Here is a 45,246-nt window from a genome sequence, read left to right on the forward strand (position 1 = left end):
AGAGGCGGGGACCGGCCCGCTGGAAAAGCGGGCTCTCGACGGCGGGCAGCGGCCTCCGGCCGTGTGGCCCGGTGCGCCGATGCCGCTCGGAGCCCGTTTCCGGGTGGGCCCGGACGGGGTGGCGGGCACCAACTTCGCGCTCTGGGCGGGCGGGGCCGAGGCGGTCGAACTCTGTCTCTTCGACGAGGAGGGGGGCGAGACACGCCTCCCGCTGACCGAGCTGACCCATGAGATCTGGCACGGTTTCGTGCCGGATGTACAGCCGGGTCAGCGGTACGGCTACCGGGTGCACGGCCGCTGGGACCCTTGGACGGGTGCCCGCTGGAACCCGGCGAAACTGCTGCTCGATCCGTACGCACGTGCGGTGGACGGCTCGTTCACCCTCCCGGCCGAGGTCTACGGCCATGTGCGGGACTGGCCGCAGCAACAGATCGCCGACACCGTCCGGGACGAACGGGACTCCGCTCCGTACGTACCGAAGGGTGTCGTCGTCCACGACGACGACGACTGGGCGGAGGACCGGCGCCCCAAGACCCCGTGGGCCGACTCCGTCATCTACGAACTGCATGTCCGTGGATTCACCAAGCGGCACCCGGAGATCCCGGAGGAACTCCGGGGCACATACGCCGGACTCGCCCACCCGGCGGCCATCGGCCATCTGACGCGGCTCGGCGTGACGGCGGTGGAGCTGCTGCCGGTGCATCAGTTCGCCCACGAGGACCACCTGCTGCGGCGCGGACTCCACAACTACTGGGGATACAACTCCATCGGCTACTTCGCCCCGCACGCGGACTACTCGGCGAGCGGTACGGGAGGCCAGCAGGTCGGCGAGTTCAAGCGGATGGTGCGGGCGCTGCACGACGCCGGGATCGAGGTCATCCTCGACGTGGTCTACAACCACACGGCGGAGGCGAGTGAGCTGGGTCCGATGCTGTCGCTGCGCGGCATCGACAACCGCGGCTACTACCGGCTCCAGTCCGACGCCCGGAGATACACCGACTACACCGGCTGCGGAAACACCCTGCATGTGGTGCAGCCGCATGTGCTGCGACTGATCACCGACTCGCTGCGGTACTGGGTCACCGAGATGGGCGTCGACGGCTTCCGCTTCGATCTGGCGGCGGCGCTGGCCCGCTCGATGCACGACGTCGACATGCTGTCCCCGTTCCTCGCGGTGATCGCCCAGGACCCGGTGCTGCGCCGGGTGAAGCTCATCGCGGAGCCATGGGACGTCGGCAACGGCGGCTACCAGGTCGGCGCCTTTCCTCCGCTGTGGACGGAGTGGAACGACCGCTACCGCGATGCCGTACGGGACTTCTGGCGCGGGGCCCTGCCCGACGTACGGGACCTCGGCTACCGGCTGACCGGTTCCAGCGATCTGTACGCGTGGGGCGGCCGCCGCCCGTACGCATCGGTCAACTTCATCACCGCGCACGACGGCTTCACGCTGCGCGATCTGGTCAGCTACGAGCAGAAGCACAACGAGGCCAACGGCGAGGGCAACCGGGACGGTACGTCGGACAACCGGGCCTGGAACTGCGGCACCGAGGGCGAGACCGACGACCCCGGGATCAACGCGCTGCGCCGCCGCCAGCTGCGCAATCTGCTCACCACCCTGCTGCTGTCGACCGGGGTGCCGATGCTGGTCGCGGGCGACGAGATGGGCCGGACGCAGGGCGGCAACAACAACGCCTACTGCCAGGACAACGAGATCGGCTGGCTGGACTGGTCGCTGCTCGACCAGCCGCAGTGGCGGGAACTGACCGAGCTGACGGCGCGGCTGCTCGCGCTGCGCCACACCCATCCGGTCCTGCGCCGCCGCGCCTTCTTCTCCGGCCGGCCGCAGGCCGCGGACGGGCTGCGGGACCTCGCGTGGTTCACCCGGCAGGGGACGGAGATGACGGAGGAGGACTGGTACGCACCGGCCGCGACCGTCGGGCTCTATCTCTCCGGGCGTGACATCCCGGGCCGGGATGCGCGCGGCGAACAGGTCACGGACGACAGCTTCCTGGCGATCCTGCACGCCGCCGACCGCCCGAGCAGCTTCCGGCTTCCCGGTCCGCCGTGGGCGCAGGCGTACGAACTGGTGCTGGACACCTCGCGGGAGGACCAGTCCACCGCTCCGGGGACCGTGCACCGCGGCTCCGAGGTGCTGACGGTGCCGGGAAGGGCTGTGGTGCTGCTGCGCGTCAGGGAGTGATGCGGAACAGGGCGGACGGCCGGCTCAGCCGAGGATGCCGCGCTCGTAGGCGGTCGCGACGGCCGCGGCGCGGTCCTTGGCGCCCAGTTTCGCGAAGATGTGCGTGAGATGGCTCTTCACCGTTGCCTCGCTGATGAACAGTTCGGCGGCGATCTCCCGGTTCGAGGTCCCCTTGGCGACCAGTTCGAGCACCTCGCGCTCCCGCGCGGACAGCGCCTCGTGACCCGCGGCGGCGGGGCTGCGTACCCGCGCGAGGAGCCGGGAGGCGACCGCGGGCGACAGTACGGTGCGTCCATCGGCGGCGGCGCGCACGGCGGTGAACAGCTCTTCGCGGGGCGCGTCCTTGAGCAGATATCCGGTCGCGCCCGCCTCGATCGCGGGCAGGGTGTCGGAGTCGGTGTCGTACGTGGTGAGGACGAGCACCTTGGAACGTGCGCCGCGCCGGGTGAGCTCGGCGATCGCGGCGACCCCGCCCCCGCCGGGCATCCGCAGGTCCATCAGGACGACGTCGGGGTCGAGCCGGGTGGCCAGATCGACTCCCGCGACGCCATCGGCCGCCTCGCCGAGCACCTCGAAGCCGGGGGCCGGTTCGAACATGCCGCGCAGACCGTCCCGTACGACGGGGTGGTCGTCGACGACGATGAGGGTGATGGTGCGTGCGGTCTCGTCAGCCATGGCGGTACCACCGTACGCCCTGGTCATTGATGAGGCACGAGGGGGACGCGGGCCGAGACGGCCGCTCCGTTGCCCGGTTCCGACTCCACCACGACGGCGCCCGCGATCCGTTCGGCGCGGGCGCGCATGCCGCTGAGACCGAAACCGTCCGTTCCCCGGTACGGCGGCAGGGCCACCGGATCGAAGCCGCAGCCGTCGTCCCGCACGTCCAGGGTGACTTCGTCGCCCATGAAGGAGAGCGTGACGCCGACCCGGGAGGCCCCGGAGTGGCGTCCCGCATTGGCGAGGGCCTCCTCCGCGATCCGCAGCAGCGTGGCCCCGACCTCGTCGTGCAGCGGTTCGGCGGTGCCGGTCACCGTGAACTCCGCTCGTACGCCGACCCGTTCCGCCCAGCTCGCGACCGTCTTCTCGAGAGCTTCGGGCAGATCGTCGTGGGCCAGTGCGGCGGGGACCAGATTACGCACGGACCGGCGTGCCTCGCCGAGGCTGTGGCGGGCGAGCGCGGCAGCGCGGTCGAAGTGCTCGCGGGCCAGCGCCGGGTCGGAATCGGCGGTGGAGGTGACCGCCTGGAGCTGGGCGATGATGCCGGTCAGCCCCTGGGCGATGGTGTCGTGGATCTCCGCGGCCAGCCGGCTCCGCTCGTCGGCGACGCCCGCCTCGCGGGCCTGGACGAGGAGTTGGGCGTGCAGGCCCGCGTTCTCCGCCAGGGCCTGTTCGAGACGGGCGTTGGCGGACTCCAGTTCGGCGATGGTGTCGATCTGGGTGCGGGCGTGCTCTGCCTGCCGGGTGTCGAGCTGTGCGAAGACGAGGACGAGGGTGCTGTGCAGGGCGAGGAGGATGCCGAAGGCCGTCCAGTTCGTGAGCGTGTCCGGCGGGAAACCGCTGCCGCACTGGGAGCCCGCCATGGTGACGGCGGTGGCCAGCATCCCGACGCGTGCGGCCCGCTTGGGGAGGAGCCGCGCCGCGTCGAAGTAGCCGAGGAGCGCGAACATGGAGAAGAACGGGTTGCACCAGGTCAGCACGAAGGCGACGACCGTGCGTACGGCGAAGTAGAACTGCGCGGCCCGCGACCGCCCGGCAGACCGGTCCCGGCTCCGGCGCCGGCCCCACCCGAGCTGGAGCACCAGCGCCACTGGGACCAGCACCCCGGCCACGTACGTCCCGGTACGGCTCATGATGAGGTCGGCGGACATCGCCGAGACGACGGTGGCCAGCCCGAGCAGACCGTACGGCCCGTACCGGAAGAACTGTTCCCACCCCTGCTCGGCCGTGGTGACCGCTGCGGCATCCCCGCCGGTGCGCCCCGTTCCCATGGGGGCAGTCTGCCCCGGACCGGCCGGAAGCGTCACTCCCACTTGAACCAGCGGGCGGCCGCGGCAGCCGGCAGGACCGTCCACAGGGCCATCACCCCCAGATGCGTCCAGCCCGGCCAGCCGCCGGAGGCCGCCCGGTCCAGCGCCTGGGAGGCCGCGCCGAAGGGAGTGCACTCGACGATCCGGCGGAGCACATCGGGCATCGCCTGGACCGGTAGCCAGACCCCCGCGGTGAACATCATCACGAGGTAGACGACCGAGCTGACGGCGGCGGAGACCTTGGTGGTCCGGGAGAGCGCGCTGACCATGGCGCCGAGGGCGAGGACGCTCGCGGTCGCCAGAAGCAGGGCGAGCAGGTAGCCGGCGGGCTGACCGGGCAGCCGTACGTCGAAGGCGATCCGGCCGACGGTCAGAGCCAGCACGGCCGAGCCCAGGGCGGCGGCGCCGTGCAAGGCGATCTGCGCGGTGAGCAGGGCGGACGGACGTACCGGAGTGGTCGACATACGGCGCAGGATGCCCCGCTCGCGATAGCCGGCAAGGACGGGCGGCATGGCCTGGAGCCCGGACATGATCATGGCGAGCAGTACGGCCACCGGCACATACAGGTCGATGACACGGCGGCCGCCGAGGCCGTCGTCGGCTTCCCGGTAGGACGGGACCAGACCGAGGATCGTCAGCAGGACGGTCGGGAAGACGAGGATCCAGAAGAGGCTGCCGGGCTCGCGGAGGAAGAGCCGGGCCTCGCAGGTGAGGACGGCCAGGGAGGGGGCCGAAGCAGAAGAGGGGGCGGTGGGGGCCGCAGGGTTCGATGCGAGAGGTGTGGTCATCTCAGGCCGCCTGTTCCGTGTCTGCTGCTTCTGTCCGTGTCTCGGTGAGGTCGAGGAAGGCGTCGTCCAAGGTCGCTTCGGAGACGCGCAGTTGATGTGCGGTGATGCGGCGCCGGGCCAGCAGCGAGATCACCGCGTTGACGGTCTCGTCGGTGCCGTTGATGACGATCCGGCCGCCCTTCTGCTCGACCGATGCCGCTGCGGGGAGCGCCGCCAGATCGTCGGGGGCGAGCGGTTGCGAGGGAGCGAAGGAGATGACGGTGGAACTGCCGGCCTTGCGGATCAGGCCGGACGGGGTGTCGAGGGCGACGACCCGCCCCTTGTCGATCACGGCGATCCGGTCGCAGAGCCGCTGGGCCTCCTCCATGAAGTGGGTGACGAGGAGGACGGTCACACCGCTGTCGCGCACCTCTTCGATCAGTTGCCAGGTATCACGGCGGGCCCGCGGATCGAGTCCGGTGGTCAGCTCGTCGAGCACCACGGCCCGCGGGTTGCCGATCAGCGCGAGGGCAATGGACAGCCGCTGCTTCTGACCGCCCGACAGCTTGGCGAACCGGGTGGTGAGGCTGGTGTGCAGACCGAGACGTTCGGCCAGGGACCGCCAGTCGGCGGGGTCCTGATGGAAGGCGCTGTACAGCTCCAGTGCCTCGCGGACCGTGAGCTTGGCCTGCAGTTCGCTCTCCTGGAGCTGGGCGCCGAGCAGGCGCGTCACCCGGTCGTGGTCGGCGACGGGGTCGAGTCCGGCAACCCGGACCGTACCGGCGTCGGGGATCCGCAGCCCCTCGACGCATTCGACGGTCGTGGTCTTGCCCGCGCCGTTGGGGCCGAGAATCCCGAAGATCTCCCCCTCGTCGACGGCGAACGTCACGCCGTCCACCACGGTGCGCCCGGCGTAGGCCTTGTGCACCGCGTTCACTTCGATGATTGCCATGGGTGCGAGGATCCCGTCGGGCGGCCCCGCGCGGCATCGGCCATCACGCTCGGAAAGACATCCGCCGATCGGTTGACTCCGTGGTACGACCGGGCAGCCTCGGGCCATTGGGGGCGAGATGTCGACAGAGCGACGAAAACCAGATGAGCGATGTCAGAGGTGAACCGTAGGCTCGCCCCTGATGCCCGAAACACATGTAGAGCCCAAGGACCGGTCCGCCGCGCGCTCCCTGCTGCGGTTGTGGCCTTACGTGAAGCCTGTACGTATCCGCCTGTTCGGAGCGGCAGCCGTGGCGATCGTCGCCTCCTGCCTCGGCCTGGTGATACCCCTCGTACTGAAGTGGATCGTGGACGGCCCGGTCGCGCACCGTGATCCGGGCGGAGTCTGGCTCGGTGCCCTGTACCTGTTGGTGCTGGGCATCGCCGAGGCACTGCTCTTCGGGCTGCGGCGATGGCTGGTGGCGCGGCCGCTGGCGGGCGTCGAGGCTTCGATGCGGGCCGACCTGTACCGGCATCTGCAACGGCTGCCGGTGGCCTTCCACGACCGCTGGCCGTCCGGACAGCTGCTGTCGCGCGGAACCACGGACCTGATGCTGCTGCGCATGTTCCTGGCATTCCCGCTGACGTTTCTCCTGGTCAACGCCACCACCATCCTGGCGGGTTTCATCATTTTGCTGGTGCAGCAGTGGACGCTGGGCCTGGTGCTGCTCGTACCGGTCGTGCCGCTGGTGATTCTCTGCTCCGTCTTCGAGACGAAGTTCGCGGTGGTGGCGCGCAAGGCCCAGGACCAGGTCGGCGATCTGACGACGGTCGTCGAGGAGAGCGTCCTCGGCATCCGGATCATCAAGGGCTTCGGGAGGCACCGGAGCCAGGCCCTGGCCTTCCGCGGCCTCTCGCAGCGACTGCGCGGCACCGAACTCGACAAGGCCCGGCTGCTGGCCGGCATCTGGGCCTTCATCACCACGATCCCGGAGCTGGCGATCGGCGCGGCGTTGGTTCTCGGCACGATCCAGGTCGCCGACGGAGATCTCTCGGCGGGCACGCTGGTGGCGTTCCTGTCGACCGCTCTCGCGCTGCGCTGGCCGGTCGAGTCGATCGGTTTCCTTCTGGCGATGAGTCAGGAGTCGGCGACGGCGACCGAGCGGTTCTTCGAGGTGATGGATGTGGCGGAGGAACGCGAGACCACCGGGGAGTCCTCCCCGTCGAACTCGCAGCAGCACGCGGACGGCGGAATGGTCTTCGAAGGGGTCGAGTTCCGCTACCCCGACGCGGAGCCGGGCTCCGCACCCGTGCTGACCCGGATCGATCTGCGGATCCGCCCCGGCGAGACGATGGCCCTGGTCGGGGCCACCGGATCGGGAAAGACGACGCTCACCGCCCTCGTCCCGAGGCTGCACGACGCCACCGCCGGGCGGATCACGCTGGACGGCACCGACATCACCGCCCTGCGGCGCGAACAGCTGCGTGAGCTCGTGTCCGTGGCGTTCGAGGAGCCGACGCTCTTCTCGGCGAGCGTCGGGGAGAACGTTCTCATGGGCGCCGACGGCGCCGGCGAGGAAGAGCTGCGGCGGGCGCTCTCGATCGCCCAGGCCGACTTCGTCTACGACCTGCCGGAAGGCATCCACACCCAGGTCGGCGAGCAGGGGCTCAGTCTCTCCGGAGGCCAGCGGCAGCGCCTCGCACTGGCTCGCGCCGTCGTCGGGCAGCCGCGCTTCCTGGTGCTCGACGATCCGCTCTCCGCCCTGGACGTGCATACGGAGACGCTGGTGGAGGCCGCCCTGCGGCGCGTGCTCGAGTCGACCACCGCCATCGTGGTCGCCCACCGGCCGTCCACCGTGATGCTCGCGGACCGGGTGGCGCTGCTGTCCGAGGGCCGGATCAGCGCCGTGGGCACCCACCAGGAACTGCTGCGCAGCAACGCCGAGTACGCCTGGCTGATGTCCGGCGCCGGGGACACACCCGAATTCCTGTCCACCGACGGCATGCCTGCCATGGTCGTCCCTGCCGAGAAGGACAGCACCCGATGACCGACGCAACGACCGGACGCCCCGCGGGAGCGGGCGGCAGCGACGAGAAGAACGAGCACCTGAGCGGCACCGACGCAACCACCGGCACTGCAGAGGCGGCCAGGGGTACGGACACGGACACCCTGACCCGTGACCGGCCGGCAACAGGACCGGACGGCACCGCACGGAAGCCGCCGCAGGCCGCGCCCGAGCCCGGCTCCGCATCCGGCGCCCAGGACCCCTTCGACCAGGACGACCTGCCCACTCCGCGCGGCGCGACCCGCGCCCTGCTGCTTTCCCTGCTCGGCCCGCTCAGGGGCAGGGTGGTGGTGGCCGCGCTGTTCCTGCTGATCCAGCAGGCCGCGGTCCAGGTGGGCCCGCTGCTCGTCGCCTACGCCATCGACAGTGGCGTACCCGCGCTCCGCGACAAGGACTACGGACCGCTGATCGCCGTGGCCATCGGTTACGCGCTCTGTTCGGCCGGCGCGGGGAGCATGCAGTACGCGTTCATCCAGGCCTCTGCCCGGATCAACCAGGACGTGCTGCTCGATCTCCGGGGGCGGATCTTCCGTCACGCGCAGGCACTGAGCGTGGACTTCCATGAGCGCTACACCTCGGGTCGGCTGATCTCCCGGTCCACCACGGATGTGGAGTCGCTGCGGGAGCTGCTCAGCGAGGGGCTGCAGGAACTGATCGGCGTCGTGCTCTCCTTCATCTCCATCTCGTTGTTGCTGCTGTGGCTGGACCTCGGGCTCGGAACGGTCGCCGTCCTCTCGTTCGTACCGCTGTATCTGCTGGTGCGGCTCTACCAGCGACGCGCCGGGGTGATCTACGCCGCCCGGTCGACAGCGATCGCATCGGTCATCGTGAAGTTCGCGGAGACGATCAACGGGATCCGTCCCGTCCAGGCGTTCCGTCGCGAGCGCATCAACGACACAGAATTCGAGCGGCTGAACCAGCGGCACTGCCGGACGAACGGCGACGCACTGCTGGAGATGGCGCGCTACGTGGTCGGCTCCAGGCTGGTCGCCAACACGGCGGTCGCCGGGATGGTGCTGTGGGGTGCGTACCGAGTCGCCTCAGGGACGCTCGCGCTCGGCGTGCTTGCCGCAGCCGTGCTCTACCTGCGACGGCTGTACGACCCGATCGACCGGCTCGGCATGTTCCTCAACTCCTACCAGTCGGCAGCGGCTTCGCTGGAGAAGATCGCGGGACTGCTGGCCCAGACGCCCACCGTCCCCGAGACGACGAACCCGCGGGAGCTGCCTGCCCGCACGGGTGAGCACCCGGGGCGGGAGGTCTCCTTCGACTCGGTGAGATTCGCCTACCGCACGGGCGGCGAAGTGCTGCCCCGCTTCGATCTGACGATCCCTGCGGGGCAGACCGTGGCCGTGGTCGGCTCGACAGGAGCCGGGAAGTCGACGCTCGCCAAGCTGCTGGCCCGGTTCTACGACCCGACCGACGGCCGGGTGCTGCTGGACGGGACGGACCTGCGTGATCTGGCCACGCCCGAACTGCGGCGCGGTGTCGTGATGGTGACCCAGGAGGCGTTTCTCTTCTCGGGGACGGTCGCCGAGAACATCGCCATCGGCCGTCCAGAGGCCTCTCGCGAGGAGATCGAGCGGGCCGCGAAGGCGATCGGCGCGCACGACTTCATCAGCGGACTGCCCGACGGGTACGACACGGATGTCCGCAAGAGGGGCGGGCGGATCTCGGCGGGCCAGCGCCAGCTGGTCGCCTTCGCCCGCGCCCTGCTCGCGGACCCAGCGGTCCTGATCCTCGACGAAGCGACGAGCTCCCTCGACATCCCCGGCGAGCGCGCCGTGCAACAGGCCATGGACACGGTGTTGCACGGCCGCACCGCGGTCGTGATCGCCCACCGGCTGTCGACCGTGGAGATCGCGGACCGGGTACTGGTCATGGAGCACGGCCGGATCGTTGAGGACGGCTCCCCGTCCGAACTCATCGGCGGTACCGGCCGGTTCGCCGGACTCCACCGCGCCTGGCGGGAAAGCCTGGCCTGACCCGCTTCCCGGCGACAACCACTGACGTCGGCCAACCACGCGGGGCGGACGACCTGCCGGTGCGGGCGGTGCCGCGCACCGGCTCGGGAGCGGTGGGCCAGGTGCCGTTGCAGGCCGGACCCCGCCCCGTCGCGCTGCCATGTCGTCACCTCGGCCCCAGGAACAGCACGTGTTCCCGGGGCCGTCCGCGCCTCGGCCAGGAGCTCCCTGTGTTGCCGGGCGTGGTCCGGGTCACCGTGCGGATCACCGCACGCTCTGCCACCGATCGAGGACTTCGCACGGCGCTCGCCGCCGTCGGTGTGGAGCCGTGCCGCTGAAGTCGCGTACGGCCGGGGGTACTCGCCCGAGGCCCGCGTGGACCGCCCGGCGATCTCGGCAAGTTCGGCGACTCGCCCCGGCCCGCGCGGTGCCGGCCGTCCCTCACACGCCGGTCCTCACACGCCGGTCCTCAAGGGAGCCAACTCCCTTCTGAACCCGGGGCCCGCACGGCACGCAGAGCGAGCCACCGCGAGCCGCCTCCTCCCTCCTCCTTACCCTTGCCCTTCTTGCCCTTCTTGCCCTTCTTGCCCTTGCGAACCGAGCGGAAGCCGCCGCGGGCGACCGCGTCGCCCGACGCTTTACCTGGTCTTTGCTGCACGACAAGGGCTGACCCATTCAGAACGAGCCACAATTCAAGACACTTCCGGCCGGTGACCACGACCCCGCGCCGAACGCTCCGTTCGAGCACGATGTGTTCGAGCTCGACCCGGACCCGCTCGTCGAAATCGGCCGCTCCGGACCATGGGCACCCTCCCGGTAACGATCGGCGAAACGTCCGCTTAACGAACATGACCTTCCTGGCAGCGGACGAATTCCGGCCAACTTGTTGACGCGGTCCTGACAGGAACGTCCATCTGCTGACACTCTTCCCCCGTTCCGCGTACCGCCTGCCCTGCCCGGTCGGCTCACCCAGCCGCCGGTACCCCCCTCGCAGAAGGAGTCCGCGTGAGATCCACGCCCAGCCGTCGCGCCACCGCGACCGGCGCTCTGATAGCCGTAGCAGCCCTCCTCGCCGTAGGAGTCCAGACAGGCACGGCAACCGCCACAGCCGGCGGTTCCGCCGCCGCTGCCCCGGTCGCCACCAACGCCAAGCATGGCGCCCTGGCCAAGCAGCTCTCCCCCTCCGCGCGTGCCGAGCTGATCCGCGAGGCCAACGCGAGCAAGGCGGCCACGGCCAAGGAGCTCGGTCTCGGCTCTCAGGAGAAGCTCGTCGTCCGGGATGTCGTCCAGGACAACGACGGCACCACGCACACGCGTTACGAGCGCACCTTCAGCGGGCTTCCGGTCCTCGGTGGCGACTTGATCGTCCAGGAGTCCAAGGCCGGTGAGACCGAGGGCGTCACCAAGGCGTCCAAAGTCACCTCTGCACAGCTGAAGGCCGTCGACACCGCCGCCGACGTCGCCCCGGCCAAGGCCGAGACACAGGCTCTCGGTGCGGCCAAGGCCGCCGGTTCCAAGAAGACCGTCGCCGACCGGGCACCGCGCAAGGTGGTCTGGATGGCCCAGGGCAAGCCGCAGCTCGCCTACGAGACCGTCGTCGGCGGACTCCAGCACGACGGCACCCCCAATGAACTGCACGTCGTGACCGACGCCTCCACCGGTGCGAAGCTCTACGAGTGGCAGGCCATCGAGACCGGTACCGGCAACACCCAGTACAGCGGCCAGGTCACGCTCGGCACCGCACCGTCGTACACGCTGACCGACACCGGACGCGGCAACCACAAGACGTACAACCTGAACCACGGCACGTCCGGCACCGGGACGCTCTTCTCCGGCTCCGACGACGTGTGGGGCGACGGAACTCCGCAGAACGCCGAGACGGCCGCCGCGGACGCGCACTACGGTGCGGCCGAGACCTGGGACTACTACAAGAACGTGCAGGGCCGCACCGGCATCCGGGGCGACGGCGTCGGCGCGTACTCCCGCGTCCACTACGGCAACAACTACGTCAACGCCTTCTGGGACGACAGCTGCTTCTGCATGACCTACGGGGACGGCAGCGGCAACGCCGCACCGCTGACCTCACTCGACGTGGCCGCGCACGAGATGACGCACGGTGTCACCTCCGCCACCGCCGGCCTGGTCTACAGCGGCGAGTCCGGCGGCCTCAACGAGGCGACCAGCGACATCATGGCTGCCGCGGTCGAGTTCTACGCCAACAACGCCACCGACAAGGGCGACTACCTGGTCGGCGAGAAGATCGACATCAACGGCAACGGCACCCCGCTGCGTTACATGGACAAGCCGAGCAAGGACGGCGCGTCCAAGGACGCCTGGTACTCCGGCATCGGCGGAGTGGACGTCCACTACTCCTCGGGTCCCGCGAACCACTTCTTCTACCTCCTCTCCGAGGGCAGCGGCGCCAAGACCATCAACGGTGTCTCGTACAACTCCCCGACCTCCGACGGTCTGCCGGTCACCGGCATCGGCCGCGACAAGGCGGCGCTGATCTGGTTCAAGGCGCTCAGCACCAAGTTCAGTTCCACGACGAACTACGCGGCCGCTCGCACCGGTACCCTCGCCGCGGCCGGTGACCTGTACGGCACGACGAGCGCCGAGTACAAGGCGGTCGCCGACGCCTGGGCCGGCGTCAACGTCGGCTCGCGCTCCGGTGGCGGCACCGGCGGCACGGTCTTCCAGAACACGACCCGCGTCGCCATCCCGGACGCAGGCGCGGCCGTCACCAGCTCGGTCAACGTCACCGGAATCACGGGGAACGCGCCCAGCACCCTGCAGGTCGGCGTGGACATCACCCACACCTGGCGCGGTGACCTCGTCATCGACCTCGTCGCTCCGGACGGCACGGCCTACCGGCTGAAGAACTCCTCGATCTCCGATTCGGCGGACAACGTCCAAACGACGTACACCGTCAACGCATCGTCCGAGGTCGCCAACGGCACCTGGAAGCTGAAGGTCCAGGACGTCTACTCGGGTGACACCGGCGCCATCAACAGCTTCAAGCTGACCTTCTGAACCCAGCGCCGCATTCCGCGCACGTGATGCGGTGGTCCCGCCCGGGAGGAGCTCTCATTCCTCCCGGGCGGTTCGCCGTAGGGTGAGCCGCATGATCAGGGTGTTGCTTGCCGACGACGAAAGCATGATCCGCGCGGGTGTCCGGGCGATCCTCGCCACCGACCCCGCCATCGAGGTCGTCGCAGAAGCCGGGGACGGACACGAAGCTGTCGAACTCGCCCGGAAGCACCGGCCCGATGTGGCCCTCCTCGACATCCGGATGCCCCGCCTCGACGGCCTGCAGGCAGCGGCCGAGCTGCGCGGGACGCTGCCCGAGACGGCGCTCATCATGCTCACCACCTTCTCCGAGGACGAATACATCGCACGGGCACTGGGATCGGGAGTGAGCGGCTTCGTCCTCAAGTCCGGTAATCCGCGCGAACTGATCGCGGGGGTGCAGGCCGTGGCAGAGGGAGCGGCCTTCCTCTCCCCCGAAGTGGCTCAACGGGTGATCGCACATCTCGGTACGGGCCGGCTGTCGCGGGCCGCCGATGCCAGAGCCGCGCTGGAGCCGTTGACGGCGCGCGAGCGGGACGTCGTTGCGCTCGTCGGCGCAGGCCTCTCCAATGCGGAGATCGCCGCAAAGCTGTATGTCGTCGAGGGCACCGTCAAGGCCCATGTCAGCGCGGTCCTGAGCCGTCTCGGGCTCAAGAACCGGGTGCAGCTCGCAATCCTTGCGTACGAAGCGGGAATCGTCGGTGACACCGACGAGGGGTCCGGGCCCGCACACTGATCCGTTCAGTCCGGTCGACTTGGTCATGCCGACGAAACTACGGAACCGGCCCCGCCCGGCTCATCGGACGAAAGACAGGTTCCACCCTTCACTTTCGTCAGGGGACTCGGTGCCAGGCGCTCGGGCAAGGTAAAGACCATGCTGAGGGAACGAAAGCGGGACTACGTCACCGACCTGGCCGTCTGGGCAATTCTGTCCGGGCCCGTGCTGGTGTGGAACGGCCCGTCGGACGGCGGGTCATGGCTGTCCGTGGGCGTGGGAGTGGGCGCGCTCGGTATAGCCATACTGGTCCACCGCGCATGGCCGCTGGCAGCGCTCGGCATCGCGGTCGCTCTCAGCCTCGCCGACTCGCGCGAGCTGTACACCGTGTCGTACTCCACGGCGCTGATCGCTCTCGGTTTCTTCGCCGGTCGCCGGTCGGCGGGGGCCCGGCCGGCGCTGTTCAGCTTCGCGGGTATTGCCGCGGTGGGCCTGGTGATCACTCTCACCGCGGGCGCCGAGCTCTGGGAGTGGTTCACCCTGGTGATCACACTGCTGTTCGCGGTCGTGGTGCCCTGGTTGATCGGACGGTACGCGCGGCACTACGCCCAGCTGATCCGGACGGGCTGGCAGCTGGCCGACCGGATGGAGCGCGAGAAGCACACGGCAGCGGATCGGGAGCGGATACGGGAGCGGTCCCGCATCGCCGGAGACATGCATGATTCTCTCGGGCACGAGTTGTCGCTCATCGCGGTCCGCGCGGCAGCGCTGGAAGTCGACCCGTCGCTGAATCGGAGGCAGCAGGCTTCGGCCGGGGAACTGCGCCAGGCGGCGGCGGACGCCACCGCGAGGCTGCGCGACATCATCGGCATACTGCGGACCGACGGCGAAGCCGCGCCCACGGTGCCGTCCGACGAGTCGGTCGCCGAGCTCGTCGAGCGGGCGCGGTCGTCCGGGATGACAGTGCTTCTTCATGCGCCCGGACCTCTCTCCGGGCTGCCGCGAATGACAGAGCGTGCCCTGCACCGGATCGTGCAGGAGGCACTCACCAACGCTGCCAAGCACGCCCCGGGCGCAGAGGTCGACATCCGCATCTCGATGGACGAGGAGCCGACTCTGACGGTCGTGATCACCAATGCGGCGCGTGCAGAGGGCCGCCGCCTACCGGGGATCGCTTCGGGCGGCACCGGGCTGGTGGGTCTCGACGAGCGGGTGCGGCTCGCCGGCGGGTCACTCGCTCACGGCCCACTCGACGACGGGGGGTTCGAATTGGTTGCGAGGTTGCCGGTGATCGCACGGCTCTCGCCGGCCTTGGAGGCCCCCGAGATATCCGACGCTGCCGGGCCCGCCCCGTCCACTTCGGCGCGCGAACTGAGCAGGGCCCGGCAGCGTGTGCGGCGCGGTCTGGTGCAGGTGATCGTCGCGCCGGTCAGTGTGCTGGCCGTTCTCGGGGTGTTGATGTTCGTCTTCCAGTTCTATGTCCAGTCCCACTCGGTCCTGGATCGCAGCCAGTTCGATCTGATCAAGGTCGGTGACTCCCGGGCGGACGTCGAGACGCGCCTGCCCAGCCACACGCTGGACGGCGCGCCCGACGGCCTGCGTCCCGAGCCGGCCGGGGTGGACGACTGTGTCTACTACCGGACCAAGAAGTACGACGCGACGCCGGTCTACCGACTGTGCTTCAAGGAGGGACGACTGGTGGACAAGTCGATCGGAGTCGACGTCCCGGACGAGAACCGCCGCCGGGACGACCAGTAGACCGGACGGGTCAGTTGGGGTTGTTCGCGTGGGTCAGGGTCTCCCAGGCGACGAACAGATTGTTGGATCCGGCGGGCCTCTGCTGTTCGGTGAGGGTCTGGGTGTTGGTCATGGCGATGCCCATCCGGTTGTGCAGGGCGTTGAAGCCGACCTCGGTGATCGGGCCGAGTTTGTCCGTGAGACTCCCTCCGCAGAGCGATGACGGGACTGCCGCGCCCAGCTGGTACTTGGCATGCAGCCCCAGTGCGTGGCGGAGGCGGTCGGCGATCTCGGGGTAGAGATCCTGTCCCTGGATCCGGCCGGTCTCGGCGATGTGGGAGATGGCGGAGAGTCCGTAGCCGGTGTGGGTGAGGTCGCGACAGGTCTCCTGGGAGAGTCCGTCCATGAAGGTCGACTGGCCCTGCCAGTACGTGATGATCTTGTCGCGGGTGTCGAGGCCGCTGCCGGGTGCGGTCTTCGGCAGGGCTCCGTCCGAGACGAGGTAGATGTACGCGGGAACACGTCCACGGAACTTGGTGACGGCCTTGTCGTAGGCGGTGCGGTCTTCGAGGAAGACCGCGATGCCGATCGCGGCCTCGGTCATGCTCAGTTCCCAGTTCCCGTTGCTGTGGGAGCCGTTGATGACCTTGGGGAGGTACACGTTGCGCAGCATGGTGCCGAAGCGGGCGGAGTTCGGCCAGCTGCCGTACGTGTACTTGATGATCTCGGCCGCCCGCGGCCAGGAGGAGCCGGCCCAACCGGTCTGAAGCGGGGCGTTGCTGTTGGTGTGGTCCTGGATGACGGCCGACCAGGCGTCCATGATCTCGATGGACTTCTGGGCGTAGCGACTGTCCTGGGTGATGTACCAGGCGAGCGCCAGGGTGTAGGCGGCTATCGCATCTTCGCGTTCGTCGGTGCAGCCGTAGTTGGGGTTGGAGTACGAGCCGCACTCCACGATGGCGCGTGGCTTGGCGGTGCGCGTGAGCGAGGCGTACTTGCTGGCCAGCATCTGGTCGTACGCGCTCTTCCAGGGCTGTGCGCCGGCCTGGACCTTGGCACGTACGAAGTCGAGTTGGGGGCGGCTGACCAGGACGCCGGGGTGGGTGAAGGAGGCGGGGGCGGCGGCTTTGGCGGCCTTCACCTCGCGGGCGTTCGCGGCGGGTGCGGATCTCTCTGCCGATGCCGGGGCCGTGAAGACCGCGGTGAGAAGTGCGGCCAGGGCGGTGGCGAGGCCGAGGCCGCGCCCGATGGATCCGGTACGCATGTGGGGTGCCTTCCGGTGCGGGGGGTGGTCCAGCAACTCCGTTCAAGACCAGTCCAGTTCACAGACATGAACTTTGAGTCGAGCTGTGAACTCCGTAATGAGTGAGGAACCTAAATGCATATCATGAACACGTCAAGGTCTTGCGTTCAGAAGACGAAGGGGCCCGGCACCTCACAGGTGCCGGGCCCCGGGGAGGACGGGTGGTCAGCGCATCAGCAGGCCCGCACCGTCACCCGTCGCCTCCGTCGGCAGTGCGACCAGGCCGAGTTCCGCGCTGGTTGCCAGCAGCGGGTGAGCGGGAAGCACTCGCACCGTGTAGCCGTAGGGGCCCGTGCGATCGAGGGCGAGCGGGCCTTCGTACAGCCAGCGGCCCTCCAGGTCCTGGCCTCCGCCCGACTTCAGCGGGAAGAACTGCGCGTCCGAGATCGAGTCGGCGGCGTCGACCCGCCCGGCCACCGCCTGCACCTCCACGTCGTCCGGCTCCAGTGCTCCGAGAGCAATCCGGACACGCAGCCCCAGCATCGCCCCCAGCTCGGCCGAACCGCCGACCGTGCTGGGCGCCACGGCCTCCACATGGTCGACAGTGACCCGCGGCCAGGCAGCACGGACCCGTGCCTTCCAGTCCGCGAGCTCCCGCGCCGTGGCGGCGTCCAAGGAGCGGTGGGCGAGCGCGGCGGGGGCGTACAGCCGCTCGACGTACTCGCGCACCATGCGTCCGGCGAGGACCTTGGGGCCGAGCGTGCTCACGGTGCGGCGGACCATCTCGACCCAGCGCCCGGGAAGCCCGTCGTCGCCCCGGTCGTAGAAGCGCGGTGCCACCCGCTCCTCGATCAGCTCGTAGAGGGCGTTCGCCTCCAGCTCGTCACGCCGGTCCTCGTCCATCGCGGACCCGTCGGCGGTCGGAATCGCCCAGCCGAAGTCGGGTTCGAACCACTCGTCCCACCAGCCGTCGAGCACGGACAGGTTGAGACAGCCGTTGAGCGCGGCCTTCATCCCGCTCGTGCCACAGGCCTCCAGGGGCCGCAGCGGGTTGTTGAGCCAGACGTCGCAGCCGGGGTAGAGCTTCTGCGCCATGGCCATCCCGTAGTCGGGCAGGAAGACGATGCGGTGGCGGACCCTGGGGTCGTCGGAGAACCGGACCAGTTCCTGGACCAGCCGTTTCCCGCTGTCGTCAGCGGGGTGTGCCTTGCCTGCGACAACGATCTGAATCGGCCGCGTCGGGTGGAGGAGCAGCTGCATCAGCCGGTCGCGGTCACGAAGCATCAGGGTCAGCCGCTTGTACGAGGGCACGCGGCGCGCGAAGCCGATCGTCAGCACGTCCGGGTCCAGCACGCCGTCGATCCAGCCGAGTTCGGCCGGCTCCGCACCACGCGTGCGCCAGGAGGCGGCAAGCCTCGTGCGCACCTCGGTCACCAGTTGTTCGCGCAGCGTCCGCCGCAGGTCCCAGATTTCACGGTCCGGGATTCCGGCCGCGGCATCCCAGCGTCCCGGGGTGCCGCCGTACCGGGCTCGCAACCCGAAGATCTCGGGGGCGACCCAGGTGGGCGCATGAACGCCATTGGTCACCGAGGTGATCGGCACCTCTGCGGCGTCGAAGCCCGGCCACAGCCCGGCGAACATCTTCCGGCTGACCGCACCGTGCAGGGTGGAGACGCCATTGGCCCGCTGGGCAAGCCGCAGGCCCATGACCGCCATGTTGAAGAGGGTGGGCTCGCCACCGGGGTACGTCTCCATACCGAGCTGCAGGATCCGCTCGACCCCGACACCCGGCAGTTCACCGTCGTCGCCGAAGTGACGGGCGATGAGCTCCCGGTCGAAGCGATCGATTCCGGCAGGCACCGGGGTGTGGGTGGTGAACACCGTGCCGGCCCGCACCGCCTCGACCGAGGAGTCGAAATCCAGCCCGGTTCCGGAGAGTTCACGGATGCGTTCAAGACCGAGGAAACCTGCGTGCCCCTCGTTGGTGTGGAAGACCTCCGGGGCCGCGTGCCCGGTGAGCCGGCAGTAGGTCCGCACGGCTCGTACGCCTCCGATGCCGAGCAGCATCTCCTGCAGCAGTCGGTGTTCGCTGCCACCGCCGTACAGCCGGTCCGTGACGTCGCGTTCGCCCGGCGCGTTCTCCTCCACGTCGGAGTCGAGCAGGAGCAGAGGAACGCGGCCGACCTGGGCCTGCCAGATGCAGGCGTGGAGCGAGCGACCACCCGGAAGGGCCAGTACCACGCGGCTCGGTGTTCCGTCGGCCTCGCGCACCAGGGTGAGCGGCAGTTCATTCGGGTCGAGGAGGGGATAGTGCTCCTGCTGCCAGCCGTCGCGCGACAGGCTCTGCCGGAAGTAGCCGTGCCGGTAGAGCAGGCCGACCCCGACGAGGGGCACGCCCAGATCGCTGGCGGCCTTCAGATGGTCTCCGGCAAGGATGCCGAGTCCGCCGGAGTACTGCGGAAGGGCTGCGGTCACACCGAATTCGGGCGAGAAATACGCCACGGCGGCGGGCAGTTCCGCACCCTGCGCCAGCTGCTCCTGGTACCACCGCGGACCGTCGAGGTACTCCTGGAGCGCGGCGGACACCTCGGCCAGCCGGTGCAGAAACTGCTGGTCCTGGGCCAGCTCGGCAAGGCGCCCGGCGGAGACGGCTCCGAGCAGGCGCACGGGGTCGGAGTCCGCCGCCCGTCTGCTCCCCGGGTCGACGGCCTGGAAGAGCTCACGTGTCTCGGTGTGCCAGGACCAGCGCAGGTTGCGGGCGAGGCCGCTGAGCGGTTGAAGGGGATCGGGGAGGACAGGACGCACGGTGAATCGACGAATGGCCTTCACGTATTCCACCTTTACAGGGGACGTACGAATCCGAGGGGACGCACAACGGTGTGCGTCACTCCGTCACCCTCGACGGTAGCGGTGTGCCGTACTCCGCAACCACGGCGCGCGACCGGCTCACATCGAACGGACCCCGGCGAGCCGCCCGCCCCGGATCCGCCCCGGCCGCGTCGCCTCCGCAGTCCGGCGTCGGATCAGCGGCCCTCTGCGTCTCGTCCGCCCCACCGCCCCCTTCCGCAGATCGGTGCTCATCCGCCACGGGCGTTATGGCCGATTCCACCCCCTCGTACGGCCTTGTGGCCCTTCACGGCACAGGGAAGGCTGCCCAGTGGCGTGTACGGGGGTCGGGTCGAGGCGGACCGACCGCTTTCGACGCGACTCCGTGCGGCGCGCACCACGTCGAGGAGGAGGTTTCGGTTCATGGGACTGACACGGCGACGCCCACGACCGGCACCGGCGATGCGGACAGGCGTGTTCGAGGCCACCGACGCTGCCTCGGCGCAGGTTGAGGGCGGTCTTCCACGAGCCTCCGCACACGGGGCGGAGCCCGGCGTATTCAGACCTTCACCGCTACGCCCGAGTAGTTAACAAACCACCGGATTGGCCCCCCGACAACCGTGGGAAGGCTTCTGCGGTACACAGCCCGAATACAGCCCTAATGCGGATCAACTGCGATCCGGCAGCGGTTCGTATGCAGTCCGTACGCGTCCGGTGCGATGCGGTACTCACCCGCGCACCACACCCGCGCCCCGGCCATTCGAGTGCCATTCGAGTGAATGCGGACAGGAGCGACCATGCTCACACCCCATCAGCCGTCAACGGAACAGCTAGAAAGGACGGACCCTCACAGTCGCGGCGTACGCACACCTCTCTCCACGCCCGCACCGCGTTCCGTGCAGCCCGAGCTCCAGTCCCCAGGTGATTCCATGATCGGTCGCATTCCCGTCCTCGACGTCCGTCCTCTCGTCGATTGCGGCAGGAGGCCCGCCAAGGCCGTTGCCGGTGAGACCTTCCAGGTCACGGCCACCGTCTTCCGTGAGGGACACGAGGCGGTCGCCGCCAATGCCGTTCTGCGGGATCCGAGCGGCCGCCCGGGCCCGTGGACACCGATGCATGAACTCGCTCCCGGCACCGACCGCTGGGGCGCCGATGTCACGCCGGACTCCGAGGGGCACTGGACGTACACGGTCGAGGCCTGGAGCGATCCGGTGACCACCTGGCGCCGGCACGCACAGATCAAGATCCCGGCGGGGATCGACACCGCGCTCGTCCTGGCGGAGGGCGCCCAGCTCTACGAGCGGGCTGCCGGGGGCGTACCGAAACGGGACGGGCGTGAGGCGGTGCTGGCCGCGGCCGATGCGCTGCGCGACGAGTCACGTCCGGCCGCCGCGCGGCTCGCCGCCGCGCTCGCCCCCGAGGCCACCGCCGCGCTCGCCCGCCATCCTCTGCGCGAACTGGTGACCGCGTCCCGCCCGCTCCCCCTCGTCGTCGAGCGCCGACGGGCCCTGTTCGGTTCCTGGTACGAATTCTTCCCGCGGTCGGAGGGCGCCAGGTTCGAGTTGGCCGAGCCGACAAAGGCGGCAAAGGCCACGAGAAGGGGAAGTACGGCGAAGGCGGTGGACCATCCGCAGGGGCAGGGGCACCGGGGAAGGGTTGTCAGCGGCACCTTCCGTACTGCCGCCGAGCGGCTTCCCGCGGTTGCTGCCATGGGGTTCGACGTCGTCTATCTGCCGCCCGTCCACCCCATCGGGACCACCCATCGCAAGGGCCCGAACAACTCGTTGTCCCCGGGCGCCAACGACGTGGGGGTGCCGTGGGCGATCGGTTCGGCCGAGGGCGGTCACGATGCCGTCCACCCCGATCTCGGCACGCTCGACGACTTCGATCACTTCGTCGAGACCGCCCGCACCCTCCGTATGGAGATCGCTCTGGACTTCGCGCTCCAGTGCTCTCCCGACCATCCATGGGTGGAGAAACATCCCGAGTGGTTCCACCACCGCCCGGACGGCACGATCGCGTACGCGGAGAACCCGCCCAAGAAGTACCAGGACATCTATCCGATCGCCTTCGACAAGGATCTGCCGGGGCTGGTCGCGGAGACCCTCCGCATCCTGCGGTTCTGGATGGACCACGGCGTACGGATCTTCCGCGTCGACAATCCGCACACCAAGCCGGTGATCTTCTGGGAGAAGGTCATCGCCGACATCAACCGCACCGACCCCGATGTGATTTTCCTGGCCGAGGCGTTCACCCGCCCCGCGATGATGCATGCGCTCGCCACGGTCGGTTTCCAGCAGTCGTACACGTACTTCACCTGGCGCAATACCAGGCAGGAGCTCACGGAGTACGTCACCGAGCTGGCCGGTGAAGCGGCCTCCTGCATGCGGCCCAACTTCTTCGTGAACACCCCGGACATCCTGCCGGGCTATCTCCAGGACGGCGGACGCCCGGCCTTCGAGGCGCGGGCCGTGCTCGCCGCCACACTCTCGCCGTCCTGGGGCATGTACGCGGGATACGAGCTGTGCGAGAACACCCCGGTGCGGGCCGGCAGCGAGGAGTACCTGAACTCGGAGAAGTACGAAATCCGGCCCAGGGACTGGGAGTCGGCGGAGCGCGAGGGCCGCTCCCTCGCTCCGCTCATCACCTCGCTCAACCGGATCAGGCGCCGTCATCCCGCCCTGCAGCAGCTGCGCGACGTGCACTTCCACGCCGCCGACAACGACGCCCTGATCGTTTACAGCAAGCGCTCGGGTTCGAACATCGTTCTGGTGGTCGTCAACCTCGACCCTCACCACACCCAGGAGGCCACGGTCTCGTTGGACATGCCGCAACTCGGCCTCGACTGGCACGAGACCGTGCCGGTGCGCGACGAGCTCACCGGCCACACCTATCACTGGGGCAGGAACTTCTATGTGCGCCTAGAGCCGGGCGTCACGCCCGCGCACGTCGTCGTCCTGCGACCGTCCCCGCCGACCGGAGGGTCACCCACACCATGATTGTCAATGAGCCCGTCCACGACACGTTCGAGGACACCCCTGCCAAGGACCGGGATCCCGACTGGTTCAAGCGCGCCGTCTTCTACGAGGTCCTCGTCCGGTCCTTCCAGGACTCCAACGGCGACGGCATCGGCGATCTCAAGGGCCTCACCGCCAAGTTGGACTACCTGCAGTGGCTGGGCGTCGACTGTCTCTGGCTGCCGCCGTTCTTCAAGTCGCCCCTGCGCGACGGCGGATACGACGTCTCCGACTACACCGCCGTGCTTCCGGAGTTCGGCGATCTCGCCGACTTCGTGGAGTTCGTCGATGCCGCGCACCATCGCGGGATGCGCGTGATCATCGACTTCGTCATGAACCACACGAGCGATCAGCACGACTGGTTCCAGCAGTCACGCAGCGATCCCGACGGGCCGTACGGCGACTACTACGTCTGGGCCGACGACGACAAGCAGTTCCCTGACGCGCGGATCATCTTCGTCGACACGGAGACGTCCAACTGGACCTTCGACCCGGTGCGCAAGCAGTACTACTGGCACCGGTTCTTCTCCCACCAGCCGGATCTCAACTACGAGAACCCGGCGGTGCAGGAGGAGATCATCTCCGCCCTCCGGTTCTGGCTGGATCTCGGTATCGACGGCTTCCGCGTCGACGCCGTGCCGTACCTGTACCAGCGGGAGGGCACCAACTGCGAGAACCTGCCGGAGACCCACCAGTTCCTCAAGCGGGTGCGCAAGGAGATCGACGCACACTACCCGGACACCGTGCTGCTCGCCGAGGCCAATCAGTGGCCGGAAGACGTCGTCGACTACTTCGGCGACTTCCCGGCCGGCGGCGACGAGTGCCACATGGCGTTCCATTTCCCGGTGATGCCGCGCATCTTCATGGCCGTGCGCCGCGAGAGCCGCTATCCGGTCTCGGAAATCCTGGCGAAGACCCCCGCGATTCCGTCCGGTTGCCAGTGGGGCATCTTCCTGCGCAACCACGACGAGCTCACGCTCGAGATGGTCACGGACGAAGAGCGCGACTACATGTACGCGGAGTACGCCAAGGACCCGCGGATGCGGGCCAACATCGGCATCCGGCGGCGTCTCGCATCCCTCCTGGACAACGACCGCAACCAGATCGAGCTGTTCACGGCTCTGCTCCTGTCGCTGCCGGGCTCCCCGATTCTGTACTACGGGGACGAGATCGGGATGGGCGACAACATCTGGCTGGGCGACCGGGATGCCGTACGCACCCCGATGCAGTGGACGCCCGACCGGAACGCGGGATTCTCCTCCAGCGATCCGGGCCGGCTCTACCTCCCCACGATCATGGACCCGGTCTACGGCTACCAGGTGACCAACGTCGAGGCGGCGATGGCCTCGCCGTCGTCGCTGCTGCACTGGACGCGGCGGATGATCGAGATCCGTAAGCAGAATCGGGCCTTCGGTCTCGGCTCGTACAACGAACTGCCGTCCTCGAACCCCGCGGTGCTCGCCTTCACCCGTGAGTACAAGGACGATCTCGTGCTGTGCGTGCACAACTTCTCGCGGTTCGCACAACCGACGGAGCTCGATCTGCGCACGTTCAACGGGCGTCATCCGGTGGAGCTGATCGGCGGGGTGCGCTTCCCCGCCATCGGCCAGTGGCCCTACCTGCTGACTCTCGCCGGGCACGGGTTCTACTGGTTCAGGTTGCGCAAGGACGTGCCGTCGATCTGATGCGGCGCCACTTCCGCACATACCCAGCGGGGCGGTTTCCGCCGCCCCGCACGGGGCAATCTCCCCCACATCGAGCTCTTCAGGGCTTCTCTCCCCGAATTCACCGAAGTGCTTCGGAGTTCGGCGGAGTTCGCCGGAGTCCTTCGGAGTCCGGCGGGAGCCTCAGGGGGCTTCCGGGGTTCTTGGAGCCCTGCATGTCGAGTCCGTACGGACCATCCTGACCCGACACGTCCCGCACAGCCGGACAGCTATTGCCGCAATCCGGGACACTCTTCGCATCCTGTGGTGTGCCCGGGGAAAGGACGCGATGCCATGTCGAAGGCTGCATCCACTCGGGTCGCCCTCGCCAACAGCACAGCACTACTCCCGTCACTCGCCCCACTGCTGCATGAGTGGCTGCCCCGGCAGCGGTGGTTCGCAGGCAAGGGTCAGCCGGTCACGGCCTTCTCCCTTGCCTCGGCGACCGAAATACTGCCGGTTGATCCCGAATCCGCAGGGAGCAGCGCCGGCAACGGACCCGGGCTGCTCCATCTGCTGGTCCGGGTCCATCAGCCGTCCATGCCGGCCTCGCCCGATGACTGCTACCAGATGCTGCTCGGAGTCCGGGCCACACTGCCACCATGGCTCGCCCCCGCCCTCATCGGTCATGTGAAGGGGGGTCCACTGGCCGGTCTGGCGGTCTACGAGGGGCTGCACGATCCGCGGCTCGCCGAACTTCTGCTGGAACGGTTGCGCACCCCCGGCACCCTCGGCCCCCTCCGTTTCGACCGGGGCGCCGCCCCCATCCCCGCCGGGCTCACCCCGCGCGTGCTCGACACGGAGCAGTCCAACTCCTCGCTCGTCTACGGCGACGCCTACATCCTGAAGATCTTCCGCAGGGTCTTCCCGGGGATCAATCCCGATCTGGAACTGCCGCGCGCCCTCTCCCGGGAGGGCTGCGGTCGGGTTCCGGAACCCGTCGCCTGGTTCGAGGCGACAGCATCGGAGCCGCTCACCCTCGGCGTTCTCCAACCTTTCCTGCGGGGCGCGGAGGACGGCTGGCAGCTTGCGCTACGGGCACTGGCCACGGGCCATGACTTCACCCGTGAGGCCCGCGCACTCGGACGCGCCACCGCCGAGGTGCACACGGCGCTCGCCACCGCGCTGCCGACGCCCGTGCTGCGCCGCTCCCAGACCGAGGATCTCGCCGCCGGGATGATGGAACGGCTGGAGGCGGCCGCCCACGCGGTGCCGGCGCTGGTGCCGTATGTTCCCGGGCTGCGTACGGCGTTCGACGCCGTTGCCGCACTGGGCCACAGGGGCCGCAGCTGGGCCGCACAGCGCGTGCACGGCGATCTGCATCTCGGCCAGACCCTGCGCGCGGCCGACGGCTTCTGGTCGCTGATCGACTTCGAGGGCGAGCCGGCGCGGCCCCTTCTGGAACGCCGCCGTCCGCAGCCTCCGGTGCGCGACATCGCGGGCATGCTCCGTTCCTTCGACTACGCGGCCCGCTCCCATCGGCCCTGGAACGCCGAGTGGGCGGCCCACTGCCGGACTGCCTACTGCGACGGGTACGCGGAGGCCGCCGGCGTCGATCCGCGCAGCGAACCGGAGTTGTTGCGGGCCCACGAGACGGACAAGGCGGTGTACGAGGTGGTGTACGAGGCCCGGCACCGGCCCGACTGGCTACCGGTGCCGATGGCCGCCATCCAACGTCTGGCCGCCGCCGTCGACTGATGCGCCGCACACCGCCCGGTTTCGGCCACGGCTGCGTTCCCCCGCCCGTCACGCCCCGCCCCGCCCCGCCCCGATTCACCCACACCCCCGAGGAGGCAGTCCCTGTGACCGCCCGCAAGCCGTCCCGCACCGCGCCCGATCCCACCGTGGCCGCGTCGCTCCCGCCGACGCCCGTCGAGCCCGCGCCCCCGGGGCCCGCCGCGACACCCGCAACCGACGTGACTCCGGCGACGCCGGAAGCGGCTCCGGCCCCCGCGGCACCGTCAGCACCTGCGAGTCCCTCGGCCCCGACGCCTTCCCCCGCCAAGCGGAAGAAGGGGGCGGAGAAGCGGGCCGCTGCCGCACCGTCCCGTGCCCGGCGCACGGGCGGCGGTGGCCGCGGGGTCCGGACGGTGCGTGCCCTCGACGACGGCGACCGCGGGCGGCTGCTCGCCGGTGAGCACCACGCACCGCACGATCTGCTCGGCGCGCACATGGTCCGCGGCGGTGTGGTGCTCCGGGTGCTGCGTCCGTACGCGCGTTCCGTGACCGTGCTCGCCAAGGGCCTGCGGGCGGAGCTTCACGACGACGGTGACGGGCTGTTCTCCGGGCTGCTGCCGATGCCCACCGTCCCCGAGTACCAGCTCCTGGTCGGCTACGAGGACAACGAGATCGAGGTGCAGGATCCGTACCGATTCCTGCCGGCGCTCGGCGATCTCGATCTGCATCTGATCGGCGAGGGGCGGCACGAGGAACTGTGGACGGCCCTCGGTGCGCAGCCCATGGAGCACCAGGGTGTCACCGGTACCCGGTTCACCGTCTGGGCGCCCAATGCCCGCGGGGTCCGGGTCGTCGGGGACTTCAACTACTGGGACGGCACGGGCTTCCCGATGCGCTCCCTCGGTTCGACCGGGGTCTGGGAGTTGTTCCTTCCCACGATCGGGGAGGGCACGCTCTACAAGTTCGACATCTGCCGTCCGGACGGCTCCCACACGGTGCGCGCCGACCCGATGGCCCGGCATGCCGAGGTCCCGCCCGCCACCGCCTCGATCGTGACGGCCTCGCACCATGAGTGGCGGGATCAGGAGTGGATGGCGCACCGCGGGGACGTACCCGTGCACGAGGCACCGTTCTCGGTCTACGAGGTGCATCTGCCGTCCTGGCGACCCGGCCTCACGTACCGCAGGCTCGCCGATCAACTCCCCGCCTACGTACGTGATCTGGGTTTCACGCATGTGGAGCTGATGCCGGTCTCCGAGCATCCGTTCGGCGGCTCCTGGGGCTATCAGGTCACCGGTTTCTTCGCCCCGACCTCACGGATGGGCTCACCGGACGACTTCCGGTACCTCATCGACGCACTGCACCGGGCCGGCATCGGCGTCATCGTCGACTGGGTTCCCGCGCACTTCCCGCGTGACGACTGGGCACTTGCCGAGTTCGACGGCCGTCCGCTGTACGAGCACTCGGACCCGGCCCGGGCCGCGCACCCCGACTGGGGCACGCTCGAATTCGACTTCGGCCGTACCGAGGTCCGCAACTTCCTGGTCGCCAACGCCACGTACTGGTGCGAGGAGTTCCACATCGACGGGCTGCGAGTCGATGCCGTCGCCTCGATGCTCTACCTGGACTACTCGCGCGAGAACGGGGATTGGGCTCCGAACGAGCACGGCGGCCGGGAGAACCTGGATGCCGTCGCCTTCCTCCAGGAGATGAACGCCACGGTCTACCGGCGCAATCCGGGTGTCGTCACCATCGCCGAGGAGTCCACGGCCTGGGACGGCGTCACGCGCGCCACGCATCATGTCGGCCCCGGCGGTTTCGGCGGTCTCGGCTTCGGGCTGAAGTGGAACATGGGCTGGATGCACGACTCCCTGGAGTACGTGTCGAAGGAGCCGGTGCACCGCAAGTACCACCACAACGAGATGACGTTCTCGATGGTGTACGCGTACAGCGAGAACTACGTGCTGCCGATCTCGCACGACGAGGTCGTGCACGGCAAGCAGTCGCTGGTCAGCAAGATGCCCGGCGACTGGTGGCAGCAGCGCGCCAATCACCGGGCCTACCTCGGTTTCATGTGGGCCCACCCCGGCAAGCAACTCCTCTTCATGGGACAGGAGTTCGCCCAGGGCGCGGAATGGTCCGAGGGACACGGCCCCGACTGGTGGCTGCTCGACCCGTCGTACGCGGCGGAGAGCGACCACCGGGGCGTACGCACCCTGGTCGGCGATCTGAACACGGTGTACAGCAGGACTCCCGCGCTCTGGCAGCGTGACACGTCGCCGGAGGGCTTCGCGTGGGTGGTCGGCGATGCGGCCGACGACAACGTGTTCGCCTTCCTGCGTTACGACGCGCACGGAGCACCGCTCCTCGGCGTCTGCAACTTCTCCCCGGTGGTGCGCCACGACTACCGGATCGGGGTCCCGGACGTGCTCGGCGACCCGGTGGCGTGGGCAGAGGTCATCAACACGGACAGGGCCCGGTACGGCGGCAGCGACGTGCACAGCACCGGGCCGCTGAAGCCCGAATCGGTGGGCGCGCACTCCAGGCCGAGCAGCATTCTTCTGACCCTGCCGCCGCTTGCGACGGTCTGGCTGCAGCCGGCGTGAGGCCGGCGGCGGGTTCGCGGGGCCGATGTCCCGCGAACCCGGCGCCGTCGCCGACGGGGACGGGGACGGGGACGGGCGCAGGCGTGGATGTACTCGCAGAAGGGGTCGTGCGCATCGTGCTCATCGCCGTGACCCGGGCCCGCAAGAACCGACTTTCACGTCGGACACGCACCGGGCCGTGAGCAGGGGGCGCTCGGAGAAAATGGGAGAAAGCTCAGAACAAGCTCTGAAATCGGGCTTGTTCGGGTTGGGCGGGCGTCAGGCGGAGATACCCCTCGCATACGCACATTCGTCCGGAGCGCGTCCGGATCGGGGGCTGCCATGTGGACCGCACTCACGCTCATCGACTCCCTGGCGGCGCTGGTCGGCGCCGCCTCCTGCCTGGCTCTGTCCGGGCGGCGGTTGCTGCCGTGGCGGCGCCGGGAGAGCGCTTCCGAGCTGAGTCCCTACGATGCGGCCTTCCTGGCGGGCGGGCCCGAGCGGGTGGTGGAGGCGGCGCTCCATACCCTGTGGGGCAGCGACAACAACGTCGTGATCGGGTCGGGTGGGCGGCTGCGTCTGCCCGAGCCCTGGACGGAACCCGAGAATCCGGTGGAGCGGGCCGTGGTCGAAAAATGGCGGACCGCGGGCTCCACGACGCCGACGCTGCTGCGGGTACGGGCGGTACGGGCCGGGGCCGTACGCGAGATCGGCGACCGCCTCGTCTCGTACGGTCTTCTCATGACCCCGCCCCGCGCAAGGGCCCGGCTGTTCGCCGCGCGGGTCCTGGTCGCCGTGGTGTGCGGCACGGCGGTCCTGGCCGCCTTCGCCGCCCCTCACGGGCTGCGGCAGACGGCTCCTTTTCTCGTGGTGGGCTTCTCCTGTCTGGCCGTGCGCGTGCTGTGTCCCGCGCGCGGCCCACTGACTCCGATGGGACGCCGTCGCCTCACAACGCTCCGCACGAGCGAGCCATGGGCCGCGGCCGCGCTCGGGGCCGTGGTGTTCGACGGGCGGGGAGGACTGCCGGGCGAGCGCCGACGCTCTCAGCGATGGAACAGGGGCGGGGGGCGTCTGCCGTCGGTGGGACGGATGCTGATCAAGTACGGGAAGGCACTTGATTCGGACTCCGCCGACGAGAACCCGGACAACTACGTGAGCGGGAGCGGCCACGGCTCCCACGGGTACGGCGGCTCCCACGACTCCTACGGCTCGCACGGCTCCTCGTACGACGGAGGGGGTCACCACCACAGCTGCGGCAGCAGCAGCTGCGGTGGCGGGAACTACTGAGCGTTGCGGCTCACACCGTCCCGAACACGTCCTCCAGCTCCTGGAGGAGCCTGCGCTTGGGTCGGGCACCCACCATCGACTTCACCGGCTCGCCGGACCGGAACACCATCAGGGTCGGCATCGACAGCACCCCGTACCGGCTCGTGATCCCGGGGTTGTGGTCGACATCGAGCTGGACGACCTTGATGCGGTCCGCCTCCTCGGCGGCGACGGCGCTGAGCACGGGGGCGAGCTGGCGGCACGGCCCGCACCAGTCGGCGGTGAACTCGACCAGGACGGGAAGCTCGGCCTCCAGTACCTCCCCGTCGAAGGTGGTGTCGGTGACCTCGGCCACGCCCTCTGCATGAATCATCTGTCATCCTCCCAGTTCACAACGTGGTTCCGGACCGCCGGGGAGCTCGGCCTCGGCCTCCAGCTCGGCCCTCGCGAGTTCGGCGCCCACCTGGGCGCGGACCGACTGGAGCTGCTCGATGAGCGAGTCGAGCTCGCCGAGCTTGCGCCGGTAGACGGCGAGCGAGGCGGGGCAGGCGTCACCGGCCGGATGGCCCGCACGCAGACAGTCGACGAACGGTCGGGTCTCCTCCAGTTCGAACCCGAAGTCCTGCAGGGTCCGGATCTGTTGCAGCAGGCGCAGATCGTCCTCGTCGTAGGTGCGGTACCCGTTCACGGCCCGCCGCGCAGGCAGCAGCCCGCGTGACTCGTAGTAGCGCAGGGTCCGCGTCGTCGTCCCGGCCCGCTCGGCCAGCTCCCCGATTCGCATGTGTCGACGGTAATCCTTGACGCGGACGTCAAGGCAAGCCCGGAACTCCCTGTCTCCGCTGCGCAGGTGACGGATGGGGCCCGCCCACTCGTTCGTCCCGCTTGCCGCCGGCTGCGCGGTGCCGTCGACAACGCGGGAGCAGAAAAGGGGCGGGGCCGGTACGGACGTTCCCGTACCGGCCCCGCATCGCGCGCGTGACTCGTGCCTCTCCCGGCACTAGACCTTCGCCGTCACGTCCGCCTTCCCGCCGTCCCTGGGCCCGGGAACCTCCGTCGCGCCGTGCGGATCGTCCTGGGTGAGCGTCTTCTCGTCGAACGGGATGGCGCCGGCCAGCACCTGGCCGACCCGTTCCCTGTCGATCTCCTTGGTCCAGGTGCCGATGAGCACCGTGGCGACGGCGTTGCCCGCGAAGTTGGTGAGGGCACGGGCCTCGCTCATGAAGCGGTCGATGCCGATGATCAGGCCGACGCCGTCGACCAGCGCGGGCTTGTGCGACTGGAGCCCGCTCGCCAGCACCGCGATGCCGGAACCGGACACACCGGCCGCGCCCTTGGAGGCGATCATCATGAAGAGGAGGAGCGAGATCTGCTGGCCCAGCGCCAGCGGCTGGCCCATCGAGTCGGCGATGAACAGCGACGCCATGGTCAGGTAGATCATCGTGCCGTCGAGGTTGAACGAGTACCCGGTGGGCACGGTGATGCCGACGACCGGGCGGCTGACGCCCAGGTGTTCCATCTTCGCGATGAGGCGCGGCAGCGCCGACTCGGAGGAGGACGTGGAGAGGATCAGCAGGAACTCGCGGCCCAGGTACTTCAGGAGCTGGAAGAGGTTCACCCCGGTCACCAGGCGCAGCAGTGTGCCGAGCACCAGGACCACGAACAGGATGCAGGTGATGTAGAAGCCCAGCATGATCGTGGCGAGGGCCTTGAGCGCGTCCACACCGGTCTCGCCGATGACGGCGGCCATCGCGCCGAACGCGCCCACCGGGGCCGCCCACATGATCATGGACAGGACGCGGAAGACCAGCTTCTGGATGTGCTCGACCCCGCGCAGCACCGGCTCACCGGCCGTGCCCATGGCCTGCAGCGCGAAGCCGACGAGCAGCGCGACCAGCAGGGTCTGGAGCACCGAGCCACCGGTGAAGGCCGACACGAAGGTGGTCGGGATGATGCCGAGCAGGAAGTCGACCGGCCCTTCGGCGGCGTCGCTCGCCGCCGTGTGGCCGACATCCTTCACCGTCTGCGTGAGGTGCATGCCGTCGCCGGGGTGCAGCACATTGCCGACGACCAGGCCGATCGCCAGCGCGACCACCGACATGGCCAGGAAGTAACCGAGCGCAAGGCCGCCCACCTTGCCGATCTTGGCGGCCTTGCGGACGGAGCCGACGCCCAGCACGATGGTGCAGAAGATGATCGGCGAGATCATCATCTTGATGAGGTTCACGAAGCCGGTACCGATCGGCTTGAGCTCGACGGCGAACCCGGGGGCCACGAAGCCCACCAGGATGCCGAGGCCCACAGCCGCGATCACGGCGAGATACAGATAATGCGTACGGTCCCGCCTGGCGGCTGGCACTCCCACGGGGTTCTCCTCGGCTCGTCCCGGTCGGTCCCCCGTCCCTGGGGGTCTCGGCGAATATCCCGCTCCCTGTGACGGCGGTCACCCTTACGTTCATTTCGTTCATATGTTTTCGGCCAGGCACACTGTGACCATGCGTCTCCCCCGGACCCGTCCGCGCAGCCTGGCCGGTCAGCTCTTCGCCATGCAGGTGGTGCTGGTGGCGGCCGTGGTGGCCGGATGCGCCTTCTTCGCGTACGTCTCCGGCCGCGCACAGGCGGAGGAGACCGCGGCCCGGCAGGTCCGGGCCGCGGCTCTGGCGGTGGCCGATTCCCCGTCGGTACGGGAGGCGATCCGCACCCCGGACCCGTCCGCCGTGCTGCAGCCGTACGCGGAGCAGGTCCGCAAGGACACCGGGATCGCCTTCGTCACGATCATGAGCCCGGACCGGATCCGCTGGACGCACCCCGATGCCGATCGGATAGGCGAGACGTTCCTCGGGCACACGGCGCAGGCCTTGCGCGGCGAGACGTTCTCGGAGACGTACACCGGCACGCTCGGCCCGTCGATCCGGGTCGTCACCCCGATCCTGGACGGCGGCAGGATCACCGGTCTGGTCAGCGCGGGCATCACGGTCGAGCGGGTCTCCTCGCAGGTGCGGGCCCAGCTCGGTGCGCTGGGACTGGCGGCGGGCGGGGCGCTCGCGCTCGGCGGCGTCGGTACGTATGTGATCAACGCCCGGCTGCGGCGCCACACGCAGGGCATGAACGCCGCCGAGCTGAGCCGGATGCACGACTACCACCAGGCCACGCTGCACGCGGTGCGCGAGGGGCTGCTGATGCTCGACGGGCAGCGCCGGATCGCGCTGATCAACGACGCGGGCCGGGAGCTGCTCGGGCTGCCCCCGGGTGCGGTCGGGCGCCGGGTCGCCGATCTGGAGCTCCCGCCGCCGCTGACCGGGGCGCTGCTCGCATCCGAGGAGCGGGTCGACGAGCTGCATCTGACGGCGGACCGGGTGATCGTGGTCAACACCCGTCCGGTGGTGGGCGGCGAGCAGCGCGGCACGGTCGTGACCCTGCGCGACCACACGGAACTTCAGGCGCTGTCCGGCGAGTTGGACTCGGAGCGGGGCTTCACCCAGGCGCTGCGCTCGCAGGCGCACGAGGCGGCGAACCGGTTGCACACGGTCGTCTCGCTGATCGAGCTCGGCCGGGCGGAGGAGGCTGTCGGCTTCGCCACGGCGGAGCTGGAGCTGGCCCAGGCCCTCACCGACCGGGTCGTCGGCGCCGTCGCCGAACCGGTGCTGGCGGCCCTGCTGCTGGGCAAGGCGGCGCAGGCGAACGAGCGGGGGGTGGAGCTGGTGCTCGCCGACGACAGCCTGATCGACGACGGGGCACTGCCAGAGACGCTGTCGTCGCGCGATCTGGTGACGATCCTCGGCAATCTGATCGACAACGCGGTGGATGCGGCGTCCGAGGCGGCGACGAGCCCCTCCCCCGCCGGAGGCGTTCCCGGCCGGCGGGGTGGTCCGGCGGGCCGCCCGGTCCGTGCCCGGGTCACCGTGACCGCGCTCGCCGATGACGGCGAGCTGCTGCTGCGGGTCGCCGACACCGGTGCCGGGGTCGATCCCGGTGACGCGGCGCAGGTGTTCCACCGCGGCTGGTCCACGCACGGCGCCGGTCGCGGGCTCGGTCTGGCGCTCGTGCAGCAGGCCGTGCACCGGGGTGGCGGGACGGTCACCCTGAGCGGGGGCCCGGACGGCGGTGCGGAGTTCACCGTACGACTGCCGCTGCCGCCCGCGCCCGTGCCGTCCGAGTCCGCGCACGCCCCCAAGGAGCCCACCCCATGATCCAGGTGCTGGTCGTCGAGGACGATCCCGTGGCCGCCGACGCCCATCAGCTGTATGTGGGCCGGGTCCCCGGCTTCACCGTGGCCGCGGTCGCTCATTCGCGTGCGGAGGCAGTACGGGCACTGGACCGTACCCCCATCGATCTGCTGCTCCTGGATCTGTATCTGCCCGACGGGCACGGTCTGCAGCTGCTGCGCTCTCTGCGCGCCGCCGGGCACGCGGCGGATGTCATCGCCGTGACGTCGGCGCGTGATCTGGCGGTGGTCCGGGAAGGGGTGTCGCTCGGTGTCGTCCAGTACGTGCTGAAGCCGTTCACCTTCGCCACCCTGCGCGACCGCCTCGTCCGCTACGCGGAGTTCCGTGCGGCGGCCGGTGAGGCGAGCGGGCAGGACGAGGTGGACCGGGCGCTCGGCGCGCTGCGGGCGCCGCAGCCGGTCCGGCTGCCCAAGGGGCTGAGCGGCCCGACGCTGGAGGCGGTGACGCGCGCTCTGCGGGCCTCCCCGGACGGGGTGACGGCAGCGGCCGCGGGCGTGGAGCTGGGCATCTCGCGGATCACCGCCCGGCGCTATCTGGAGCATCTGGTGTCGACGGGGCGCGCCGTTCGCAGCCCCCAGTACGGGCAGATCGGACGGCCGGAGCTGCATTACCGGTGGGTGGCCGCGTCGCGGTGAACGACCGCGACCACACTCCTGGGGCCTGATCCGGAAGAAGGCCCCTGGCGGCACAACCAGCGCTTCCTGCACGGGCATTGACCTCGTCGACGGGCCGTCCCACGGTCACGGCCTCGGCCTTCGTGGCCATGAGGAGGTCGTGCCCGTGCGCCCCACCGTCCCACTGATCCTCGCCGACTGGGCGAGGGGGTTCGCCCTGGGCGGCGCGGTCAGGGGACGAGCGGGCACCGGCGGGGGACGCCGCCGACCTGGACGTTCCTACGAGCCGTGCTCTCGGTCGAACACACCGTAGTCAGGCCGTGTCCCGACTCCTACGGTGGGGCCGTGCACCCCACACCGCCCTTCAACGCCCCCGCCGCGCGCCGACTGCGCGAGGCGCTGGGGATGGCGCCCGGCCATGTCGCGTACGGTCTCGGCGCCCAGTACGGACTCCGGATCAGCGCGGACACCGTCACCGCCTGGGAACGCGGTCTCGCGCTGCCCACCGAGTACGAACTCACGGCGCTGGCCGGAGTCCTGTGGTGCGCGCCGGGCGACCTGCTGACGGCCGCCCGCTCCCTGCGGGAGCACCGGGTGGCCCAGGGTCTGGCCGCGGACGAGCTCGCGCGGCTGGTGGGGCTGGAGATGTCCGCCTATCTGCGGATGGAGGAGTCGGGGCACTGGCGCGGCAACGAGCGGCAGTCCGCGGCGCTCAGCGAGGCGCTGGGGCTGTCGGCGGCCGGCTTCGTGACGGCGACGGGGCGTTACGACGAGCTGGCGGAGCTGCTGCGCGGTGCGGTGACGACGCGCTGGCAGGCGTACACCCGGCCGGTCGCGAAGCTGGTGCCGCTGGAGCGGCGGCTGCTGCAGGACGTGCTTGAGCGGCTGCACGGGGACTACCAGGCGCTGATGGTGTCGACGCTGAGCTGGAGCACGGGGGGCGCGGAGCGGGTGGGGTCCGACGGGGAGGCCGGGCGGGCGTTCCTGGACGGGATCGTGGAGCGGTTCTGGGAGACGGCGGGCGTGTAGGGCCTGTCGTTCGGGTCGTGCCGGGCCGCGGGGTCCGGCACGCGCCCCGATCCGGCCTGATCCGAAGGAACGCGGCCCGACGGGGCGGCCTCCGCGCCCTCGAACGCCGGACGGGCCGGACGTCACCGGCCCGCCCGGAACCGGTCAGAACACCGACTCCGCCTCGTACATCCGGTCCATCGGTACCGTCTTCAGCTGCGTGATCGCGTCCGCGAGCGGGACCATCGTGATGTCGTTGCCGCGCAGCGCCGTCATCCGGCCGAAGTCGCCCCGGTGCGCCGCTTCGACCGCGTGCCAGCCGAAGCGGGTGGCGAGCACACGGTCGTACGCGGTCGGCGTACCGCCGCGCTGGACGTGGCCGAGGATGACCGGCCTGGCCTCCTTGCCGAGCCTGGTCTCCAGCTCGACCGCGAGCCGGTTGCCGATGCCCTGGAAGCGCTCGTGGCCGTACTGGTCGATCTCGCCCTTGGCGTACGGCATCGAGCCCTCGGCCGGGTGCGCGCCCTCGGCCACGCAGATGACCGCGAACTTCTTGCCGCGTGCGAAGCGCTCCTCGACCATCTTGACCAGGTCCGCGACCTCGAAAGGCCGCTCGGGCAGACAGATGCCGTGCGCACCGCCCGCCATGCCGGACTCCAGCGCGATCCAGCCCGCGTGCCGGCCCATCACCTCGACGACCATGACCCGCTGGTGCGACTCGGCCGTGGTCTTGAGACGGTCTATGGCTTCGGTGGCGACGCCCACCGCCGTGTCGAAGCCGAAGGTGCGGTCGGTGGACGAGATGTCGTTGTCGATGGTCTTCGGGACGCCGACGACGGGCATTCCGGCGTCCGACAGCATCCGGGCCGCGGTGAGGGTGCCCTCGCCGCCGATCGGGATCAGCGCGTCGATGCCGTAACGGCGGCTCAGCTCGTCACAGTTCTCGGCCGCTTCGCGGAGCCGGTCGCGCTCCAGCCGGGCCGAGCCGAGGATGGTGCCGCCGCGGGCGAGGATGCCGCTGACCGCGTTGAGGTCGAGGGGACGGAAGTGACCGTCGAGGAGTCCCTTGAACCCGTCCTCGAAGCCGATGACTTCATCACCATGACCCACCACGGCGCGGTGCACGACCGACCGGATCACTGCGTTCAGGCCCGGACAGTCGCCGCCTGCGGTGAGAACTCCGATGCGCATCGTGCTGTATCTCCTGCTCGCTAGTGCCGTGCATTTCGGGGGCGACTACAGAATCCCCCGTACCGTGAGCCACAACGATTGTCCCACGTCAGGTCTGGACCTCGCGCTACCGACTCCTGCACCGGCACCGCACCGGACGGAGTGCCGGGCGCGGCGGGGTTCTTCCCGCACCCGATCAGGGCCTTTCGCCCGGCGGGCGGCTGATCCGCCCCCGCAGGTATCGTCAACAGGGCGATATCGCTCCAACCGGACAGAACGACGGGAGAGCACGCGTGACGCGCAGCGTGTACGTGACAGGAATCGACCGGGGAGACGGCCGTCAGGTCGTCGATCTGGGAGTCATGGAACTCCTGACGCGTCAGGTGGACCGGGTCGGGGTGTTCCGGCCACTGGTCCATGACGGCCCCGACCGGCTGTTCGAGCTGCTGCGGGCCCGCTACCGGCTCCCCCAGGACCCGTCGACGGTCTACGGCCTGGACTACGCGGAGGCGTCCGCGCTGCAGGCGGAGAAGGGTACCGACGAACTGGTATCGCGGCTCGTCGACCGCTTCCATCAGGTGGCCCGCTCGTACGAGGTGGTGCTGGTCCTCGGCACGGACTTCGCGGCCACCCAGCTCCCCGACGAGCTGGCGCTCAATGCCCGGCTGGCCAACGAGTTCGGCGCCTCGGTGATCGCCGTGGTCGGCGGGAAGGGGCAGGACGCGGAGTCCGTGCGGGCCGAGACGAGCAACGCCTACCGGGCGTACGCCGGGCTGGGCTGCGACGTCCTCGCGATGGTGGTGAACCGGGTGGCGGCGGAGGACCGCGAGGTCATCGCCGAGCGGCTGGCGGCGCGGCTGCCCGTCCCCTGTTCGGTGCTGCCGGACGACGCGGCGCTCTCCGCGCCGACGGTCGCCCAGATCACCGCGGCGCTCGGCGGAACGGTTCTGCTCGGCGACGACGCGGGGCTGGCCAGGGACGCGCTGGACTTCGTCTTCGGCGGGGCGATGCTGCCGAATCTGCTGAACGCACTGACGCCGGGCTGCCTCGTGGTCACGCCCGGGGACCGGGCGGACCTGGTGGTCGGCTCGCTGGCGGCGCACAGCGCCGGAACCCCGCCCATCGCGGGCGTGCTGCTGACCCTGGACGAGCGCCCCGGCGAGGAGATACTCAAGCTGGCCGCACGTCTCGCACCGGGCACCCCGGTCGTGTCGGTGGCCGGCGGATCCTTCCCCACCGCGGGCGAACTCTTCGCGCTGGAGGGAAAGTTGAACGCGGCAACGCCCCGCAAGGCAGAGACCGCGCTGGGCCTCTTCGAGCGCCACGTCGACACCGGCGCCCTGCTGGAGCGGATCTCCCTGGCCCGCAGCGGCCGCGTCACCCCGATGATGTTCGAGCACGAGCTGCTGGAACAGGCCCGCGCGGACCGGCGCCGCGTGGTACTGCCGGAGGGCACCGAGGAGCGGGTCCTGCGCGCCGCCGATGTGCTGCTGCGCCGCGACGTCTGCGAGCTCACCCTGCTCGGCGACCTCGACATCATCCGCAAGAAGGCCGCCGACCTCGGCATCGACCTCGCAGATACACAGCTGATCGACCCGCAGACCTCGGAGCTGCGCCAGGCGTTCGCGGAGCGGTACGCACAGCTGCGGGCGCACCGCGGGGTCACGGTGGAGCTGGCGTACGACGTCGTCTCGGACGTGAACTACTTCGGCACGCTGATGGTCCAGGAGGGCCTGGCCGACGGGATGGTCTCCGGGGCCGTGCACTCCACCGCCGCGACGATCCGCCCGGCCTTCGAGATCATCAAGACGAAGCCGGACGCGTCGATCGTCTCCTCGGTCTTCTTCATGTGCCTCTCGGACAAGGTCCTGGTGTACGGGGACTGTGCGGTCAACCCGGACCCGGACGCGGAGCAGCTCGCGGACATCGCCGTCCAGTCCGCCGTCACCGCCGCCCGCTTCGGTGTCGAGCCGCGGATCGCGATGCTCTCGTACTCGACGGGCACCTCGGGCACGGGCGCCGACGTCGACAAGGTGCGGCAGGCGACGGACCTGGTGCGCGCGAGCCGACCGGATCTGAGGATCGAGGGTCCGATCCAGTACGACGCGGCGGTGGAGCCGAGCGTCGCCGCGACCAAGCTGCCCGGGTCAGAGGTGGCGGGGCAGGCGACCGTGCTGATCTTCCCGGACCTGAACACCGGCAACAACACCTACAAGGCCGTGCAGCGCTCGGCCGGCGCGGTGGCCGTCGGCCCGGTGCTCCAGGGGCTGCGCAAGCCCGTCAACGACCTCTCCCGCGGTGCGCTCGTCCAGGACATCGTGAATACCGTGGCGATCACGGCGATCCAGGCCCAGGGCGAGGAGCGATCCGCATGACCACCCCCACGAAGGAAGGTTCCGCCGCCGTGCAGGCCCGTCGCGTCCTCGTCCTCAACTCCGGCTCCTCATCGGTGAAGTACCAGCTCCTCGACATGAAGGACCACTCCCGGCTCGCGATCGGCCTGGTCGAGCGGATCGGCGAGGAAACCTCCCGTCTGGTGCACACCCCGCTGACCGGCGGCGCCGCGACACGGGAGCGCACGGGCAGGATCGCCGACCATGAGGCGGCGCTGAAGGCGGCGGCCGAGGAGCTGGCCGCGGACGGGCTGGGGCTGGACTCTCCCGAGCTGGCCTCGATCGGCCACCGGGTGGTGCACGGCGGCCTGCGCTTCACCGAGCCGACCGTGATCACCGACGAGGTGCTGGCTGAGATCGAGCGGCTCGTCCCGGTGGCGCCGCTGCACAACCCGGCGAACATCATCGGGATCCGTACCGCACAGGCGCTCCGCCCCGACCTGCCCCAGGTCGCCGTCTTCGACACCGCGTTCCACACGACGATGCCGGAGTACGCCGCGCGCTACGCGATCGACGTGGAGACCGCGGACGCCCACCGCATCCGCCGCTACGGCTTCCACGGCACCTCGCACGCGTACGTCTCCCGCAAGGCCGCCGAGCTGTTGGGACGCACCCCCGAGGAGGTCAATGTCATCGTGCTGCACCTGGGCAACGGCGCCTCGGCATCGGCGGTGGCGGGCGGCCGGTGCGTGGAGACGTCGATGGGCCTGACCCCGCTGGAGGGGTTGGTGATGGGGACCCGGTCCGGGGACATCGACCCGGCGGTCACCTTCCATCTGACGCGGGTGGCGGGGATGTCGGTCGACGAGGTCGACGTCCTGCTCAACAAGAGGAGCGGTCTGGTCGGCCTCTGCGGGGACAACGACATGCGGGAGATCCGGCGCCGGATCGACGAGGGCGACGAGCGGGCGGCGCTGGCGTTCGACATCTATGTGCACCGACTGAAGAAGTACATCGGCGCCTATTCGGCGGTCCTCGGGCGGGTGGATGCCGTGGTGTTCACGGCGGGGGTCGGGGAGAACTCGGCGCCCGTACGGGAGGCTGCGATCGCCGGTCTCGAAGAGTTCGGCCTCGCGGTGGACGCCGGTCTCAACGCCGTACGGTCCGGTGAACCGAGGCTGATCTCGCCGGACTGCGCGCGGGTCGCGGTCGCCGTGGTGCCGACGGACGAGGAGCTGGAGATCGCCGGCCAGACCTTCGCGCTGGTCGAAGGGCTCGGACGGACCGCGCAGCCCGGGCAGGCCGCACCGCCCGTACAGGTCGACAACTGAGCACCCCCGCGCCCCTTTGTATCTTCCACCAGCCGGAATATTCCGCAGTGAAACAAACCGATAGGATCCGCCTCATGCGCCGTTCCAAAATCGTCTGCACCCTCGGTCCCGCCGTCGACTCCCACGAGCAGCTCGTCGCTCTGATCGAGGCCGGCATGAGCGTGGCCCGATTCAACTTCAGCCACGGCTCCCACGAGGAACACCAGGGCCGTTACGACCGCGTCCGCCGGGCCGCCGCCGAGACCGGCCGGGCGGTCGGCGTACTCGCCGACCTCCAGGGCCCGAAGATCCGCCTGGCGAAGTTCGCCGAGGGCCCCGTCGAGCTGGTACGCGGGGACGAGTTCACCATCACCACCGACGACGTCCCCGGTGACAAGTCGATCTGCGGTACGACCTACAAGGGACTGCCGGGCGACGTCGACAAGGGCGACCCGATCCTGATCAACGACGGCAACGTCGAGCTGAAGGTCGTCGAGGTCGAGGGTTCCCGGGTCAAGACCATCGTCATCGAGGGCGGGGTGATCTCCGACCACAAGGGGATCAACCTGCCGGGTGCGGCAGTGAACGTCCCGGCCCTGTCCGAGAAGGACGTCGATGACCTCCGCTTCGCCCTGCGGATGGGCTGCGACCTGGTCGCCCTCTCCTTCGTGCGCGACGCCGACGACGTCAAGGACGTCCACAAGATCATGGACGAGGAGGGCCGCCGGGTCCCCGTCATCGCCAAGGTCGAGAAGCCGCAGGCCGTCGAGCACATGGAGGGCGTCGTCATGGCGTTCGACGGTGTGATGGTCGCCCGTGGCGACCTGGCCGTCGAGTACCCCCTGGAGAAGGTCCCGATGGTGCAGAAGCGCCTCGTGGAACTCTGCCGGAGGAACGCCAAGCCGGTGATCGTGGCGACCCAGATGATGGAGTCGATGATCACCAACTCGCGGCCGACCCGCGCCGAGGCGTCCGACGTCGCCAACGCGATCCTGGACGGTGCCGACGCGGTCATGCTGTCCGCCGAGTCCAGCGTGGGCGCGTACCCGATCGAGACGGTCAAGACGATGTCGAAGATCGTCGTCGCCGCCGAGGAGGAGCTGCTCTCCAAGGGCCTGCAGCCGCTGGTCCCGGGCAAGAAGCCCCGTACCCAGGGTGGTTCGGTGGCCCGCGCGGCCTGCGAGATCGCGGACTTCCTGAACGGCAAGGCGCTGGTCGCCTTCACCAAGTCCGGTGACACGGCCCGCCGGCTCTCCCGCTACCGCGCCGCGCAGCCGATCCTGGCCTTCACCACCGACGAGTCCACCCGGAACCAGCTCGCGCTGAGCTGGGGCGTCGAGGCCCACGTCGTGCCGCACGTGGACAACACCGACGCCATGGTGGACCTGGTCGACGCGGAGCTGCTGAAGCTGAGCCGCTACAACGCCGGCGACACGATGGTCATCACGGCCGGCTCGCCCCCCGGCGTCCCGGGCACCACCAACATGGTCCGGGTGCACCACGTGGGCGGCAGCGACCGCGGCTGACGAGCCGACCGCACCGGCATACGACTGTGGCCCGCATCCCCTTCGACGGGGGTGCGGGCCACAGCCTTGTGCGGCTCCCTGACGGGTCCTTGAGTCACCTCATCAGCTGTTGCCGCCGGTGAAGTAGTTGTGCAGCCCGGGCACCGTGAGCGTGCCGCCGAACTGGCCGGCCTGGGTGACCTTCACGTTGGTGAAGAACGCGAACGGAACGTTCAGCGGCGGCGGGGTCTCGGGACTGAACGTGATCGGGATGAGGCCGAAGAGGTTGCCCTTCAGCTCCTCCGTGTACATCGTCACCGTGCCTTCGCGGATGGTGGACGTCGAACCCTTCCGCGCCTGGACGTGGCCGATGGTGCCGCCCGGACCCTCGGTCAGCTGGTGCAGGTCCTTGATGTCGATGGACGACGCGGTGAACTTCAGCACCTTCTTCGTGGTGCCGTCGCCCTTCTCCACCTCGACGATGCCCTTGTAGTCGAGTCCGTTCAGGGTGAGCAGCGAACTCTCCAGGATCCACGGCTGGTTCGGAACCCTGGGGATGCCCTGCTCCAGGTCCGCCGCGGCCAGCGCCTTGGGGTCGGCGGTGGGGCACGGGAACGGCTGCTTGGCGCCGTCCGGGATGTCGTCGTCCTTCTTGGGGTCGAGTCCCTTGGCGCTCTCGTCGAGCTCCTTGACCGACGTACCCGCCTTGTCGGCCGCCTCGCGGATGGCGTCGGCGGTCTTGCCGACCGTGTCCTTCGCCGCGTCCGTCACCTTGGACACGGGCTTCTCGGCGGGCTCGCTCGTCGCGGACGCCGACGGCTTCGGGGACGCGGTGGTGGCGCTCGGGGACGGGCTCGCCGTCTCCTTGTCCGGTCCGTCGAAGAGATCCTTGAGCGCGTCGCCGACGCCCAGCGGATCGAGCGGGTTGTTCGTCGCCGTGGGCGACGGGGAGGCGCTCGGCGCCGCGGCGGGCGCCTCGCTCTGCCGGTCCGCCGCGGCGTTCGCCGACGGGGTCGCCGACGGGGTCGCCGACGGCTTCGGCGTCGCCTCGGCACTCTGGTCCGCACCGGTGGAGGCGCTGGCGGACGGCGACGGTGTCTTCGTCTCCGACGCGGACGCCGAGGGCTCCGGCGACTGGCTCGGCTCGTCCGAGCGCGTCACACAGGGGCCCGGCGCGAACGGGATGTCCGTCGCGTCGTCGGCCAGCGCGAGCTTGGGGGTGAGTCCCATCCCGACGAAGACAGCCGTCGGCATCGCGGCGAGCGCGAAGGCCTTGCCCGCGGGTATGTGCAGCTTCGTCAGCAGCGACTTCCTCGGGGCCGCGTGGCGCGGCCCGCTTCTCGCCCGGAGATCCTCGCCCCCGGTCGAGTTCAGCTGCGTCTCGTCACCCCGCACTGTTCCTCCCGCCGCCTGCGTCAACTTTGCCGTTCGTGCTGTCGTCGTTCCACGGAGCGGGCCCGGGGCTGTACGTCCCCGCGGCACCGTGCTGCGGGTCGGAACCGTCCGGCAGCGCACCGTCGGGCCCTGCCGGGTCCTTCGGGCCGGCTCCGGCTCCGGGCTGGGCCGGCTGCTCGGCGACCGGCGTGCCCGGTGCCCAGGAAAGGGCGAGGCAGCCACCGATCATGGCGAGGAGGAATCCGATGAGGAACCCGCCGAGGTTGGACACCGGGATGGAGACCAGCGCCAGCAGGATCGAGGCGACACCGGCGAAGACCCGGACGATTTGGTGGAACCACATGGTCAGACCGAGCGTGATCAGCAGTACACCGATGATCAGTGAGCCCGCACCCGCGGTGGTCGCCATGGCCAGCGTGAGGTGGCCGATCTTGAGATTGGCGTACGGGAAGTACGCGATCGGCGCCCCACCGAGTGCGGTGAGCAGGCCCGCCCAGAACGGCCGGCTGCCCCGCCAGGCACGGAAACGCTGCCGAAGGACGCGGGTGTAGTGCTCGTTCTGCCCCGTGGAGTCGGCGCTCATGGAAAACAGCTCCCTGGAACCGGTATTGCTGTGAAAGAAGAGGGAGCCGGTTGGGCGGAGCAGCGTGACCGCTCCTCCGCCCGCCCGGACGGAGTGCTTAGTAGCACTCCTTGACGCCGTTGTAGAGGCGCATGCTCAGCCCGCTGAGCTTGAAGGTGCCGGCCGTGGTGGCCCAGGCCTTCTGCTTCACGTTGTCGAGAATCGCGCGGTCCGCCTGCTGGGCGAAACCGTTCTCCTTGATGTTCTCGCCGGACTTGATGGCCGGACCCTTGGAGGCGTCCTTCGCCGCAACACCGATGTCGATGTTCTTGAACGTGGCGTCGGCGTCCAGATCCGCGACATCGAGGTACAGGTTCTCGGCGTGGACCGGGGTACCGCCGCCACCGGCCTTCAGCATGAGGCTGACGGACCCGAGGACCGGGATGTCCGGCGTGACGACGGACTGGCACATGCCCGTGATGTCGGCCGACTTGAACGACGAGATCGCGACCGGGTGCACCGTCTTCGCGTCACCCTTGAGCTCCGCGTAGCCGACGTCTATGCCGCCGTACTGCGAGAAGCCCTTGCCGTCCAGGTGCTCCGCTGTCACCTTGAACGACTGGCCGGAGACGCTGAACGACGCGGCCAGCGCGCCCTGCGCCAGGGCTACACCGACCGCGGCCGTCGCGGCCACACTCGGAACCATGACGAGAGCGAACCGCTTCCATCTGGTCCCGCCACGAACTTGGGACTCCATGACTTTCCTCCTTCTCGGACGTACATCTCCGGTCCGGGCCTCGGCCCGTCCTGGGATGGGAGAAGTGCTACGTCCTCGGAAAGGAGAGCGCCGGAACCGGAGGCGTGAACCGCGTCCGAATCACTGGCGATCACCCCCGAGCGACAACCACCGGCCACGCGTTCGCGCAACCTGTTCGGACAGGCCCTGCCGGACGGCAGGAACCCCCCTGTCCGCGGTCGGCGCCACTGCCGCCGACCCACTCGGTGGGGACCCAAATCGGCCGCCGCGCCGACTGGCGGTCGGGCTGGCGTCATTGGACCGAGCGTGGCCGATCGTGGTGCATTAGCGCCCGCGGCACAAGGGGGTTCGTTACTCGCTAGTAACGGCCCGATAACCAAGGCACGACAGGGCGCCGCCACCCGGCCACACAGGGTGGCATCCCCCGCAAGAAGGAAAGGGAGAATTGGGGTGCTTAATCGGACAGAACCCCGCCCACGATTTACTGGCAGTAACAGTCCGTGCTTTTATCAAGATTTGGTAAAGCGAGGGCGCATATTGTCGCCGGATCGCGAAAACGGCCGTGGCGCCCCGGGAG

The 45,246-nt window shown here is 69.7% G+C and carries 30 protein-coding genes (1 of these 30 cut by a window edge); 17 read left to right on the plus strand and 13 right to left on the minus strand.

What is annotated here, in order from left to right; genetic code table 11:
* On the plus strand, positions 1-2,200 hold the 3' portion of the coding sequence (glgX, locus tag ACFU6I_RS10800) for a glycogen debranching protein GlgX (RefSeq protein ID WP_384363803.1). It extends 80 nt beyond the left edge of the window; the window shows 2,200 of its 2,280 coding nt (coding positions 81-2,280); its start codon lies beyond the left edge, outside the window; it ends in the stop codon at positions 2,198-2,200.
* Positions 2,201-2,224: 24 nt separating this feature from the next.
* On the opposite strand, the gene ACFU6I_RS10805 is transcribed toward glgX, so the two are convergent.
* The 4 genes from ACFU6I_RS10805 to ACFU6I_RS10820 are packed head-to-tail and all read right to left on the minus strand — an operon-like array spanning position 2,225 to position 5,946.
* Entirely contained in the window at positions 2,225-2,875 is a 651-nt protein-coding gene (locus ACFU6I_RS10805) for a response regulator (protein WP_384363805.1), read from the minus strand.
* A 23-nt stretch (positions 2,876-2,898) separates the two neighbouring features.
* Complete coding sequence (locus tag ACFU6I_RS10810) at positions 2,899-4,188, minus strand: sensor histidine kinase (RefSeq protein WP_384363807.1); 1,290 nt, start codon at positions 4,186-4,188, stop codon at positions 2,899-2,901.
* Positions 4,189-4,220: 32 nt separating this feature from the next.
* Positions 4,221-5,015 (minus strand): ABC transporter permease, encoded by a 795-nt coding sequence (locus tag ACFU6I_RS10815; RefSeq protein ID WP_384363809.1) that lies wholly within the window; start codon positions 5,013-5,015, stop codon positions 4,221-4,223.
* Between the two features lies 1 nt (position 5,016).
* Positions 5,017-5,946 carry an ABC transporter ATP-binding protein gene (locus ACFU6I_RS10820; protein ID WP_384363811.1) on the minus strand — a complete coding sequence of 310 codons (930 nt, stop codon included), beginning with the start codon at positions 5,944-5,946 and terminating at the stop codon, positions 5,017-5,019.
* Between the two features lie 181 nt (positions 5,947-6,127).
* Here ACFU6I_RS10820 and ACFU6I_RS10825 point away from each other — a divergent pair, with 181 nt between their 5' ends.
* The 5 genes from ACFU6I_RS10825 to ACFU6I_RS10845 all read left to right on the plus strand — a co-directional run bounded on the left by ACFU6I_RS10825 (position 6,128) and on the right by ACFU6I_RS10845 (position 15,496).
* Entirely contained in the window at positions 6,128-7,972 is a 1,845-nt protein-coding gene (locus ACFU6I_RS10825) for an ABC transporter ATP-binding protein (RefSeq protein WP_384363813.1), read from the plus strand.
* Complete coding sequence (locus tag ACFU6I_RS10830) at positions 7,969-9,975, plus strand: ABC transporter ATP-binding protein (protein ID WP_384363816.1); 2,007 nt, start codon at positions 7,969-7,971, stop codon at positions 9,973-9,975. Before ACFU6I_RS10825 ends, ACFU6I_RS10830 begins: the two co-directional genes overlap by 4 nt.
* A 984-nt stretch (positions 9,976-10,959) precedes the next feature.
* Entirely contained in the window at positions 10,960-12,987 is a 2,028-nt protein-coding gene (locus ACFU6I_RS10835) for a M4 family metallopeptidase (protein ID WP_384363818.1), read from the plus strand.
* Positions 12,988-13,078: 91 nt separating this feature from the next.
* Positions 13,079-13,759 carry a response regulator gene (locus tag ACFU6I_RS10840; protein ID WP_384363820.1) on the plus strand — a complete coding sequence of 227 codons (681 nt, stop codon included), beginning with the start codon at positions 13,079-13,081 and terminating at the stop codon, positions 13,757-13,759.
* A gap of 138 nt (positions 13,760-13,897) precedes the next feature.
* Entirely contained in the window at positions 13,898-15,496 is a 1,599-nt protein-coding gene (locus ACFU6I_RS10845) for a sensor histidine kinase (RefSeq protein WP_384363822.1), read from the plus strand.
* Positions 15,497-15,506: 10 nt separating this feature from the next.
* Here the strand turns inward: ACFU6I_RS10845 and ACFU6I_RS10850 are convergent, their stop codons facing one another.
* Both ACFU6I_RS10850 and glgP read right to left on the minus strand, forming a co-directional pair.
* Positions 15,507-16,739, minus strand: a complete 1,233-nt coding sequence (locus tag ACFU6I_RS10850; protein ID WP_384363824.1) for an alginate lyase family protein — start codon at positions 16,737-16,739, stop codon at positions 15,507-15,509.
* A 204-nt stretch (positions 16,740-16,943) separates the two neighbouring features.
* Positions 16,944-19,547 (minus strand): alpha-glucan family phosphorylase, encoded by a 2,604-nt coding sequence (gene glgP, locus ACFU6I_RS10855; RefSeq protein ID WP_384363826.1) that lies wholly within the window; start codon positions 19,545-19,547, stop codon positions 16,944-16,946.
* A 926-nt stretch (positions 19,548-20,473) separates the two neighbouring features.
* Here glgP and ACFU6I_RS10860 point away from each other — a divergent pair.
* The 5 genes from ACFU6I_RS10860 (at position 20,474) to ACFU6I_RS10880 (ending at position 29,813) form a co-directional block, all read left to right on the plus strand.
* Complete coding sequence (locus tag ACFU6I_RS10860; protein WP_384363828.1) at positions 20,474-22,543, plus strand: alpha-1,4-glucan--maltose-1-phosphate maltosyltransferase; 2,070 nt, start codon at positions 20,474-20,476, stop codon at positions 22,541-22,543.
* Entirely contained in the window at positions 22,540-24,246 is a 1,707-nt protein-coding gene (treS, locus tag ACFU6I_RS10865) for a maltose alpha-D-glucosyltransferase (RefSeq protein ID WP_384363830.1), read from the plus strand. Before ACFU6I_RS10860 ends, treS begins: the two co-directional genes overlap by 4 nt.
* A gap of 312 nt (positions 24,247-24,558) precedes the next feature.
* Positions 24,559-25,962: a maltokinase gene (locus ACFU6I_RS10870; RefSeq protein WP_384363832.1), complete on the plus strand. Its 1,404-nt coding sequence runs from the start codon at positions 24,559-24,561 to the stop codon at positions 25,960-25,962.
* A gap of 104 nt (positions 25,963-26,066) precedes the next feature.
* Positions 26,067-28,547 (plus strand): 1,4-alpha-glucan branching enzyme, encoded by a 2,481-nt coding sequence (gene glgB / locus ACFU6I_RS10875; protein ID WP_384363834.1) that lies wholly within the window; start codon positions 26,067-26,069, stop codon positions 28,545-28,547.
* A 321-nt stretch (positions 28,548-28,868) separates the two neighbouring features.
* Positions 28,869-29,813 (plus strand): TIGR04222 domain-containing membrane protein, encoded by a 945-nt coding sequence (locus ACFU6I_RS10880; protein ID WP_384363836.1) that lies wholly within the window; start codon positions 28,869-28,871, stop codon positions 29,811-29,813.
* Positions 29,814-29,823: 10 nt separating this feature from the next.
* Here the strand turns inward: ACFU6I_RS10880 and trxA are convergent, their stop codons facing one another.
* The 3 genes from trxA to ACFU6I_RS10895 form a co-directional block, all read right to left on the minus strand.
* On the minus strand, positions 29,824-30,165 hold the full coding sequence (gene trxA, locus ACFU6I_RS10885; protein WP_384363838.1) for a thioredoxin: 342 nt from the start codon (positions 30,163-30,165) through the stop codon (positions 29,824-29,826).
* A 3-nt stretch (positions 30,166-30,168) separates the two neighbouring features.
* Positions 30,169-30,573 carry a MerR family transcriptional regulator gene (locus ACFU6I_RS10890; RefSeq protein ID WP_327244276.1) on the minus strand — a complete coding sequence of 135 codons (405 nt, stop codon included), beginning with the start codon at positions 30,571-30,573 and terminating at the stop codon, positions 30,169-30,171.
* A 216-nt stretch (positions 30,574-30,789) separates the two neighbouring features.
* The gene (locus ACFU6I_RS10895) at positions 30,790-32,154 is read right to left on the minus strand and encodes a cation:dicarboxylate symporter family transporter (protein WP_384363840.1); all 1,365 of its coding nucleotides are present in this window, start codon (positions 32,152-32,154) and stop codon (positions 30,790-30,792) included.
* A 130-nt stretch (positions 32,155-32,284) separates the two neighbouring features.
* On the opposite strand from ACFU6I_RS10895, the gene ACFU6I_RS10900 reads away from it, so the two are divergent.
* From ACFU6I_RS10900 to ACFU6I_RS10910, 3 genes are all read left to right on the plus strand, one after another.
* Entirely contained in the window at positions 32,285-33,979 is a 1,695-nt protein-coding gene (locus tag ACFU6I_RS10900) for an ATP-binding protein (RefSeq protein ID WP_384363842.1), read from the plus strand.
* Positions 33,976-34,650 carry a response regulator gene (locus tag ACFU6I_RS10905; protein WP_384039460.1) on the plus strand — a complete coding sequence of 225 codons (675 nt, stop codon included), beginning with the start codon at positions 33,976-33,978 and terminating at the stop codon, positions 34,648-34,650. Before ACFU6I_RS10900 ends, ACFU6I_RS10905 begins: the two co-directional genes overlap by 4 nt.
* Before the next feature lie 384 nt (positions 34,651-35,034).
* Positions 35,035-35,658 (plus strand): helix-turn-helix domain-containing protein, encoded by a 624-nt coding sequence (locus ACFU6I_RS10910; protein ID WP_384363864.1) that lies wholly within the window; start codon positions 35,035-35,037, stop codon positions 35,656-35,658.
* A 144-nt stretch (positions 35,659-35,802) separates the two neighbouring features.
* On the opposite strand, the gene ACFU6I_RS10915 is transcribed toward ACFU6I_RS10910, so the two are convergent.
* Positions 35,803-36,828 carry an ATP-dependent 6-phosphofructokinase gene (locus tag ACFU6I_RS10915; RefSeq protein ID WP_384363844.1) on the minus strand — a complete coding sequence of 342 codons (1,026 nt, stop codon included), beginning with the start codon at positions 36,826-36,828 and terminating at the stop codon, positions 35,803-35,805.
* 272 nt (positions 36,829-37,100) lie between these two features.
* Between ACFU6I_RS10915 and pta the strand changes: the two genes are divergently transcribed.
* The 3 genes from pta (at position 37,101) to pyk (ending at position 41,976) form a co-directional block, all read left to right on the plus strand.
* Positions 37,101-39,182: a phosphate acetyltransferase gene (pta, locus tag ACFU6I_RS10920; RefSeq protein ID WP_384363846.1), complete on the plus strand. Its 2,082-nt coding sequence runs from the start codon at positions 37,101-37,103 to the stop codon at positions 39,180-39,182.
* Complete coding sequence (locus ACFU6I_RS10925) at positions 39,179-40,471, plus strand: acetate kinase (RefSeq protein ID WP_384363848.1); 1,293 nt, start codon at positions 39,179-39,181, stop codon at positions 40,469-40,471. Before pta ends, ACFU6I_RS10925 begins: the two co-directional genes overlap by 4 nt.
* A gap of 74 nt (positions 40,472-40,545) precedes the next feature.
* A complete protein-coding gene (gene pyk / locus ACFU6I_RS10930) occupies positions 40,546-41,976 on the plus strand; it encodes a pyruvate kinase (protein WP_384363850.1) in 1,431 nt (476 codons plus the stop codon).
* Positions 41,977-42,078: 102 nt separating this feature from the next.
* Here pyk and ACFU6I_RS10935 read toward each other — a convergent pair whose 3' ends face one another.
* The 3 genes from ACFU6I_RS10935 to ACFU6I_RS10945 form a co-directional block, all read right to left on the minus strand.
* Complete coding sequence (locus tag ACFU6I_RS10935; protein WP_384363852.1) at positions 42,079-43,350, minus strand: hypothetical protein; 1,272 nt, start codon at positions 43,348-43,350, stop codon at positions 42,079-42,081.
* Complete coding sequence (locus tag ACFU6I_RS10940) at positions 43,340-43,933, minus strand: DUF6114 domain-containing protein (protein WP_384363854.1); 594 nt, start codon at positions 43,931-43,933, stop codon at positions 43,340-43,342. The genes ACFU6I_RS10935 and ACFU6I_RS10940 overlap by 11 nt, the downstream gene beginning before the upstream one ends.
* Before the next feature lie 97 nt (positions 43,934-44,030).
* Complete coding sequence (locus ACFU6I_RS10945) at positions 44,031-44,669, minus strand: DUF6230 family protein (protein WP_345510265.1); 639 nt, start codon at positions 44,667-44,669, stop codon at positions 44,031-44,033.
* Positions 44,670-45,246 lie beyond the last annotated feature (577 nt).

Origin of the sequence: Streptomyces sp. NPDC057486 (genome assembly GCF_042802415.1) — a bacterium.
Taxonomy (GTDB): Bacteria; Actinomycetota; Actinomycetes; order Streptomycetales; family Streptomycetaceae; genus Streptomyces; species Streptomyces yanii.

What these genes read in the sequence shown, in the direction of transcription:
- ACFU6I_RS10805 (WP_384363805.1), bottom strand. Translation starts at nt 2,875, where the DNA reads ATGGCTGACGAGACCGCACGCACCATCACCCTCATCGTCGTCGACGAC.
- ACFU6I_RS10810 (WP_384363807.1), bottom strand. Translation starts at nt 4,188, where the DNA reads ATGGGAACGGGGCGCACCGGCGGGGATGCCGCAGCGGTCACCACGGCC.
- ACFU6I_RS10815 (WP_384363809.1), bottom strand. Translation starts at nt 5,015, where the DNA reads ATGACCACACCTCTCGCATCGAACCCTGCGGCCCCCACCGCCCCCTCT.
- ACFU6I_RS10820 (WP_384363811.1), bottom strand. Translation starts at nt 5,946, where the DNA reads ATGGCAATCATCGAAGTGAACGCGGTGCACAAGGCCTACGCCGGGCGC.
- ACFU6I_RS10825 (WP_384363813.1), top strand. Translation starts at nt 6,128, where the DNA reads ATGCCCGAAACACATGTAGAGCCCAAGGACCGGTCCGCCGCGCGCTCC.
- ACFU6I_RS10830 (WP_384363816.1), top strand. Translation starts at nt 7,969, where the DNA reads ATGACCGACGCAACGACCGGACGCCCCGCGGGAGCGGGCGGCAGCGAC.
- ACFU6I_RS10840 (WP_384363820.1), top strand. Translation starts at nt 13,079, where the DNA reads ATGATCAGGGTGTTGCTTGCCGACGACGAAAGCATGATCCGCGCGGGT.
- ACFU6I_RS10845 (WP_384363822.1), top strand. Translation starts at nt 13,898, where the DNA reads ATGCTGAGGGAACGAAAGCGGGACTACGTCACCGACCTGGCCGTCTGG.
- ACFU6I_RS10850 (WP_384363824.1), bottom strand. Translation starts at nt 16,739, where the DNA reads ATGCGTACCGGATCCATCGGGCGCGGCCTCGGCCTCGCCACCGCCCTG.
- ACFU6I_RS10860 (WP_384363828.1), top strand. Translation starts at nt 20,474, where the DNA reads ATGATCGGTCGCATTCCCGTCCTCGACGTCCGTCCTCTCGTCGATTGC.
- treS (WP_384363830.1), top strand. Translation starts at nt 22,540, where the DNA reads ATGATTGTCAATGAGCCCGTCCACGACACGTTCGAGGACACCCCTGCC.
- ACFU6I_RS10870 (WP_384363832.1), top strand. Translation starts at nt 24,559, where the DNA reads ATGTCGAAGGCTGCATCCACTCGGGTCGCCCTCGCCAACAGCACAGCA.
- ACFU6I_RS10880 (WP_384363836.1), top strand. Translation starts at nt 28,869, where the DNA reads ATGTGGACCGCACTCACGCTCATCGACTCCCTGGCGGCGCTGGTCGGC.
- trxA (WP_384363838.1), bottom strand. Translation starts at nt 30,165, where the DNA reads ATGATTCATGCAGAGGGCGTGGCCGAGGTCACCGACACCACCTTCGAC.
- ACFU6I_RS10890 (WP_327244276.1), bottom strand. Translation starts at nt 30,573, where the DNA reads ATGCGAATCGGGGAGCTGGCCGAGCGGGCCGGGACGACGACGCGGACC.
- ACFU6I_RS10900 (WP_384363842.1), top strand. Translation starts at nt 32,285, where the DNA reads ATGCGTCTCCCCCGGACCCGTCCGCGCAGCCTGGCCGGTCAGCTCTTC.
- ACFU6I_RS10905 (WP_384039460.1), top strand. Translation starts at nt 33,976, where the DNA reads ATGATCCAGGTGCTGGTCGTCGAGGACGATCCCGTGGCCGCCGACGCC.
- ACFU6I_RS10910 (WP_384363864.1), top strand. Translation starts at nt 35,035, where the DNA reads ATGGCGCCCGGCCATGTCGCGTACGGTCTCGGCGCCCAGTACGGACTC.
- ACFU6I_RS10915 (WP_384363844.1), bottom strand. Translation starts at nt 36,828, where the DNA reads ATGCGCATCGGAGTTCTCACCGCAGGCGGCGACTGTCCGGGCCTGAAC.
- ACFU6I_RS10925 (WP_384363848.1), top strand. Translation starts at nt 39,179, where the DNA reads ATGACCACCCCCACGAAGGAAGGTTCCGCCGCCGTGCAGGCCCGTCGC.
- pyk (WP_384363850.1), top strand. Translation starts at nt 40,546, where the DNA reads ATGCGCCGTTCCAAAATCGTCTGCACCCTCGGTCCCGCCGTCGACTCC.
- ACFU6I_RS10940 (WP_384363854.1), bottom strand. Translation starts at nt 43,933, where the DNA reads ATGAGCGCCGACTCCACGGGGCAGAACGAGCACTACACCCGCGTCCTT.
- ACFU6I_RS10945 (WP_345510265.1), bottom strand. Translation starts at nt 44,669, where the DNA reads ATGGAGTCCCAAGTTCGTGGCGGGACCAGATGGAAGCGGTTCGCTCTC.